The sequence below is a fragment of the Rathayibacter sp. AY1C7 genome, assembly GCF_002931865.1.
In the GTDB taxonomy this organism is placed as follows: Bacteria; Actinomycetota; Actinomycetes; order Actinomycetales; family Microbacteriaceae; genus Rathayibacter.
Genome location: NZ_PSWB01000025.1, coordinates 1 through 55,689 on the forward strand (window position 1 = coordinate 1; position 55,689 = coordinate 55,689).

Consider the following 55,689-nt stretch of genomic DNA (forward strand, 5'->3'; position numbering starts at 1 on the left):
GGGGTGCGGGGTAGGGGGTGTGCGGCGGGCTCCACGATCGGTAGGCCTGCCGTTGCCGGGTGCCGGACCGGATCGTGGAGGTGCCCCTGATCGGGGCCGCAGTCTCGATCCGTCCGGCAGCCGCTCTTGACATGCGAGCGAAGTAAGTGTTCGATCAGTCACATGCCTTCCCCCTCCTCCCGCTCCACCGCCGAGGCGCAGCGCGAGCGGATCACCGCGGCGGCGCTCCACGTGTTCGCGCGAACCGGCTACGCCGCGACTCCGATCACCGAGGTCGCCGCCGAGGCCGGCGTCTCGCCCGCCTACGTCTTCCGCCTGTTCCCGGGCAAGCTCGGCGTCTTCGTCGCCGCGGTCGACCGCTGCTACGAGCAGGTGGCGTCCACGCTCGCGGCGGCGGGGGAGGCCTCGCCCTCCTCGGACCCGGCCGACCGGCTCGAGGCGATGACCGTCGCCTACATCGACCTGATCGCCGACCGCGACCTGATCATGCTGCAGTCGCAGGCGCAGAGCGCGTGCGACGTCCCCGAGATCCGCGAGGCGGTGCGCCGCGGGATCTCCGCGGTCGTCCGGACGGTCACCGTCGTCTCCGGAGCCGACGGCCCGGCCGTGCAGCGCTTCGTCGCCTACGGGCAGCTCTGTCACCTGATCGTGCAGACCGACCTCGGCGGCGTCGACTCCGAGTGGGCCCGCATCGTCTCCGACGGCATCCGGCACCGCGACTGAGTCCGCGGTCCTTCCTTCTCCCTCCTCTTCCTCCTCCTCTTCGCCACCCTCTTCCTCATGTCCGCCGTTGTGACTGTCCAGTCACTCACCTACCCCCTCCAGGAGCCCCTCGTGACCACCACGCTTCCCCGCACCACCACCCGCGTCGTCCTCCCCGGGATCGTCGAGCCGTCCGGGCTGCTCCTCGAGCAGGCGCCGGTCGAGCCTCCCGCGGCCGGCGAGCTGCTCGTCGCCGTCGAGGCCACCGGCATCTCGTTCGCCGAGCAGTCGATGCGCCGCGGCCGCTACTTCGCCCAGCCGCCGTTCCCCTTCACGCCCGGCTACGACCTCGTCGGCCGGGTCCTCGCGGTCGGCCCCGGCGGCGACGCGTCGCTCGAGGGCCGCCGGGTCGCCGCCCTCACCAAGACCGGCGGTTGGACGGGTCACGCCCGCGTCGCCGCCCGCGACTGCGTTCTCGTCCTCGACGGAGTCGCGTCCGAGGACGCCGAGGCCGTCGTGGTCAACGGAGTGACGGCGTGGCAGATGCTGCACCGCTCGGCCCGGGTCTCCCGCGGCGACACGATCCTCCTGTTCGGCGCGAACGGCGGAGTCGGCGGCCTCGTGCACCGCCTCGCCCGCCTCGAGGGGATCCGCGTGATCGGCGCCGCCTCGCCCCGCCACCACGAGGCCCTCCGAGCGGCCGGAGTGGAGCCCGTCGACTACGCCGATCCCGACCTCGCCGCTCGCGTGCGCGAGCTCGCTCCCGGCGGAGTGCAGGCCGTGTTCGACAACGTCGGCGGAGCGACGACCCGGCTGGCGTGGTCGCTGCTCGCGCCCGGCGGCACCCTCGTCGCGTACGCGATCGTCAGCGCGAGCACCGGGAGCATCTGGCCCCCGTTCCTCCGCCAGCTCGCGCGGATCCAGGCCTACCAGCTGGCCCCCAACGGCCGGCGCGCGGCCTTCTACGACCTCTGGGCGGGCCACTCGATGCGCCCCGCGCGCTTCCGTGCGAGGCTCGAGGAGGACCTCGGCCGCGTGCTCGGACTCCTCGCCGACGGCTCGCTGACGGCCAACATCGCCGCCCGCTTCCCGCTCACGGGGATCGTCGAGGCGATGGAGCTCGCCGAGTCCCGAACGCTCGACGGCAAGGTGATCCTGCTGCCATGAGCGGGGTGCGTCCGGGCGGAGGGTGATTCCGGCGCGGAGGCGCCCGGGCGGCGAGCAGGGGAGAATGGCGCGGTGGACACGGGACTGGTCGAGGTGCTGAAGGCGCTGGGCAATCCCACGCGACTGCAGATCATGGAGTGGCTCCGCTCTCCCGAGGCGTCGTTCAGCGAGTTCGAGCCGATCGCCGACCGCGCCGAGTTCGGGGTCTGCGTCACCCATCTCGCCGCCAAGAGCGGTCTCGCGCAGTCGACGATCTCGTCGTACATGGGATCCCTGGAGCGCGCGGGCCTCGTCCGCTCGACGCGCGTGGGGAAGTACACCCACTACCGGAGGAGCGACGCCGACGTCGACGGGCTCCTGAAGCGGCTCGGAGCCTCGATCTAGCGACGTATCGCGAATCGTCGATATGATCGGCCGCATGACCGATGCTTCCGAGGCCGCTCCTGCTCGCCGCGCTCTGCTCGTCCACGCCCATCCCGAGGAGCGGTCCTTCTCCTCGGCGCAGGCGGACGCGGTCCTCGAGCAGCTGAGGGCCGACGGCATGGAGGTGCGCCGGCTCGACCTGTACGCCGAGGGCCGGGACCCGGTGCTGCACCGCGACCAGTTCGCGCCCGGCTCCGGCTACTTCAAGCCGCAGGCGCAGCAGATGACCGCGGTCCTCGAGAAGACGCTCGGGGAGCCCGTCACGAGCGACCTCGACGAGCTGCTGCAGGGGGATCTCCTGGTGCTCTCGTTCCCCCTGTGGTGGTTCTCGATGCCGGCGATCATGAAGGGCTGGATCGACCGCGTCTTCGTGATGGGCGCGACGTTCGGAGGCGAGCACGGCGTCTTCGCCGAGGGCGGCCTGCGCGGCAGGAGCGCGATGCTCCTGCTGACGACGGGCGGCGGCGAGGCGGCCTTCGCGCCCGGCGCCGCCGACGGCTACGGCGACCTGCAGTCGTTCCTCTTCCACATCCATCGCGGGATGCTCGAGTTCGTCGGGTACGACGTCCTGCCCCCGGTGGTCACCTACGGTCCCGCCCGCCTCGACGCGGCCGGACGCGAGGACGCCCTGCAACGGGCTCGCGCGCAGGCGTCCGCATCGACGGCCCGGCTGCGCGGCGCCTAGCGTTCGCCGCTGCGCTTCCCGGCCGCCCTCAGCCCCGCGACCGGCTCGCGTGCGCGCGGGCCTTCATCCGGTTGCCGCAGGTCGCCATCGAGCACCACTTGGCGGTGCCGGGGCGGCTGCGGTCGAGGAGGAAGAGGTTGCACTCGTCGTTCGCGCAGGCGCGGAGTCGCCCGGGGAGGCGGGCGTTCACCGCGGACCAGGCGAGGACCGACTCCACCGCGAGGCGATCCGGCTCGGGAGCGCTCAGCTCCCACACGACGCCCTCACCGGTGACGCGCGGGGTGCGCACGGCGTGCGCGACCAGGTCCGCGAGCTCCGCGACGGCCGCGGGCGCGCCCGAGCGCACGACGGCCTGGAGCGCGTCGCGGGCACGGCGCAGCTGCTCGAGCTCGTCCTCGGTGCCGACTCCGCCCCACCGCCGCGCGAGCTCGCGACCGGACGCGTCCCCGAGGCCGTCCGTCGGCCGTCCGTCCACCACCGGGGCGCTGTTCAGCACCGCCAGGAGCAGCTCCTCATCCCGATCCATCGCTCCCCGTCCTCCCGCCGTGCGGCCCGTTCGATCCATGCTAGCGTCCGGCTAACCAGTAAATCTACCGTAAGGGGTTAGCCATGGTCGTCGTCCATCACCGCACCGTGTCCGTCGACGGACTCGACGTCTTCTGGCGGGAGGACGGGCCCGTCGACGCGCCCGTCCTCCTGCTGCTGCACGGGTACCCGAGCAGCTCGCACATGTTCCGCCACCTCCTTCCCGCCCTCGCGGGGCACTACCGCGTCATCGCTCCCGACCACATCGGCTTCGGACGCTCGTCCGCGCCCTCCGTCGACGACTTCGACTACACGTTCGCGGCCCTGACCGCGGTGACCGGCCGCTTCCTCGAGACCATCGGGGTGACCCGGTACACGATGTACGTCCAGGACTACGGCGCCCCCGTCGGCTGGCGCCTCGCCCTCGCCGATCCGTCCGCGGTCGTCGCCGTGATCTCGCAGAACGGCAACGCCTACGAGGAGGGCTTCGTGCCCGGCTTCTGGGACCCGATCTGGGCCGACGCCGCCGAGCGGACCGACGAGACGCGCGAAGCCCTCCGACCGGCCCTCGGCCGGGAGGCCGTCGAATGGCAGTACACCCACGGTGTCCCCGACTCCACCACCGTCGATCCGGACGCCTGGGAGCACGACCTCGCGCTCCTCGCCCGCCCCGGCCAGGTCGACGTGCAGCTGGCGCTCTTCCGCGACTACGCCACCAACCGCGCCCTGTACCCCGCCGTGCATGCGTGGATCCGCGAGTCCGGAGTCCCCGTCCTCGCCGTCTGGGGCCGGAACGACGAGATCTTCGCCCCCGCCGGTGCCCAGGCGTTCCTCCGCGACGCCCCTCACGCGCGCATCGAGCTCGTCGACGGCGGGCACTTCCTGCTCGAGTCCCACCTCGACCGCGTCGTCAGCGCGATCACGGACTGGCTGCGCCCGGCGTGATGCCCGAGGACGGGCGGGAGGGCCTCGTCGCCCGCCCGACGCTCCTCAGCGGACGGTGGTGGCAGCGGTGTCGGCGTTGCTGCGGATCGACGGATCCGGAGTCCTCACGGAGAAGGTGGTTGCGAGCGCTGTGACCGTGCCTGCGCTCGCGGCCGTGACGGTGATCTTCTCGGTGGAGGTCCGCCCGTTGCCGAGGCTGGAGCGCTGGAAGACCACGACGCTGCCGATGCGGGTGTACTTCCCCGTCGCGGAGACGAACCGCACCCCCGGCGGGAGGATCACCTTCGAGTAGACGGACGTCGACGTGGAGGGTCCGGCGTTCTTCGTGATGAGCGTGTACGTGAACGTCCTCCCCTTCACCGCGGTGGTCGGAGCGGAGACGTCGACGCGGAGGTCGGCCTTCGCAGTTGCGGACGCAGGGGACACGGTGAGAGTGCTCTGCGCGGTCGCGGTTCCGGCGGTGCTGGCGGCCTGCGCGGTGAAGACGTAGGCGCCGGTCCTGGTCGGAGTGCCGGTGAGGCGCCCCGTCGGATCGAGGGTGAGACCCGGGGGCAGGGCGCCCGACGACACGGTCACGACGGGAGCCGGAGTTCCCGCGACCGCGTAGGTGAAGTCGTAGGCCGAGCCGACGACGCCGGCTGCGACGGTTCCGCTGATCGTCGGCGCGACGGGTGCAGGCGGGGCGGCCTCGACGGTGATCCGCCGCGAGGCGGTGGTGGTCGTTCCGAAGGAGTTGGTCGCGGTGACGGTGAAGTCGGAGGTTCCGGGTTCTGCGGGCGTGCCCGTCACGAGCCCCTCGGGAGTCAGGGTCAGTCCGGGCGGGAGCGTCCCGCTGGCGAGGGTGTGGTCCGCGAGGCGCGCATCCCCTCCGAAGGCGAAGGAGAACGGAGTGCCGACCGTCGCCGTGGGAGGCGCGGCAGCCGTGAGGACGGGACGGGTCCCGGTGGCGAGGGTGAAGCCGTAGCCGGCGTCGATCGAGGTGACCCCCTTCAGTCCTGCGGGAACCGTGGACTGGCCGACGGTGTCGTCGCCCCAGGCGGCGACGGTGCCGTCCTCGCGGAGCGCCACGCTGTGCCCGTACCCGGCGGCGACCGCGACGACACCGGTCAGCCCGGCGGGGACGTCGCTCTCTCCGTCCCTGTCGCTCCCCTCGGCGACGACGCTGCCGTCGGCGCGGACGGCGAGGTCGTGGGTCCGTCCCGCCGCGACCGCGACGATGTCGGAGTAGCCCGCGAAGATGTCGTCGGGGCCGTCGTAGCCCCAGCTCACGACGCTGCCGTCGCTCGTGACGGCGAGGGTGTGGAAGGACGCGGCGGAGATCGCCACGACGTCGTCCAGACCGGGAGGCGCCTCCAGCACTCGCCCCTGGTCGAATCCCCAGATCGCCACTGTCCCGTCGTCGCGGAGTGCGACGCTGTGGGTGCCGCTCGAGTCGATCGCGGTGACGCCGCTCAGCCCGGCCGGCGGCTCGGTGTACCGGTCCTCCGGGGGGAAGAGCGGCGCGACGGTGCCGTCCTCGAGAAGCGCCAGATCGGGGGAGACGGCCGCGACGCCGCGGAGGTCGTCCGCCGGGAAGGGGCCGCCCTCGAGATTGTCGCCCCAGACGGCCACTGTGCCGTCGCTCCTCGCCGCGACGCCGTAGTACTGGCCGGCCGCGATGGAGACGACGTCGGTCAGATCCTCGGGGGCGCTCGCCCGGCCGTCCTCGTCGTATCCCCAGCCCACGACGCGCCCGCCCGCGACAGGAGCGTCGACCGCGTGAGCCGCGGCCGCGGTGCCGGTGGGCGGCCCGTCGAGGGCGGCGAGGCCGGTCCCGAGGAGGAGGGCGCCGGTGAGGAGCGCGAGCGGGCGGACAGTGCTTCGGAGGCGCATGGGGGTCTTCCGGTCGGGTCGGCCGTCGTCGGCCGCCCTGCGACCGTGACAGCTGCGAGCGCCGTGGGCAACGCCCTCTTCCGGCCACGTCCGGAAGAGGGCGCCCGGGTGGACGTCCTACGTCGGCCCCGCTCGCCTGGTCCTGTTCACAACGGAGGAAGGATGAGGCTCCGGCGCCCCTTCCGCGCGGATCGCGGGGTCCTGGAGCAGATCCATCCTTCGTTGTGAACACCGTCTGGACGAGGTCCTGCGTCGGCGATGCTCCGAAGCCCGGCTTCGACCTCGCGCCGCAGGGGAGGCTGCCGGCGGCGCACGCGATCGTCGCCGCCGACCTCGACGCGGCCGAGCGCCGGGGAGGCGTCCCCCTGCAGTCCGGCGACGCGCTCGTCGTCCGCAGCGGGTGGGGCTTCTCCTGGGACTCGGAGGAGCAGGCCCCCGGCATGACCGTCCACGCCGTGACCTGGATGCACGAGCGGGGCGTAGCGCTCTACGCGGGGGACGTCGGCGACAGCTTCCCCCCTCACGATCCCGAGATGCCGATGCCGATGCACAGGGTCGCGCTCGCACGGCTGGGCATGCCCCTCATCGACAGTGCGGACGTGGAGCAGCTCGCCGTGGTCTGCGCCGAGCTGTCCCGCTGGTCGTTCCTGCTCAGCGTGGCCCCACCGCGCCTGCTCGGGCTCACCGGCGTTCCGGTCAATCCGATCGCCGTCTTCTGAGGTGCGCCGCCGCCGCCCCGCGGATCGCCGCCGAGGACCCGCCGCTCGCCGCTCAGCGGCTGAGGAGGGCGACGAGGTCGGTCGCGATGCGGTGCTCGACGTCGGCCGGGACGGGCTGCACGGCGGCGTCGAGGTCCGCGGTGACGACAGCGGCGAGGCTCCGTGCCTGCAGGGTCAGGCCGAGGTCCATCGCCTGGATCGGATTCCCGCCGGCCGCGGTGAGGTTGATCATCCGGCCGTTCTCGAGGCGGACGATCCGCTTGCCGTTCTTCAGGCGGATGCCCTGCCGGCGCTGTCCGTCGGCGAACTCGGTGGTCGACTCCGTGGCGGCCGCGAGGGCGTCCTCGTCGATCTCCCACGGGAAGTGGCCGACGCCCGCGATCACTGCGCCGTCGGCGAAGGCGTCGATCTCCGCCGCGCCGATGACGCCGGGTGCGCCGGTGGCGGTGAAGACGAACTGCGCGTCCGAGAGGACGTCGGCGACGGGTCCGACGCGGTGGCCGCGGAGGATCGCCTGCAGCGAGCGGATCGGGTCGACGTCGGCGACGGAGACCCGCGCTCCGAGCTGCGAGAGGGTGTCGGCGACCCCGCGCCCGCACGGGCCGTAGCCGATGACCGCGGCGCGCGTGCCGGGGATCATGAGGTTCGTGGCGTTCATGAAGCCCTGGACGACACTCTGGCCGACCCCGTACTCGTTCTCGACGATCAGCTTGAGGGGCGAGTCGTTGATGACGACGACCGGTCGCGGGAGGGTCGCGCTGTTCTCCCGCAGGCGGATGCCGCCGGTGGTGGTCTCCTCGGTGCCGCCGAGGTAGTGGTCCGGGACGCCCGAATTGATCAGGCGGAGGGTGAGGTCGGCGCCGTTGTCGAGGGTGAGGTCGGGGTCGTGCTCGAGCACCTTCTCGATGTTGCGGAGGTGCTCCGCCTCGCCGTCGCTCTGCTGCGTGTGCACGTGCACGCCGAGGGCGCGGAGGTCGTCGGCGACGTCGTCCTTCGTGGTTCCGGGCGAGCCCGTCAAGGCGATGTCCATGCCGGCCTCGACGAGGAGCGACACGAGGGCGGCGGTCTTGGGCTCGACGTGGAGGCAGATCGCGAGCTTCCTCCCGGAGAGCACCGGAGCGAGCTCCCGGACGGCCTGCGCGGTGAGGGGCATGTGGTCGAGAGCCCAGCGGCTCGCCGGGTGGGAGAGGGAGGAGGTCATGGCGGGTCCTGTCTGGAGTGGGTACGTGCGGGCGTCGAGTGGGGGCGGCGTGTTGTCGGCGGCGCGGGAGTCGCGTCAGGGCGCTGTGCGCCCGGCGTGCTGCCGCCGCGCCCGGCGTCGAGGGTGCGTCGAGCGCGCCGCCCGGTACGGCAGGTCGTGAGGAGGCCGGTCGTCGGGGACGGCCGCGAGGGGCCGCGCTCGCTCGCTCATCGCGAGATGGAGCCTGAGGTGCATCTCCTCATGCCGGGCCGAGGTCGGCACGGCGCGGATCGTCATCGGTGAGGACACCAGCCCAGTCTGTCGACCCGGACGAGCCCTCGCTCGGATGATCGTGCCCGGCGGCAGCACCTCGGGAGGGGCCGACCTGTCGTCAGCCGACGTCCCGCGCGGCACGACCAAACGCCACCGCTACCCTGACGCCATGCGCCGCAGTCTCGACGACCCTCTTCGGAACCGCGTCCGCACCGGCTCTCCGTCCGTCGCGTCCGCCTGATGGAGCGGCGACGGACGGACCGCTCGGAGCCGGTTCGCGAGTTCCGGCCCTCGAGGGCCCGGCAGAGGAACGAGTCGCGACGGCTGAGGCCCGTCGCCGTCCTCCCCGCGCTGGTCCTGCTGGCGGGGAGCGTCTGGGGAGTCGTGGTCGCCGACGACCGCGGTGCGGCGCTGGCCGTCTACCTCGGGCTGTTCGGCTTCGCCACCGTGGTGGCTCTGGTGATCGTCGGAGTGCTGGCGCTCCGCAACCGGCGGTTCCTCGCCAGCGCGTCGCTGCGGATCTCGGTCCGGGCGATCGAGTGCACGGACGCTCGAGGCAGGGTCGTGACCTTCGACCGCGCCGACCCGTCGGTGAAGGCGCTGCTCGCGTGGGTGCCCGCCGGCCCCAACAGTGAGGGGATCGATCTGCCCCCGTCGCTCATCCTGTTCCTGTCGGACGGGAGCCGGTCGCTGCGGCTCCGCGGGTCGGACTGGGAGATCGAGGATCTGCGAGCCGTCGTCGCCGCCGTGACGACGCCGCTCTTGCCGGCGGCGCGTGGCGTGCACACCGGTGGCCGGAGCGTGTGGGCGCGCCTGACCGGAGCCGCTCGTCGGCGGAAGATCGAGGCGCCGCCCGCCCCGGAGAAGACGCTCAGCCCCGCCGAGATCAACGAGCTGATCCCCGGCACGATGAGCTTCCGCGAGACCCGTCCGCTGACGTTCGCCCTCCTGATCGGGTTCGGCTCGGCGGCTCTCGTGCTGGGCGTCGTCGTCGGAGTCGCCTTCGCGGTGGTGCCTGGGTAGCGGTCCAGGTCAGCGGCCGTGCCGGGGAACGCTGGGCGGGAGACGCGGGCGACAGGCCCACATGCCCGATCGGCGACCTCGCCGGGGCGATCCTGCCCGCGCCCTAGGCTCCACGCATGACACTCACCCAGGACTCCGGTTGGATCTGGTTCGGACTCGCGATCGTCACCGCCGGTCTCGCCGAGCAGAAGGGCCGCTCGCGCTGGCGCTGGTTCGTGCTGGGGCTGCTGCTCGGGCCGATCGCGACGGCCCTCGTGGTGCTGTGGACGCGTCCCGAGGGCGGAGTGGCGACGGACGTGCGCTGGAACTTCGCGATCGGCGCCGGCGTCGCCGCGGCGGCGCTCGTCCTCGTCGCCGTGACCTCGGCCCTCTGGCTGCTTCTCATCCCGGCGGCGATCGCGGCGCTCGCCGCCGGTCTGCTCGCCTGGCTGAGCCGCCGCGTCCCCTACGAGCACCTGCCCCGCTGACGACCGCCGGCTGGTCGAGCATCGGAACTCGAGATCTCGCGGTCCGCAGCGTCCCGAAAGACATGCCCGATGACAAGCCTCGGTGACAGGGCCTCTCACGGGACGTCCGAACGGCTGATCCGCCGAGGATCGCGTGAACCTGAGTCGCCTCCCGTCTAGCGGAGACGGGAGCTCTCACCGTCGAGGTCGATGAGGTCCTGTCCGCCACTGGCCGCCGCCCCACCCAGCCGCACGTCCCCCTCCGGATACGCGTCGTGCGAGAAGCGCAGCCGCACGCCCGCCGCCTCGACCCGCTCGAGCATCTCGGATGTCCGCTCGTGCGCCCGCGCGTCGTCGCTGATGAACCGCGGCAGCCGGCGCAGGCGCCCGGACCAGCCGAGGAACTCCCGCCCCCACGCCGCGTCCCCGGCGACCAGCACGCGCCCCTCGACGAGCGCCCCCAGGTGCCCGCGCGCATGCCCCGGGAGCGGCACCACGAGCAGCGATCCGTCGCCGAAGAGGTCGAATCCGCTCAGCCCCTTGATCGTCGTCACGGGCTGCTCGTCCGTCACGATCCCGGCCGCGAACCACGGCGGCAGCAGCGCGCGGAAGATCCCCTCGCGCACGCGGTTCCGCCGCACGGAGGCGACCTGGCCAGACGACAGCACGAACGTCGCGTCCGGGAACCAGCGCACGCCGCCCACGTGGTCCGGGTGCAGGTGCGTGAGCACCACGAACTCCACGTCGGCCGGGGTCAGGCCGAGGGCGAGCAGCCGCTGGTCGACGGTCTCGTCGTCCGGCACGGACGCGGGCAGGATGCGCTCGTACAGCCGTCCGACGAGGCCTGTTCCGCGGAACGTCAGCGGGTAGCCCGTGTCCACGAGCACCCGCCGGCCGCTCGCGTGCGTGTAGAGGAAGACGTTCGAGGGGAAGACGCGGCGGGGGAGCCCCTTCCCGCGGAACACCCGGGACAGCGGGAAGACGGTGCTCCCGCACGCCATCACCTGCAGCGACGACTCAGCCACGCGTCCTCCTCAGGTGCTCGCCGACCCGGCGGATGCCCTCGGCCAGCGGCACGGTCGGCTCGTAGCCGAGCTCGGTCCGCGCCCGCGAGATGTCGAGGGTCTGCGCGTAGGCGAGGGTCGCCACGGTGTAGCGGGTGAACGGCGGCTCGCGGCCGGGCAGTAGCCGGTACACCCGCTCCAGGATCTCGGCGAGCGCAGTCAGCACGCGCAGGTCCACCCGGATGAAGCGCGGCTCCTCGCCCATCGCGGCGAAGAAGCGCTCGAGGAGGTCGCCGAGCGGAGCGGGCTCGCCGTTGGTGATGTTGTAGACGCCGCCGTCGGCCACGGGAGCGTCGGCCGCGAGGACCAGCGCGTGCGCGGCGTTCTCGACGCAGGTGATGTCGACGGGGTTCCGGCCGCCGTCGAAGAGGGGGATGCCTCGGCGGCGGCTCGCGGCGACGAAGCGGGGGAGGAGGCTGGGGTCGCCGACGCCGATCAGGCCGCGGGGGCGCAGGATCACGAGCTCGGGGATCCGGCCGGAGCGGTGCGCCTCCTGCAGCAGCCGCTCGGCCTCGATCTTGCTGCGGATGTAGAGGCTCATCCGGCTGCCGGTGTCGACCTCCTCCTCCCGAACCAGGTACTGGTGGCGGCGGGCGGAGTAGATGCTCGGCGAGGAGACGAAGACGAAGCGGCGGATCCCGCAGCGCTCGGCCAGCGCGATCATCGCCTCGGTCCCCGCGACGTTCGCGCGCTCGAACTCGCTCCACGTGCCCCACGGGCTCGAGAGAGCGGCGGCGTGCACGAGCACGTCGGCCTCGACGGTCGTCGCGCCCAGCTCGGCGAGGTCGGCGCGGAGGACCGTGGCGCCCTCCTCCTCCAGCCGCGCCAGCGCCTCGGGGGCGCGACCGGTAGCGAGCACGTCGTCGCCCGCGGCCAGGAACTCGCGCACCGCGTAGCCGCCGAGGAAGCCCGTCGCCCCGGTGATCAGCACGCGGCGCCGGCGCTCAGCGGACATCGACGACCTCCAACCCGCGCTTGCGGCCCCAGTACCAGAGCAGGATCCCCAGGTACCCGAGCGCCTTGCCCTTCCGGATCGACATCAGCACGACCGCGTCCTTGTCGAGCAGCGCCTCGCTCCGCCCGATCACCTGGCAGACCTTGAGGTGCAGCTCCAGGTCCTCGTCGGTGTCGTCGATGCTCGAGCGCGGGAAGCCGTCGACCTGGAGGTACAGCGCGGCGTCGATCGCGAGGTTGCAGCCGGCCGCCATGAACATCCGGTACCGCTGGCCGGGGCGGCGGTAGAAGACGCCCGGCGCGTGCTCCATCAGGCGGATCAGCGCGGTGCCGAGCACGCCGTCGTACCAGCGGTAGACGGCTTCGTCCCGCCGCGGGGACAGGCGGCCGCCGACGAAACGGGCGCCGCCGCGGAGGTCGGCCTTGAGGCGCGCCACCCAGTCGGCTTTCGGCAGGCAGTCGGCGTCGGTGCGGGCGACGGCCGACGCGCCCTCGGCGATCGCGTGGCGGAAGCCGGTGTCGGAGGCGGCTCCCGTGCCCTTCTGCGCCTCGTCGATCACGGCGACCTGCCGCTCCGGGCGTCGGCGGCGGAACTCCTCGATCACGGCGCGCGAGCCGTCGGTGCTGCCGTTGTCGACGAGCAGGAGGGTGAAGTCCGGATCGGTCTGGCGGGCGAGCGCGTCGAGGGCGCCGCCGAGCAGCTTCTCCTCGTCGAGGAAGGGCACGACCACCCAGAAACCGCGCGCGTCCATCCGTCCCCCGCTCCGGGACCATGGTGTCGGCGGGGGCCCGTGCCGTCAAACCGCGCCGAACAGTGCGCGCGGAGGTGCAGAGGCGCGCTATACAGGGATTCGCTCCGCACGTCCCGGGGCAGGAAGGGGCCCGCGTGCCCGACCTCCTCCCGCTCCGCGTCCTCGGCACGGGCGAAGCGCTGCCCGAGCGGATCGTCACGACCGCCGAGGTCGCCGCGCTCTGCGGCCTGCCCGCCGACGAGGCCGAGCGCCGCTCCGGCGTACGCACCCGCCACTGGGTCACCGACGACGAGGACCCGCTGGAGCTCGGCCTGCTCGCCGCCCGCCGGGCGCTCGCGGCGGCCGGGCTCGACACGGTCGACGTGGTGCTCAACGCCTCGGGCACTCAGCTGCAGGCGATCCCGGACGGAGGCGCGCTGCTCGCGGCGGGACTCGGCCTCGACGACGTCTCGGCGTACAGCGTCGGCGCCACCTGCCTGTCGTTCCTCTTCGCGCTGCAGGAGGCGGGATTCCTCCTCGCCACGGGTCGCGCCGACACCGTGCTCATCGTCTCGACCGACTGCGGCAGCCGCGGCATCGACCCGGGCCAGCCCGAGAGCGCCCTGCTCTTCGGCGACGCGGCCGCCGCCGTCGTGATCGGACGCGCCGAGACTCCGGGGCAGGGCCTGGTCACCACGCACTTCCGCACCCGCCCGAGCGGTGTGCGCCACGCGGAGCTGCGCGGCTTCGGCTCGCGGATCCGGATCGAGGAGGCGCAGGACCGGCTCGCCGACTTCCGCTTCGACATGCAGGGCAAGGCGCTGCTCGTCGACGCGTTGCGGCACTTCCCGGGGTTCCTCGAGGAGGTGCGGCCCGGCCTCTCGACTGGGCTCCCCGGCATCGACCGGGTGGTCCCGCACCAGACCAGCGCGGCGGGGCTCGAGGGCATGGCCCGCCTCTGGGGCCGCGACCGGATGACGATCACGCTCGGCGAGGTCGGCAACACGATCGGCAGCGCGATCCCGCTGGCCCTGCACCGCTCGCGCGTGCAGCCGGGGGAGTCGGTGCTGCTGGTGGGCACGGGCGCGGGCACCCACTACGGCGCGGTGGTCCTGCAGGCGTGAGAGGCCGCGCCTAGCCGAGGAGCGACAGGGCCGAGAGCCCGAGGAACGGCGCCATCACCACGAGGCAGACCGCGGCGGAGCGACCGAACCCGTGGGAGGAGTCCCGCCCGCCGACCAGACGGGCGAGCAGCCCCGTGACCAGCGGCGGGAGCAGGAACAGCAGCAGCCACGGAGCAAGGACGTCCGCGCTCGGCGCCGTCCAGTCGGGCTGGTCGTCGCGGTCGAGCGGACGGAGCCGCACGAGGAGGAACGCGGCCGTGAGGACGATCGCGGGGAGGACCGACAGGCAGGTGAGCATGATCGCGGTGAACCTCGCCCCGTCGCCCCGGGAGTACCGGCCGCGGTCGGGGTCGGGCGCGGGCCCCCGGTCGGTGTCCTCGTCCCAGCCCGGACTGCTGAATCGGATGCGTCCCATCAGGCGATCATGCCGTTCCGGAGCGGGGTCCCGGCCCGGCCGACGGAACCTCCGTCATCCCCGCCGCTCGACCAGCGCCCGCAGCGCGTCGCGGACGAACCGGGCGCCGGCGACTCCGCCGTAGTGCGCCGAGAACCGCTCGTCGTCGACGTACATCTCGCCGAGCCCGAGCAGGTACTCGTCGCTCGGGCCGCCGGTCGCGTCGCGGGGCGTGCCCGGCACCTCCGCGAGCCAGGCCCGGTGCCGCTCGGCGAGCGCGAGGGCCGCGTCCCCCGTCGGATCCGCTCCGCTCGCCGCCGCGGCGGTCCACGCGCCGGCGAGGTCCGCCTGCCTCCGCCGCCACCGCTCCCGCTCCTCCGCGCTCATCGACCGCCACCAGCGGTCGCCGTCGGCGTACGCCGGGGCGCCCCAGCGGCGCTCCACCTCCTCGCGGTGCTCCGCGTGGTCGAACCCGTCGAACATCTCCTCGGCCATCGGCCCGTTCCCCTCCCTCATCGTCGTGATCGTCCCGGCGACCGCCCGGATGCGGCGGTCGATCCGCCGGCGCTCCTCCTGGAGCACGTCGAGGTGCCGCTCGAGAGCGGCCACCGGCTCCGCGTCGCGTCGCAGGATCCGCCCGATCTCGGGCAGCCCGAGACCGAGGTCGCGCAGCAGCAGGATCCGCTGCAGCGTCACGAGCGCGGCGGCGTCGTAGTAGCGGTAGCCGTTCGCGCCCACCCGGCTCGCCGTGAGCAGTCCCTCGGCACCGTAGTGCCGCAGCGTCCGGCTGGTCGTGCCGGCCAGCCGCGCCACCTCGTGCACGGTCCACTCCTGCTCCACAGCGCCCTCCGTCTCCGCGTCGCCGGTGACTCCGGCGGCGATGGAAGCGACGGTACGGGTTGACGCGGCGTCAACGTCAAGCGGCGGGAACGGATCCGCTAGCGGGCGCCGATCCTGCGGGTTCCCACCCGGAGGACGAGCTCGGTCACCGGCACCGCGGCGATCGAGCAGCAGGCGGCGGGCACCACGGTCAGCAGCGCGACGACGGCGTCCGTCCCGTCGCCCGCGTCGGCCCACGCGGCGATCGAAACCACGATCCAGGCGATCGCGAGGATGCAGACCGTGGAGGCCGACCAGAGGACCGGCCAGGGCGCGCGACCCCGTCCCGCGGAGTAGGGGAGCCCGCCGACGGCCGCCGTCACGGCGGTCGCCAGGAGTGCTCGAGCGAGCGGGAGGAGCAGCTCGCCGGGGTCCCGGCCGGTGTCGAGGGAGGACAGGGCGAACAGGACCGAGGTCGTCGCGAGCGAGAGGACCCCGGCGACGGCGACGAGCGTCAGCAGGGTCCGGATCAGGAGCCTCACCGGTCGCCCCCGGCGAGGAACGCGCCGCGCTCCTCCAGCAGCCGCCGCAGGTGCCGGTCGAGCACCAGCCGCTCCGCGATCCGCCCGAGGACGCCGAGCGGGGCGGAGTACTCGAGCCGGTCGATCATCACGGAGCCGGAGCCGGAGCCGTGGGGCTCGAAGCGGTGCTCGTGCCGGAAGGTCGCGAAGGGCCCGCGGGTCTGCTCGTCGACGAAGGAGTGCGGGGCGTCGAGCGCGGTGACGGTGCTGGTCAGTCGGAGCGGGACGCCGAAGTGCCGGGCGCTCCAGGTCACGTGCTCGCCCAGCCCGATCAGCCCGGTGGTCGTCCCGGACACCGCGCGCTCGCGAGCGCCGGCCTGCGAGCGCATGTGCAGGTCGATGTCGCGCGCCCGGTCGAACATCTCGGCGGCCGGGCGGGCGGAGCGGGTCACGACCTGGAGGAGCACGGTGTCGATCCTGCCCGCCGCGCCTGCGGCCGGCCACGGACGCGCCGGTCCGCCCGCCTCACCAGCTCGTCACCACGGTCCGCGTGATCACCCACCCCTCGTCGCGGCGGACGAGGCGGCTCGTCAGCTGGAGCCGCCAGGTCGCGTGCAGGCGGCCGATGGTCGCCTCGGTGATGGTGCGGGAGGTGAGCACCGGGTGCGCGGCGCCGCCCGAGAGGGCGCTCTCGACGTGGTCGATCTCGTGGTACTCCTTGCGCGCCTCGTTGATGTCGGCGAGCCACTCCTCCCGCGACTGCACCAGGCCGGTCGGGTGCTCGATCACGAAGCGCTCGTCGAGCAGCGCCTCGAGCGCGGGCAGGTCCACCAGCTCCAGCGCGTCGAAGAGGGCGGCGTGCACCGCGGTCGGGCCGTCGTCCTCCAGCTCGTCGCCCGTGCCGGCGGTCCCGTCGTCGCTCATGCCGGCGGTCCCGTCGTCGCGCGGCGGACGAGCTGCGTCGGCAGCTGCACGTGCAGCGAGCGCGGCTCGCGCCCGGCCATCAGCGCGATCAGCATCTCGGCGGCGGTCGCTCCGAGCGTCTGCATCGGCTGGCGGACGGTGGTCAGCGGCGGATCGAAGCGGGCGGCCTCGGGCACGTCGTCGAAGCCGATCACCGACAGGTCGTGGGGCACGGCGAGGCCCAGGTGCGCGGCGGTCTCGATGATCGCGAGCGCCGAGACGTCGTTGGCGGCGAAGACCGCGGTCGGCCGGTCGGGCAGCGACAGGAGCGAGGAGGCGGGCCGCCGGGCGGTGTCACGGTGGTAGTTGCCCACCCGCAGCAGGCGCTCGTCGAAGGCGATGCCGGCCTCCGCCAGCGCCGCCCGGTAGCCGGCCTCGCGCAGCCTCGCCGAGCGCAGGTCGCCGCGGCCCGCGACGAAGCCGATGCGGCGGTGCCCGAGGGCGACGAGGTGGCGGGTGGCGAGCAGGGCGCCGCCGAAGTTGTCGGACTCGACGGTCGGCAGGTCGGCGCGGCCGGTATGCGGGTCCACGGCGACGAGCGGGATGTCGGAGGGGGCGCTCACCACGCTCGGCGTGACCATGATCGCCCCGTCGATGAGGGTGCCGCTGAGCCGGCTGAGCGAGCGCCGCTCCCAGCCCTCCTGCTCGCCCTCGTGGGAGCCGGAGTAGGCGAGCAGGTCGAACCGCGACTCCGCCAGCACCGACCCCACGCCCTTCAGGATCTCGGCGCTGAACGGCTCGAACCCCGCGACGAGCACGCCGATCACGCCCGTGCGCCGGGAGCGCATGCTGCTCGCCACGAGGCTCGACTCGTAGCCGAGCTCGCGCACGACCTCGAGCACGCGGGTGGCGGTGGACGGGGCGATGCCGTAGCGGCCGTTCACGGCTTTGGACACCGTCGCCACCGAGACGCCGGCGGCAGCGGCGACGTCGTGGATGGTCGGTCGGGTGGTCATGTGGCCGACTGTAACCCCTGCTTCGAAAACCATTTCGAAAACGTTTGACCACTTTCGCAAGCACTGCGGACACTGACTCCACCCGCGAAGGCGGGAACCCCCCACGGCGCCGGTGCACCAGGCGGCGCCCTCGATGAAGAGAACGGTTGGACGATGAAGTTCAGGAAGATCGCAGTGGCGACAGCAGCCCTGCTCGGCACGGTCGCGGCCCTCACCGGCTGCTCGGCCCAGGACTCGGGATCGAGCGACGGCACCGTCGCGATGACCCTCTGGCAGAACTCGACCACGGGCCCCGGCCAGGAGTTCTGGGACAAGACGATCGCGGACTTCGAGGCCGCGAACCCCGGAGTGACCATCGAGTCGCAGGCCATCCAGAACGAGGACCTCGACGGCAAGCTCCAGACGGCGCTCAACTCGGGCGACGCCCCCGACGTCTTCCTCCAGCGCGGAGGCGGCAAGCTCGCCGCCATGGTCGCGGGCGGACAGCTGAAGGACCTCACTGACGGCATCTCGGACCAGGCGCGCAGCGAGATCCCCGAGGGCTCGTTCTCGGCGAACACGCTCGACGACAAGGTCTGGGCGATGCCGGTCGCCGTCCTCCCGGGCGGCCTGTTCTACAGCCAGGACCTCTTCACGGCGGCGGGCGTCACCGAGACCCCGAAGACCATCGACGAGCTCGACTCCGCGATCACCAAGATCAAGGGCAGCGGAGCCCAGGCCGTCGCGCTCGGCGCGAAGGACGCCTGGCCCGCCGCGCACTGGTACTACTTCTTCGCGCTCCGCGAGTGCAGCGCCGACACCATGGCCGAGGCGGCCGACACCAAGGACTTCTCGGACGACTGCTGGGTCCGCGCGGGCGAGGACCTGCAGGACTTCTCGGCCACCGAGCCGTTCAACGAGGGCTTCCTCACCACCGCCGCCCAGCAGGGCGCGGGCAGCTCGGCCGGACTCCTCGCCAACCACCAGGCGTCGATGGAGCTCATGGGCGCGTGGAACCCCGGCGTGATCGCCTCCCTCACCCCCGACGAGAAGCCGCTGCCCGACCTGGGCTGGTTCCCGTTCCCCGAGATCTACGGCGGCGACGGCGAGGCCGGCGCGATCATGGGCGGTGTCGACGGCTACTCCTGCTCCGCGGGCGCTCCCGACGAGTGCGTCGACTTCCTCAACTACCTGGCCACCTCCGACGTGCAGAAGGAGTACTACGCGGCCTTCAACGCGCCCCCGGTGAACACCGTGGCGCAGGAGGCGGTCACCGAGCCGTACCTGCAGCAGATCCTCGAGGCCTACAACTCGGCCCCGTACGTCTCGCAGTGGCTCGACACCGTCTACGGCCTCAACGTCGGCAACGCGCTGAACGTCGGAGTCGTCGACCTGCTGGCCGGCAAGAGCGACCCCGAGCAGCTGGTCGAGGCCGTCAACGCCGCCGCGGCGAAGGCCTAGCCACCATGGCACTCCGCGAGAGCCCGCTCCTCGGAGTGGATGAGCCCCGCGGGACCGCGCGCACCGGAGGCGTCACCTCGACGCCTCCGGTGCGCCGGCGCCGCCGCAGCGTGGGCTGGGCGGGGCGCTTCGAGATCGCGCTCCTGGTCGGCCCGGCGCTGATCGTCTTCCTCGCCTTCGTGATCTTCCCGGTCGTGATGGCGGCCTACTACGGCTTCTTCAGCTGGCAGGGCTACGGAGTGCCGACGGACTTCGTCGGCTTCCGCAACTACCTGACGATCCTGCAGGACCCCACCTTCCACGACGCCCTCGCGCACAACGGCATCATCGTGGTGCTCTCGCTCGTGCTCCAGGGGCCGGTCGCGATCCTCCTGGCGCTGCTGCTGAACCGCAAGCTGCGCGGGCAGTCGATCATCCGCGTCCTGATCTTCGTGCCGTACGTGATCTCGGAGGTCGTCGTCGGCACCGGCTGGAGCCTGATGCTCCAGACCAGCGGCGCGGTCAACGGCCTGCTCGAGAAGGTCGGCCTCGGCGCGCTGAAGCAGGACTGGCTCTCGGATCCGGCGATCGCGATCTGGACGCTGATGCTGATCATCACGTGGAAGTACATCGGCTTCGCCGTGATCCTCTTCCTCGCGGGTCTGCAGGGCATCCCCGAGGAGCTGTCCGAGGCCGCGGCCATCGACGGCGCCTCCTACTGGCAGGTGCAGCGGCGGATCACCCTGCCCCTGCTCGCGCCGACCCTGCGGATCTGGGCGTTCCTGTCGATCATCGGCGCACTGCAGCTGTTCGACCTCGTCTACATCATCTGGGGCCAGTACGTGTCCTCGACCGCGGGCACCTCGACCATGGCGATCTACCTGGTCACCAACGGCCGCAACGCCGGCAACTACGGGTACGGGAACGCCGTCGCGGTGGTCCTGTTCCTGATCTCGCTCGTGGTGGCGCTGCTGTACCAGCGCTTCGTGCTCCGGCGCGATACGGCGGGCGCACTGACGGGAGACAAGCGATGACCGGCACGACGATGACGGCCCCGCCGATCACTCCGGAGACCCCTCGGCCTCTCGCGGTGAAGCGGCGCCGGCAGCCCCTGGGCCGCGGCACCACGATCGCCTACGTCGTGGCGATCGTCGTGATCGCGCTGATGCTCGCCCCGGTGGCGTACATCATCCTCGGCGGCTTCCGCACGAACGCGCAGATCACCACCGACCCGGCGGGCCTGCCCTCGCCGTGGAACGTGCAGAACTACCTCGACGTGATCACCGGCGGCGTCTTCTGGCAGGAGGTCGGCAACTCCACCATCGCCGGCCTCGCGACGACCCTCGGCGTGGTCGTGCTCGGCCTGATGGCGAGCTACGTCCTGGCCCGCTACGACTTCACCGGACGCGGCGTGTTCTACGCGCTCTTCGCCGCCGGCCTGATGTTCCCGATGACCGTGGCGATCACTCCTCTCTACCTGGTGATCAAGAGCCTCGGCCTGATGAACTCGCTCGCCGGAGTGGTGCTGCCGCAGATCGCGTTCGGCCTGCCGACCACGATCATCATCCTGGTGCCGTTCCTCCGCGCGATCCCGGACGAGATCCAGGAGGCGGCCTTCATCGACGGCTGCAGCCGGATCGGCTTCTTCTTCCGGATGGTCGTGCGCCTGGCGATGCCCGGCGTGATCACCACGGGGATCCTCGCGTTCATCGCGAGCTGGAACAGCTACCTGCTGCCCCTGTTCATCCTCAACAACGAGTCCACCTTCACGCTCCCGCTCGGAGTCCAGGCGTTCTCGTCGCAGTACTCGGTCGACACGGCGAAGGTGCTGGCCTTCGTGTCGCTGTCGATGATCCCGGCGCTGATCTTCTTCAGCGTCTTCGAGCGCCGCATCGTCGGCGGGCTGACGGGGGCGGTGAAGGGATGAGCGGATCGCTCCGCCCGTCCGCCGCGTCCCCCGTCCCGTCCGCACCCGTCGCCCCACCCGCAGAGAGGGTCGCACCGTGACCGCACCGCACGCACCAGAGGACCCACAGGCTCCGTCCGCCCGCACCACCGAGCTGCTGGGCCGGATGACGCTGGAGGAGAAGCTCTCCCAGCTGGTCGGCTACTGGGTCGACCAGGTTGGCGAGGTCGTCGCCCCGCTCGCCGGCGAGATGGCCACCTCGACCGGGTACGCCGAGGCGACCCGCGAGGGGATCGGCCAGCTGACCCGCGTCTACGGCACGCGCCCCGTCGATCCGCTCGAGCGCGCTCAGTGGCTGTGGGCGGAGCAGCGCCGGCTCGTCGAGGAGACGCGGCTGGGCATCCCGGCGATCGTCCACGAGGAGTGCCTGACCGGGCTCGCCGCCTGGCAGGCCGCGACGTTCCCGACTCCGCTCGCCTGGGGAGCCTCGTTCGACCCGGAGCTCGTGGCCGAGCTCGGCGCCGTGATCGGCGGCTCGATGCGCGAGCTCGGGATCCACCAGGGCCTGGCGCCCGTGCTCGACGTGATCCGCGACCCCCGCTGGGGCCGGGTCGACGAGTGCATCGCCGAGGACCCGTACGTTGTCGGCACGATCGGCACCGCGTACGTGCAGGGCCTGCAGTCCACCGGCGTCGACGCGACGCTGAAGCACTTCATCGGCTACTCCGCCTCCCGCGGCGGCCGCAACCACGCGCCGGTGCACGCCGGACCGCGCGAGATCGCGGACGTGCTGCTGCCGCCGTTCGAGATGGCGATCCGCGACGGGGGCGCCCGCTCGGTGATGAACTCCTACGCCGAGATCGACGGGGACCCGGTCGGAGCGACGCCCGCCTACCTCACGGGCGTGCTGCGCGAGCGCTGGGGCTTCGACGGCGTGGTCGTCGCCGACTACTTCTCGGTCGCGTTCCTCCACCTCATGCACGCGGTCGCCGCCGACCTGGGCGAGGCGGCCGAGCTGGCGCTCGCCGCGGGGATCGACGTGGAGCTGCCCACGGGCGACGCGTTCCTCGCTCCGCTGGCCGCGCGCATCCGGGCCGGGGAGGCCGACGAGGCGCTCGTCGACCGGGCCGTGCTGCGGGTGCTCGCGCAGAAGGAGCGGCTCGGCCTGCTCGACGCGCGCTTCGACGACGCCCCCGAGTCGATCGACCTCGACTCGCCGGCCCACCGCGACATCGCCCGCCGCCTGGCCGAGGAGTCGGTGGTGCTGCTCGCCAACGACGGCGTGCTGCCGCTCGCTGCGCCGCGCCGCCTCGCGCTGATCGGTCCCAACGCCGACAGCGCGCCCGCGCTCATGGGCTGCTACTCCTTCGCCAACCACGTGCTGGCGCACCACCCGGGCGTGCCGCTGGGCTTCGAGATCCCGACGGTCGCGGACGCGCTGGCCGGCGAGTTCGGCTCGGCCGAGCTGCTGCTCGCCGAGGGCTGCTCGGTCGAGGGCGACGACGCCTCCGGGATCGCCGAGGCGGTCCGGGCGGCCGCCGACTCCGACGTGGCGATCGTGGTCGTCGGCGATCGGGCGGGCCTGTTCGGCCGCGGCACGGTCGGCGAGGGCAACGACGTCGAGAGCCTCGAGCTCCCGGGCCGCCAGCGCGAGCTGGTCGAGGCCGTCGTGGCGACGGGGACCCCGGTCGTGCTCGTGCTGCTGACCGGCCGCCCCTACGCCGTGGGCTGGGCGCTGGACGGGCCGTCGGCTCCGGCCGCCGTGCTGCAGGCTTTCTTCCCGGGGGAGGAGGGCGCCGGCGCGATCGCGGGCGTCGTCTCGGGACGGGTCGACCCCTCCGGCCACCTGCCGGTCTCGCTGCCGCGCTCGGCCGGGGCGCAGCCGTTCTCGTACCTGCACCCGATCCTCGGCGGGCCGTCGGACGTGACCTCCGCCGACAGCACGCCCGTGCGGCCGTTCGGCCACGGGCTCTCGTACACGCACTTCGCCCGGACGGAGCTGGCGGTCGAGGAGTCCGCCCCGACGGACGGCTCCTTCACGGCGACCGTGCGCGTCCGCAACACGGGCGAGCGAGCGGGAACCGACCTGGTGCAGCTGTACGCCCGCGACGTGTTCGCGAGCGTGACCCGGCCGGTGGCGCAGCTGCTCGGCTACGCGCGGGTCGCGCTCGAGCCCGGCGAGGAGGCGGAGGTCCGCTTCGAGGTCCCGGCCGCGCGCCTGGCCTTCACCGGACGCGAGGGCGTGCGGATCGTCGAGCCCGGCCGCGTCGAGCTGTGGGTTGGCCCGGACTGCGCGACGCGCGAGACGGAGACGGCGCTCGAGCTGGTCGGCCCGGCCGCCGCTGTCGACGCCTCCTCGCAGCGCCTCGTCGGCACGCGGGTCCAGCGGGCGGGAGCGGGCGTCCCGGCCTGACCCGTGCACAACGCTGGAAGGATCGCTCCGGCGGGCCGTGGATCCGCGGATCCCGGTGCCCGCGGGGCGATCCTTCCTGCGGTCTGAGCACGGCGCGGCTCCGGCACCGCTCTGGCGCGGCTCGGACGGGCGCGGCAGGCTGGGGGGATGAGCGACGACGCGAAGCAGACCCTCCTCCGCTACCTGCAGGAGGGGCGCGACGCCCTGCTGCAGAAGCTCGACGGGCTCGACGAGTACGACGTGCGGCGGCCGCTGGTCTCGACGGGCACGAACCTGCTCGGCCTGGTGAAGCACGTGGCGGGCACCGAGGCGGGCTACCTCGGCGCCGTGTTCGGGCGGCCGTTCCCGGAGCCGATGCCGTGGATGGAGGACGAGTCGGAGCCGAACTCGGACATGTGGGCGACGGCCGACGAGTCCCTGGCCGACGTCGTCGCGCTGTACCGCCGCGTGTGGGCCCACTCCGACGCGACGGTCGCGGCTCTCCCGCTCGACGCTGCCGGGCAGGTCCCCTGGTGGACGAACCGCGACGTGACGCTGCACCGGATCCTCGTCCACATCACCGCAGAGACACACCGGCACGCGGGCCACGCCGACATCGTCCGCGAGCTGATCGACGGGCGGGTCGGGCTCCGGACGCCCGGCGACAACCTCCCGCCGGTGCCGGAGGAGTGGTGGCCGGAGTACCGGGAGCGCCTCGAGTCGCTGGCGCGCGCCGTCCGCGACCGGGCCTGACGTGCCGGCGTCCGTCGGCATCGCGGTCACGCCGGCACGCGCGGCGCGGCTGCTCGACGACCTCGCTCCCGCGACGGAGGCGGCGCTCGATGCGGCCCTGGGCGGTCGCGGTCGGGGCCGGGCCGCCCTGCAGCGGCGCCGCGACGGGGCGTCGCCGGAGGAGCGGAGGCAGCGGGCCGCGCTCGAGCGCCGGGCGTTCAGCGCGGAGGCGGACCCCGCGGCGCTCGAAGAGCTGGCGCTGCTGCGCGCGCAGCGCCGCGAGCGGGAGGAGGCGCTCGACGCCGCGGTCGCGGGACTGGCCGCGCCCGTCGGACCCGCAGCGGCCCAGGGCCGGATCGGCCGCGGGACGGCGAGCGACCGGGGCGGTGGGGACGAGACCGGCGAGACCACCGGAGGCGACGACGCCGACTGCCGCACCTCCGCCCCGCCCCGCCCGCGCCGCCGCCTCGGGGTGATCGCGGCGCTCGTCGCCCTGCTCGGGCTCGCCGCCCTCGGCACGGCCGCCTCCGTCGCGCTGGCCCCTCGCCCGTCGCTGGAGGTCTTCACCGAGCCCTGGGCCGTCCCCGACGACGTCGCCACGCGCCCGCTGTCGACCCTCGCGAGCCTCCGCGTCTTCCACTGGGGGCCGACGCGCTACCTGGGCAGCATCGCCGGAGTCGACTACTTCGCCACCCTCAGCCTCGACTCCTTCTCGGCCGCGGAGCTCGCCGACGAGTCCGTCTGCCTCTACGGGCTCGCGCGCTCCGACGGCGACGTCGTCGTCACGGACTGCGCGGCGACCGCCGACTTCATCGCGAGCGGCATGGCCCTCTCGCCCGACGACTACCAGGGCGACGCGGGCGGCACCGGAGTCGCCTGGGGTCCGACCGGAGGGATCCGCTCGGCCGGCTGAGGCGGCTCCGCCCGACTCCACCGGGCCCGCCCGCCGTCCCCGAGCAGCCCGCCCCAGGCCCCGCCCCGTCAGACCCGCCGCGTCGACGCCCGCTCCACCAGCGGCATCGGCACCAGCACCCGCTCGCCCGGAGCGCCGCTCAGCAGCAGCTCGACCGCCCGGCGGCCCATCTCCTCGTGCGGCAGCGCCACGGTCGTCAGCCCGGGGCGGAGGTAGGCGGCCAGCTCGTCGTCGTCGAACGACACCACCGCGACGTCGCCCGGGATCGAGAGCCCCGCCTCCGCGACCGCCTGGTAGGCCGCCTCACGCCGAGCGGCTTCGGGCACGACGGCGCGGGCGGACAGGTCGCCTTCGCCGACCCGGACGCGGGAGTCGGCTTCGCGTTCCTCACCAACCGGATGGAGGGGGTCGGCGACGTGCGCGCGACCCGCGTCGTCGAGGCGCTCGCGACCGCGCTGCGACTGCCCGCTCCGCGCGGACTCTGGCCCCTCCGCGCGGACTCTGATCCCTCCGCCCCACCCCCGTCAAGGGGTGGGGCGCCCGGTCGGCGCCGTCCTAGCGTCGGGGGACGGGCCGACCGGAGGGGCGGTCCGGGATCCAGGGGAGGGCGAGATGCAGAAGCTGTACTACGCGAGCGGATTCGTGCTGCTGGGCGACGAGGTGTGCTCGGCGGTCGTCGAGTACGCGCAGGCGCTGGCGAACGTGGGGAAGTCGGACCTGGTCGTGGTGCCGTCGCTCTCGGACGAGGGGATGCGCGGCGAGACCCGTCTCCTGGTCGGGCCGGCCAGCCAGCTCTTCACCAGCCCGGCGCTCGACCGCGGCGTCGACCTCGACGACCCGGAGGCGGTGGAGTCGATGCGCGAGAAGACCCGACGGCTCCAGCCCGCGCGGCCGACCGTGCAGCCGCGCGGCGAGGGCGACGACAGCGAGGACGACGGCGGGACCGACTACCTCTGACGCCTCAGGTGTCGAGCGTGGTGCTGGGGCGCTCGCCGAAGCGGTGGGCGTACGAGGCCGAGAACCGGCCGAGGTGCGCGAAGCCCCAGCGCCGTGCGACCTCGCTGACGCTGACGACTCCGGACTCGCCCGCCCGCAGCTCCTTCTGCACGCCGTCCAGCCGGATCCGCCGCAGGTAGTCGACCGCGGTGAAGCCGAACTCGCGCCGGAACTCGGTCTGCAGCGTCCGCAGGCCGATGCCCGCCGCGTCGGCGATCTGCTCGGTCCGGAGCGGCTCGTGGGCGTGCTCGTACATGTACTCGATAGCCTGGCGGAGGCGCCCCGAGCGGGGTACTCGGAGGTCGCCGGGGGTGTCCAGCGTCGAGTGCGGGAAGGTCTCGAGCAGGGCGACGGCGACCGCGCGGTCGGCCTCGCGGCGCAGCAGCGGCGAGCTGTCGGCGTCGTAGATCACCCGGGCGACCGTCGCGACGGTCGCCGACCAGCGCCGCAGCGCCGCGCCCTCGGGCCGTGAGGTCGTGTCGAAGAGGAGGGGGCCGCGGGTGCCCTCGACCTCCTCCGCGATGCCCTCGAGGTACGCGCCGTCGAAGTGGATGAGGTTCTGGCGGTAGTCGTGGAACTCGAACCGGCTGGGGCGGTCGTTGACGAAGATCGCCGGCTGCCCGAATCCGAGGGTCACCGCGTCGCCGTCGAGATCGGTGACGCCCGCGCCGGCAGTCAGCCACGAGACGACGTACTCGCCCTCGGTCTGGATCGAGCCCTGCACGGAGCCGGCGAACTGGCTGCCGCGGAGCGTCACATCGCCGTCGCCGACGGAGGTGTAGCGGTATGAGAAGTCCTCGCCGGGCTCGACGACGAAGCGGTGCCCGTTGTACGACTGCTCGAAGAGGGCCCGCGCCTGCTCGATGTCACGCCCGCCGATGTCGGAGCGCATGACCTCGTCCTTCTCGTTCATCCCGATCAGGGTCGCACGAGGAGCGCTCCTCGCCGCGTGCCCCGAACGGGGAATTCGTTAAGCGGATAAACCAGTCGCGGGTCCGGCGGCGCGGGTCATGGCCTGGACGGTCGCCGCGTGGAACTGCGTGAGCAGCACCACGGTGTGCCGCGCTCCGGCTTCCACGGCGAGCGAGAAGGTGGCGCCCGCCGGAGTGGCCCGCCAGGAGCGGATGTCGCGGGTGCCGACGCGGGTCGAGTCGCCGGTGCCGGCGCTCCGCAGCACCAGGGAGTCGGGCAGCACGCAGAGCGCGCCCGTCACACCGTCGACAGTGGAGGAGCACTCGAAGCCCGCGTCGTCGTGCACCGCACCGGCGAGCTCGACGAAGTCGGTGACCTCCATCGGCTCGTCGTCGTCGCGCCTGGACACGGCGCGCTCAGGCAGCGTGCGTGAGCCCGGAGGACTCGGGCTGCTGCGCCGGCTCGGTGACGATCCGCAGGCCCCGGCCGCTGTTGGCCTCCTCCATCAGTGCGCGCACCCAGGTGGCGTTGATCGCCGGCATGCGGCTTCCGTGGAACGAGAACTGGAGAGGGATGGTCGGGTGCAGCCAGAGCGTCTGGCGTCCGGTGCCGTGCGCGCTCGAGGCGTCGAGCTGGAAGGCGAACGCCTCGTCGCGACGGAACTTGTTGATCATGACGATCTGGAGGTGCGCGAGCGCGCGGTCGTCGATCTCGTGCGAGGTGGGGGGAGTGCCGTAGAGGAGAGCGCCCATGGTGCGTGCCGCCGTTCTGTGCTGTGTCGCGGGTGCCGACCGCGACTGTGAGGTGCCCCGGCGAGTGCCGCCGGGAGGGGGAGTGCGAGATGGTGGGGGGTGTTCGTGGGGAGCAGGACCCGGGGTGTGCTGTGCCGCCGAGTCGAGTGTCCGGAGTGTCGAGCCGGGGGTGCCGGGCTCCGGGATGTCGAGTCCGGATGCCGTCGCGCCGAGCCGTCGATCCCCGCTGACGCCTGCTCTGCAGGCCCGTGGAGTCGGGCGGTCGGGCCGTCCCTCCGGCTGTTCTCCGAAAGTACGCCCCTCGTTCGGAGGGCACGTGCCGCTATCCGTAATGCGAAGCAGTGGCCCCGGCCGCCGGGCGGACTCCCAGCCGGGCGACTCCGGGGCTCAGTTGCGGGGTGCCGCCGGTGGGCGGTGCGGCTGCGTCGAGACGGCGCGCTCGTGCGCGAGACGCCGTCTCGACGGCGGTGTGTCGGGCGGGCCGGCGGTGTCTCGGCGGGGCGTGTGGAGCGGGAGGAGGCGCGACGGTGCGCTCACTGGACAGGGCGTGCGGCTCCGTCGAGACGCCGCGCTCGTGCGCGAGACGCCGTCTCCGCGGCGGTGTCTCGGCGTGTGCGGGAGCGGGAGGGTGCGCTCCTGCGCGAGTCGTCGCGCCGCCGCTCCGGCGGGGGCGCCGGCTCAGAAGGCGTAGCGGACGCGGCAGTAGGGGAGGCGCTCGGCGAGGAGGGCGCGGAAGCGGTCGAGGGCGGCGCGCTTGAGGTCGCGTCGGTAGCGGATGTTGACGGCGCCGTTCTCGGAGACCTTCTGCTCCTGGCGGCCAGGCTGCCAGAGCAGCGACTCCGCCGTGGGGTGCCAGCCGAGGTTCACCTCGTGCAGGCCCTCGTTGTGGGTGAGGAGGATCACCTCGGCCGCGAGCTGCGCCTTCGCCCGCGGGTGGAGGGCGGCGTCGAGCTGGTCGAAGAGCTCGGTCCAGTCCTGCTGCCAGGTCTCGGTGAGGATCACGGGCGAGAAGTTGACGTGCACCTCGTAGCCGGCGTCGACGAAGTCGTTGATCGCCGCGATCCGCTCGGCCATCGGCGAGGTGCGGATGTCGGTGACCTTCGCTGTCTCGGCGGGCATCAGCGAGAAGCGGATGCGCGTGCGCCCGAGCGGGTCCCACTCGAGGAGCTCGCGGTTGACGTACTTGGTCGCGAAGGACGCCTTGGCGGTGGGCGACATCCGGAACAGCTCGCAGAGGTCGCGGACGTTCTCGCTCAGCAGCGCGTCGACGGAGCAGTCGCTGTTCTCGCCGATGTCGTAGACCCAGGCCTCCGGGTCGCACTGGTTCGCCTCGGCCTTGGGGCCCTGCTTGGCGATGTGCCGGGCCAGGTGGCGCTGGATCTGCTCGACGTTCGTGAAGAGCGTGATCGGGTTGCTGTAGCCCTTCCTCCGCGGCACGTAGCAGTAGACGCACGCCATGGCGCAGCCGTTGGCGGTGGAGGGGGCGATGAAGTCGGCCGAGCGGCCGTTCGGGCGCGTGACGAGCGACTTCTTCACCCCGAGCACGAGCGCCTCCGTCTTGATGCGCACCCAGCGCGCGACGTTCGCCTCGTCGCCGTGCACCTCCGGGATCAGCCAGTGCGACTCGACGGGAACGATCTCGGCGCCCGGCCATCGCGCCACGACCTCCTGCCCGCGGGGCAGCTCGAGCGCGGCCGGCTCGGCGTAGATCCGCCGGATGTCGAGCAGGCGCCGCTCGCGGACCGGCGCGGACGCGGGGTTCGGAGCGGTGTCGGACATGAGTCCGTTCTACCGGCGACCACCGACATCCGCGGGGGCGGGGCCGTCGCCCGGCGCGCAGGTCCTCCGCCCGCCGGGGTGTGTCGCTGGGCTGCTCCCCGAGGACGGCCGGCCACGGACATCTGCGAGGCGAGATCGTCGCCCGCCACGCAGATCCTTCGCCCGTCGGGCCGGGCGGCGGGGGAGAGTCCGCGTAGCGGCCGTCCCGAGGCGGACCCCGGCGGGACGGGCCGCGGCGCCCGAGCCCGGATCGTGTTCGCAACGGAGGAAGGATTCGTCTGCGCGCCTCCGGATCCGCGGAGACAGGCCGCGGTTCCGACGTTCCTCCTCCGTTGTGAACACGTACGGGGATCGTCGCCCGCCGCCAGGATCCTGCGCCCGCCTGCAGGCACCGTTCCGCCGCTCCCTCAGGATGGAGGCATGCCCTCCTCCGCCGACCGCTTCCGCCGCGCCGCCGTCGAGCTCGCGCAGACCTCCGAGCAGCAGGTCGAGTGGGCGCTCGCCGTCGCGGAGGATGCGCGCCTCCTCGCCCTGATCGACGAGCTGCCCGCGCAGCACCGGCAGCCGTCCCTGCTCTTCTCGGTCGCGCGGCTGCTCGGCGTGCCCGACGTCGACGGCGCCGGATTCGCCGCGTGGCTCCGGAGCGAGTGGGCGCGGGTGGCGCCGGTGGCGGCGGAGCGGAGGACGCAGACCAACGAGGCGCTGCGGTGCGCGCCCCTGGTCGCGGCGCTGGAGCGGATCACGGAGCCCGGTGAGCCGGTGGCGCTCGTCGAGATCGGCGCCTCCGCAGGGCTCTGCCTGGCGCCGGAGCGGTACTCCTACGCCGTCACGGCGAGCGACGGCGAGACGCGGCTCGGGTCGGGCGCGCCTCTGCTGCGGTGCGCAGTGAGCGGAGGCGAGGCGCCGGGGCGGCTGCCGGTCGTCGCGTGGCGCCGGGGGCTCGACCTGGCGCCGCTCGACGTCCGCTCGCCCGAGGACGTCGCCTGGCTGGAAGCGCTGCTCCCGCCCGACCGCCCGGAGCGGACCGCGCGGCTCCGCTCGGCCGTGGAGACTCTGCAGGACGACCCGCCCACGATCGTCGCGGGCGATGCGGCCGCCGAGCTGCCCGCCCTGCTCGACGCAGTGCCGCCGGGTCTGCGGACGGTGGTCGTCTCGCTCGGGACCCTGGTCTACCTTCCTTGGGCCGCGCGCGAGAGTGTCCTGGCGACGGTCGCCGATCGCGGCGCGAGCCTGGTGACGCTCGAGGCGGAGGCGCTGCTCCCGCACCTCGTCGCCGCGCGCGGGGACCGCACGGCACCCGAGCCGACCCCGTTCCTGCTCGCCGCCGACGGCGTCCCGCTCGCGAGCGCGGCCGCCCACGGCGGCACCCTCTCCTGGCTGGCCTGAGGCGCGCTCCCGCGCCGGGAGCGGGGTGCCCGGAGCCCGGGGAGGTGCCCGGCGCCCGGTGCTCGCTCCGCCCCGGCGCTCGACCCGCGCCCACTGTTCAAGAGTTGTCGCACTCAGCGTCGAGTGCGACAACTCCTGGACTCTCGCGGAGGAGCGAGCGTCGAAGCCCGAAGCCCGAAGCCCGAAGCCCGAAGCCCGAAGCCCGAAGCCCAACGCGCAGCGACCAGCGCTCTGAGCTCAGGCGCTCGGCCCGATCGTCCGCCCACTGTTCACGAGTTGTCGCACTCGGCGTCGAGTGCGACAACTCCTGGACTCTCGCGGAGGGGAGGACGGCCGAGCGCAGGACTCAGAGCTCAGAGCCAGAGCTCAGAGCGTCCAGCGTCCAGCGCCCAGCGCCCAGCGCCCTACAGCCCGTCGACGACGAGCTGCGTCGCGCGCGGGACGTAGGAGGTGTTCGTCGTCGGGTCCCAGCCCACGAGCGCGACCGCGTCGCCGCCGACGCGCGCGGTGATGCCCACGAGCGAGAACGGCTTGCCGCCCACGGCTCCGGACACCTTCCAGCCGAGCGTCTCGTCGGCGCCGGTCAGCGTCTGCTCGGTGCGCTCGACGGTCGTCTCGACTGGCACACCCTGCATCGCGAAGAGCGTCGAGCCGGAGGCGCAGCGCGATGTCGCGTCGGTGGCGCTCGCGAGGAGCGAGGCGGCCGCGTCGGCGGTGCCGGTGCTCGACACGACGGCGGTCATGGAGCGGTCGGCGCTGGTGCCGTACGAGAGTCCGGCGGCGGGCTGCGCGGTGTCCCAGCCCAGGCCGAACGGCGAGAGGCAGCTGGCGTCGGTCGCGGTGAGGCCGGGGTAGATCGAGTCGAGCATCTCCTGGATGCTCGCGTACTCGCCGGGCACGAACTGCACGCCGGTCAGCACGGCGGCCACCTGCTCGCCGGTCTTCTGAGCGGTGTCGGCGGCAGGGGCGGCGGCCGTCGCGGTGGCGGACGGGGCGGCCGACGACGAGGGGAGCGTCGGAGTGAACGGGCGGAGGGTCGATCCGCTCGTCGCGGTCCCTGCGCAGCCCGAGAGGGCGAGCAGCAGCGCGCCTCCGATCAGAGTCGTGCGCAGCAGTGTCTTGGACATCATGTCTCCCCCTTCGCCCGCCGGCGCCGCACCGGGGCGCCTGAGGCTAGCAGAGCCTCGCGTCCCGGAGGCGGCCCGGCGCCGCCCGCAGGACGGAGGCGGCCCGGTGGCACCCGCAGACCGGAGGCGGTCCGGCAGCGCGTGCGGATCGGAGTCGGCCCGGCCCCACCCGCACGACGGAGCCCGGAACCCCGAACCCGCGCCTTCGACGGCCGTTCCCGCCGCCTCCGCTCCGCACCTCAGATCTCCGTGTGCCCGAGCTCGGCTCCCGCGAGCAGGCGGATCTCCGGCTCGGCGATGCCCTCCAGCTCCAGCACCACGACGCGGTTGCGGCCGGCGCGGGTGACCGGCGAGGGGACGATCAGCGTCCGCTGCGGTCCGCGGCGCCAGTAGCGTCCGAGGAGGAAGCCGTTCACCCAGACCAGGCCCTTGCCCCAGTGCAGCGTGTCCACGTACAGGTCGGCCTGCTCGTCGAGGTCGAACGAGCCGGAGGCGAGCTGCGGTCCGGCCGAGAACGCCGGCGCCGCGACGGCCAGGTCGGGGAGGCACTCCAGCGCGAGGGCACGCGCCGCCCAGCCGGTCAGCGGGGCGCCGTCGAGCGTCACGCCTCCGATCAGGCCCTTGTGCTCGCCGATGCGCGAGCCGTAGTTCACCCGGCCCTGGTTCTCGACCAGGATCGCGAGCTCGCCGCGTCCGCTCGGCAGAGTCAGCGCCCGCTCGTGGTGGTCGCGCGCCAGCACGCCCACCGGCACGCCGTCCAGCAGCACCCAGGCGCGGTCGCGCACCTCCTCGCCCACCACGAGGCGGGCCGGAGCGGAGGAGCCGTCGAGCGTCGTCGTGAAGAGCACGAAGCCGTCGTCGTGGCCGAGGTCGTCGAAGCTGGCCATCGCGTCGAGGTGCGCGGCCGGTCCGAACGCCTGGCCGAGGCCGAGGAGCGCCGGGCCGGGGACGAGCGGAGCGGTCAGGGCGGGGGCCGGCGGGCGCACCGCGGGCACCTCCTCCGGCACCGGCGCGTAGCGCGCGATGACGTCGCGGAACGCCCAGAACTTCGCGGTCGGGTCGCCGCCCTCGTCGAGCGGGGCGTCGTAGTCGTAGCTCGTCGTGATCGCGGCGTAGCGGCCCTTGTCGTTCGCGCCGCTGGTCAGGCCGAAGTTGGTGCCGCCGTGGAACATGTAGATGTTGACCGAGCCGCCGGCCGCGAGCAGGGTGTCGAGCTCCTGGGCGGAGGCGTCGGCGTCCGTCGTGTGGTGCTGGGTGCCCCAGTCGTCGAACCAGCCGCACCAGAACTCCATGCACATCAGCGGGCCGGTGGGCTGGAACTCGCGCAGCGTCGCGAGGCGCTCCGTGGTCCGCGAGCCGAACGAGCCGGTGAGGTGCAGGCCCGGCAGGCTGCCGTCGGCGAGCATCTGCGGAGTGGGCTGGTCGATGGTGGTCAGCGGGACCGTGATGCCGGAGTCGCGGGTCACCCGCACGAGCTCGGCCAGGTACTCCTTGTCGGAGCCGTACGCGCCGTACTCGTTCTCGATCTGCACGAGGACCACGGGCCCGCCGGCATCGATCTGGCGCGGGGCCACGATCGAGTACACGCGGCGCAGGTAGTCGCTGACCGCGGCGAGGTAGTTCGGCTCCGAGCGGCGCACGCCCACCTCGGGGTCGCGGAAGAGCCAGGCCGGAAGGGCGCCGTTGTCCCACTCCGCGCAGATGTAGGGGCCGGGGCGCACGATCGCGTGCATGCCCTCGGCGGCGATCAGGTCGAGGAAGCGGCCCAGGTCGAGCCCGGCGTCCTCGCGCCACTCGCCGCGGCGCGGCTCGTGCGCGTTCCAGGCGACGTAGGTCTCGATGGTGTTCAGGCCCATCAGGCGGGCCTTGCGGATCCGGTCGGCCCAGAGGTCCGGGTGGATGCGGAAGTAGTGCAGCGCCCCCGACAGGATGCGGTGCGGGCGGCCGTCGAGCTCGAAGTCGACGGTGCCGATGGCGAAGCGGCTCTCGGGAGCGGTGGTCATCTGGATCCCCCTCAGGATCGGTGCCCGGAGTGTCCGAGCGTGAGAACGACGCGGGGCCGACCGGAGCGATCCGGCCGGCCCCGCGTCGAGCAGTGGTGCTACTCCGAGACGGTGAAGCCCTGCGCGTTGCCGTACTGGACGAGCTTGCTCTGCCAGTCGGCGAGGCCCTGGTCGAGGCTGGTGCCGTTGGCGTACGCCTGGCCGACGGTGTCGCCGAAGACGCTGTTCGCGTAGACCTGGTAGGGCAGGTACGACCAGCCGGAGCGGACGTCCTTCGAGGCCTGGGTCAGCACCTCGTTGATCTTCTGGCCGCCGAAGTACTCCGACTCCTGACCGGTGAAGTCCGAGCTGTCGAGGTCGGCCGTGGTCGACGGGAATCCGCCGCTCTGCAGGAAGACGTCGACCGAGGCCTGGTCGCTGTTCAGCCAGCGCAGGAACGCGGCGGCCAGCGCCGGGTTCTCGCTCTGCTTGGTGACGGACTGGCCGCCACCGCCGTTCTCGGCGCTGACGGCGGTGCCGTCGTAGGTCGGGATCGGCGCGACGGCCCAGTCGCCGGAGGCGTCGGGGACGCTGGACTCCAGCACGCCGGGCATCCAGGCGCCGGTCACCAGCGAGGCGATGGAGCCGTCGGCGAGGCCCTTGTACCACTCGTCGCCCCAGGCGGGGGTGTCCGAGAGCAGCTTCTTCTCGACGAGCTGGTTCCAGACGCCGGTCCACTTGGCGGTGCCCTCGTCGGCGAGGTCGATCTTCACGTCCGTGCCGTCGGTGGTGAACGGCTCGCCGCCCGCCTGCCAGATCATGCTGGTCGCGAAGCCGGCGTCGCCGGTGTCGGCGGTGATGTACTTCGACGGGTCGGCGGTGTGCAGCTTCTCGGCCGCGGCGACGTACTCGTCCCAGGTGGCGGGGACGGCGATGCCGTACTGGTCGAAGACGGTCTTGTTGTAGAACAGCGCCATGGGGCCCGAGTCCTGCGGGAGTCCGACGAGCTTGCCGTCGATGTTGACGCTGCCCCAGGTGGAGGCGGAGTACTTGTCCTCGAGGTCGCCCATGCCGTACTGCGACAGGTCGAGGAGCGAGTCCGACAGCGCGAACTGCGGCATGGCGTAGTACTCGATCTGGACGACGTCGGGGGCGCCCGAGCCGGCCTTGATCGCGTTCTCGAGCTTGGTGTACTCGTCCTTGTTGGTGCCGGCGTTGACGAGCTCGACGTCGACCTTGGGGTAGGCCTTCTCGAACGCGGCGACCTGCGCCTCGGCGCTGGGGGTCCAGCTCCAGTACGTGATCTTGCCACCGGCCTCGAGGGCGGAGTCGAGGTCGGCGGCGGAGCCGGCGCTCGTGGTCGTGCCGCCACCGGAGGTGGACGAGCAGGCCGCGAGGGAGCCGGCGGCCAGGGCCGCGACGGCCGCGACCGTCAGGGTCCGCCTGAGGGCGGAACGGGCGATCTTCATGGTGGTGTTTCCCTTCACTTCTTCGTGCTGCGGGTGCTGTGGACGGGGCAGGACGCTCCGGCCGGGGGATGGGTAGGGGGAGGGCTCAGCCCTTGACGCTGCCGGCGCTCAGACCGGACTGCCAGAAGCGCTGGAGTCCGAGGAAGGCGACGACGATGGGGATGATCGTGAGGAGCGAGCCCGTGATCACGAGGTTGTAGATCGGCTGCGCGCTGACGCCGGTGGCCTGCGCGTTCCACTGGTTGAGGCCGACGGTGAGCGGGTACCAGGTGGGGTCGCTCAGCATGATCAGCGGGAGGAAGTAGTTGTTCCAGGTCGCGACGACCGAGAACAGCAGCACGGTCACGATGCCGGGGGCGAGGAGGCGGATGGAGATGGTGAAGAAGGTGCGGAACTCGCCCGCCCCGTCCATCCGCGCCGCTTCGAGCAGCTCGGTGGGCACCGACTCCACCGCGTAGACCCACACCAGGTACAGGCCGAACGGGCTGATCAGCGAGGGGATGATGATCGCCCACGGGGTGTTGGTCAGGCCGAGCTGGCTGAACATGAGGAACGTCGGGACGGCGAGGGCCGTGCCGGGGACCGCGATCGCTCCGAGCACCACGGCGAAGACCGCCTTGCGGCCCGTGAAGCGGAACTTCGCGAGGCCGTAGCCGGCGAGCGTGGCCAGGAGCGTCGCTCCTCCGGCGCCGACGACGACGTAGAGCAGGGTGTTGCCGAGCCAGCGGAGGAAGATCCCGTCGCGGTAGCTGAGGGTGTCGGCGATGTTCTGGAAGAAGACGAAGTCGCCGTCGAACCAGAGGCCGAAGCTCGAGAGCAGGCCGGCCTGCGTCTTCGTCGCGTTGATGACCAGCCAGGCCAGCGGCACGAGGCTGTAGAGGATGAAGACCGACATCAGCAGGGTGAAGGCGATCGACTTCTTGGGCTGCACCGAGGAGCCGCGGCGGGCGGCCGGGCGCTTCGGGGCGCGGGCGGGCGTCCGGGGAGCGGTCGCGAGGGCCATCAGTTCTCCTTCCGCGCGCCGCGGAGCTGCACGACGTAGGCGATCACCGCGGTGATCACGCCCATGACGATGGCGACCGTGGCCGACGCGTTGTACTGCTGACCGGCGAAGGACAGGTTGTAGGCGTACATGTTCGGGGTGAAGTAGGTGGTGATGATGTTCGGCGCCAGCGTCCGGAGGATGTTCGGCTCGTTGAACAGCTGGAAGCTGCCGATGATCGAGAAGATCGTGGCGATGACGATCGCGCCGCGCAGGGCGGGAAGCTTGATCGAGCGGATGACGCGCATCGGGCCGGCGCCGTCGATCTCGGCCGCCTCGTAGAGCTCGCCGGGGATCGTCTTCAGCGCGGAGTAGAAGATGAGCATGTTGTAGCCCACGAACTCCCACGTGACGATGTTGCCGATCGAGGCGAGGATCCAGTCGCGCGAGAAGGGCTGGACGACGTCGGAGCCGAGCAGGTCGTTGACGTTCGCGGCCAGGCCGAAGTTGTCGCCGTAGATGAAGCCCCACATCAGCACTGCGACGACCGCGGGGACGGCGTAGGGGAGGAAGACAACGATGCGGAAGAAGCCGGTGCCGTGGAGGCGCCCGCTGTCGATCGCGAGGGCCGCGACGAGGGCCAGCACGAGCATCACGGGGACCTGCACGACGAGGAACAGCAGGACGCGGCCGAAGCCCTCCCAGAAGTTCGGGTCGGTGAAGATCGCGGCGTAGTTCGCGAAGCCGACGAAGGAGTTGCCGCCCACCAGCTGCTCGCGGAAGAGGCTGAGGTAGATCGAGTAGACGACCGGGGCGATGAAGACCAGGAGGAAGACGACGAGGAAGGGGGCGACGAACGCCAGGCCCTTCCACTCGCTCTTCGCCCGCGACTTCGGGGCCGCGAGGGGGGACGCCGGAGGGGCGACCTCGCTCAGCGGGACGGGGGGAGACGTCGTCGTCATGGGATTCCGTTCGGGGAGTAGTGCGGGCCCGCCATGTTCACGTCAACATGGCAGAGCGTCACCGTAGCATGTCCACGTCGCCACCCGCGACTGTTCCTGCGTCACGGTTCGGCGCACGATGCACCACGGCTGACGGGCGGCGCGCTATAAAGGGAAGCCCATGTCACTCGAGACCGACCGCCCGTCCCCGTCCACCCGGCCGCGACGCGGCGTCTCGATGGCCGACGTGGCCCGGCGCGCGAACGTCTCGGGCCAGACGGTCTCGCGGGTGTCGAACGGCAAGCAGAACGTCGACGGCGAGACGCGCGAGCGGGTCCTCGAGGCGATGCGGGCCCTCGGCTACCGGCCCAACAGCGCGGCGCGGGCCCTGCGGACGGGCCGCTTCCACAGCATCGGCGTGATCATGTTCACGCTGTCCTCGTTCGGCAACATGCGCACCCTCGACGCCATCGCGATCGCGGCCGCCGACGCGGGCTACTCGATCACCCTCATCCCCGTCTCCCACCCCACCCAGGGCGAGGTGTCGGTCGCGTTCCACCGGCTGAGCGAGGAGGCGGTCGACGGCGTCATCATCATCGTCGAGGCGCACCTGCTCGACGAGGCCGACATCGTCCTCCCGCCGGACCTGCCCGTGGTGGTCGTCGACTCCGCCGGCGGCGAGAAGTACCCGGTGGTCGACACCGACCAGATGTCGGGCGCCCGCCAGGCCGTCGAGCACCTGCTCGGACTCGGACACCGCACCGTGCACCACATCGCCGGCCCCGACCGCTCCTACTCCGCCGAGCGCCGCCACGAGGCGTGGGAGTCGACCCTGATCGAGCGCGGCGCCCCGGTGCCGGAGGTGCTGGTCGGCGACTGGTCCACCGACTCCGGCTACCGCCTCGGCAAGCAGCTCGCCGCCGATCCGGAGGTCACCGCGATCTTCGCCGCCAACGACCAGATGGCGCTCGGCGTGCTGCGCGCCCTGCACGAGGCCGGACGCGCCGTGCCCGGCGAGGTGAGCGTCGCGGGCTTCGACGACATGCAGGAGTCGGCGAGCTTCTGGCCGCCGCTGACGACGGTGCGCCAGTTCTTCGGGGACACGGGCCGCCGCTCGGTCGACATCCTCCTGCGCGAGCTCGAGTCGGGCGAGCGCACCGGCGTCTCGCTCGTGCCGACCCGCCTCATCGTCCGCGAGAGCACCGGCCCGGCCCCCGCCGCCTGACGCTTCCGCGGAGCCGGCCCGCGGAGCCCGCCCGCCCTTCACGCTGATCGAGGAGCCGGCCCCGCCGGCGTATCGAGATCCCCTGCACCGGACCCCCTCTGCCGCACCCACGCCCCTCCCCGTGCCCGCTCGACCGCGGCGCTCGCGATACTGTGAGCCCTCTCACCCCGGACCTCCAAGGAGACGCACATGTCGGTCGGCCTGCTCGCGGTTGTCGATGACATCCTCACCGCCGCCCTGAAGGCGAGCGCCAAGACGGCGGGCGTCGTGATCGACGACGCGGCCGTCACCCCGCAGTACGTGCAGGGGCTCACGCCCGCGCGGGAGCTCCCGGTGGTCGGGCGGATCGCGCTGGGGAGCCTGTTCAACAAGTTCGTCATCATCATCCCGCTGGCGCTGCTGCTCTCGGCGTTCGCGCCGCAGGTGCTGCCGTACCTGCTCATCCTCGGCGGCGCGTTCCTCTGCTTCGAGGGGGCGGAGAAGGTGCTCGAGTGGTTCGGCGTCTCGCACGGCGGTCACGAGACGGAGGCGCGCGACGAGAAGAAGCTCGTCTTCGGCGCCATCCGCACCGACCTCATCCTGAGCACCGAGATCATGCTGATCGCGCTCGACGGCCTCGACCCCGACTTCGGGATCTGGCCCACGCTCGGCGCGCTCCTGGTCGTCGGGCTCGGGATGACCGTGCTCGTCTACGGCGCCGTCGCGCTGCTCGTGAAGATCGACGACGTGGGCCTGCGCCTGATGAAGAACGCGGCCCGCGGCGTGCGGCGCACCGGGGCGAGGATCGTCGCGTCGATGCCGGTCGTGTTCCGCGCGATCAGCATCATCGGGACGCTCGCCATGCTCTGGGTCGGCGGGCACCTCGTCGTCGCGAACCTCGCCGAGACGGTGTGGCACGGTCCGTACGACCTCGTGCACGTCGTCACCCACGCGGTCGAGGGCGCGGGCCCGGTCGTCGTGTGGCTGGCCGACACCTTCGTCTCGATGATCTTCGGCCTCGTGCTGGGTCTGGTCATCGCGGCCGTCGTGATGGGCGTCTCGCGCCTGCGCTCCCGCGACGAGACGGCCGCGGGGCACTGAGCGGGGTCTCGATACTCCGCGTGCCGCGGCTGGTCGACCGGCATGGGGGTGCGCGGTCGCTCCACCGGCGCGGAGGTGTGCGGCCGCCCGACCGGCACGGATCCATGCTGATCGAGTAGCCCGCGCCGCGGGCGCATCGGGATCCCGCGACGTGCCGCCCCCGCAGCGCCGCTCCCGATGAACGACGGACCGCCCCCGTCCCCGGAGGGGCGGAGGCGGTCCGTGTCAAAGGGGGCGTCAGCAGCTGCGGGCCGCGTACGCTCCCGTCGCCACCGAGGTGACCTGCTTGCCGTCGACCGTGCCCGTCGCGGTGACGGTGGCCTGGCCGGCCGGCACCGAGGCCGCGCGCGTGGTGAACGCGGCGCTGCCGCTCGCGCCGGGCGCGACTCCGGTGACCTGCTTCGACCCGGAGGGCGTCGCGATGGTCATCGAGACCGGCACGCCGGACTCGTTCTTCGCCGCGACGGTGAGCGTCACCTTGCCGGCGATGCAGCGGGTGGTCGCCGTGACCGCGACCGCGAGGGCGGCGGGCGCCTTCAGGGTCACCGTCACCGTCGTGGTCGAGGTGACGGAGCCGTCGGCCGCGCGGACCGCGATGGTCGCGACTCCGCCGTTCGCCGTCGTCGGCTGGGTGATCCGCACGGTGGCCGCCGAGTCGGTCGCCACTGCTCCGATCACCGGCATCGCCGTGCCCTCGACGGTGACCGCGTAGGAGGTGCGGGCCGGGTCGAACCCGGCGATGCCGGCTCCTCCGACGCGCAGGGCGCCCAGGGTGGCGACCGCGGCGGGCGAGGCGACCGACTCGTAGAGCTTGGTCTCGGCCACGATCAGGTGCGTGTTGTCGTAGGCGTTCATCACGACGCGGAAGGCCTTGGCCGTGACGGGCGCGAACGACGCGACCAGGGTCGGAGCCGTTCCGCCGGCCGGCGACGCGAGGGCCACGGCCGACTCGTAGCCGGGGACCGCGGTCCAGGTCGTGCTGTCGGCGGCCTGGTACTGCAGCTGGTAGGTCTGCGCCCAGCTGGTGCCGCCGTCGGCGAGGAACTGCACCGACACCTTCTCGACCTGGTGGGTCGAGGGGAAGGTGTAGGTCAGCGAGCTCTGCGCGGCCTTGGTGCCGTTGGTCCAGTTCGACCAGCCCTTGTCGCCGTCGACGCCGTTGCGGGTGCGCTCCGGTCCGTAGCCCGACTCCGACGACGACGCGGTCGCGACGATGCCGGCGTCCGGGTTGAAGTTGCGGAGCGTGCCCGTGGTGACGAGCACCGTGAGCGTGGCGGGGAGCGTCGCGCCGTCGGCGGTCGCCGTTCCCGAGACCGTCACCTGCCCGGCCCGGGCGAGGGAGGCGGTGGTGAGCGGCGTCCAGTCCCAGACGACCGGCACCGGGAAGGTGCTGGCCGAGGCGCCCACGCGGGCGGGGACCGTCGTCGGGGCCGAGGCCTTCACTCCGGCGACCGAGGCGCCCGCGGCGGCCGTGACCGACACGGGGTCGGTCGCGGTCAGTCCGCCGACGTCGACGAGCGCGGTGACCGTGATCGTCTGGCCGTAGAGGTCGGTCGCGGTGCCGGGCACCTCGACGCGGCCGGTCGCGCCGTACGCCGAGTCGGCGGGGCGCTGCCAGGTGACGGCGAGCGGTGCGCCGGCTCCCCAGGAGTACTGCGGGGTGATGCTCGCGGGCAGGGTCGGAGCGACGCCCGCGGTGGTGCGGACGGCGATCGTCTGGCCGGCGGTCGGCGCGAGGTCGCGGAGGGACCACGACTGGTTCGCTCCGCCGTTGGAGGTGTAGACGCCGACCGACGCGTTGTCGGCACTGGAGCCGCCGTTCACGTCGAGCGACTGGGCGATCGACTCGTTGACGAGCGAGAAGTTCACGCCGTCGGTGGTGTTGACGATCCAGCGGGTCGCGGCGGTCGTCTTCGCCGCGTCGACGGACAGCGAGCGCAGGTCGGTGCCGGCGGTCGTGGCTCCGAGCACGCGTCCGTCGCCGTTGACGAGGACGACGCGGCGGGTGGCCTCGCGCTCGCCGGCGGCGACCTCGCGGACCGTCCAGGTCTGCTTGGCGGCCGTGGCGGAATCGGTGGCGAGGCCGGTGATCGTGGTCGCGGCGCCCGAGGGGTTGCCGGTCAGGGCCTTGCCGCTCTGGGTGCCGACCAGCTGGTAGCGGTGGCCGTCGCGCAGGGCGGGGGCGGAGTCGGCGACTCCCGAGACTCCGTCGATCGAGAAGCTCGTGACCGACTTGGCGGGCACGGTGATCGTGGCGGTGCGCGAGATGCGGTCGACGCTCACCGGCGTCTTGGCGACCAGGGCGTTGCTCGTGGGAGCGGCGGCCGAGGAGGCCTTCGTGGTGACGTACGGGGTGACCGTCGCGGTGTCGGCGATGGTGCCGAAGCGGGAGAGGTCGAGCACGACGGTCTTCTCGGTCGCGGTGCTGTTGGTGTGCACGACGGTCGCGCCCGAGCCGTCGCCGCGGACGGCGGCAGTGGAGGAGCTGTCGTTGGAGGGCATCAGGTGGTCGCCCTCGTGGATGAACTTGGTGAAGTTCCGGATGGTGTTGAACTTCGAGTTCGTCTCGACGCCGCAGACCGGGGCCTTGGTGGAGTCGCCACCGGCGTCGGCGACGCGGCGGACCGACTTCCAGACCTCGGTTCCGTTCTCCTGGTACGGCTTGCAGTCCAGGTCGATGTAGACGGAGCCCCAGTTGAGGTTCTCGCCCTTGGGCTTGGGCTGCTGCATGTTGTAGTAGTCCTCGACGGGCTGCCAGAGCACCCACGCCTTGGGCTCGAGCTCGCGCAGGTCGTCGTTGATGCGGCCGGCGATGCCGAGGCCGTTCTCCATGTTGGTGGGGTCGAAGCCGGTGACCCAGTTGCCCTCGATCTCGCTCATCCACAGGTCGGTGTCGGCCTGCTTCGCGAGGTCGCGGACCTTGAGGCGGCCCGAGGTGCCGTAGGTGTGGACGTTCATCCGGTCGACCTCGGCGCGGATCGCGGCGGAGTAGGCGGCCCAGTTCGTCGCGAAGATGTCGGGGTTGGTCTCGTCCATCGCGGCGATGCCGGCGTCGGTGGTCGAGGCGTCCAGCACGGCGGCGACGTCGGGGATCAGACCCGCTTGGCGCGTCGGTCCGACGTGCATTCCCTCCTGGCGTCCGCCGGTCGGGACGCCGTTGGAGAGCTGCGTGCCCCAGTAGTTCGTGTTCGGCTCGTTGAAGGGGTCGAGCGTGTCGAACTCGATGCCGTACTCGTCCTCCATGTGCTCGGTGACCTTCACGAGGTACTTCGCGAACTGCTCCTCGGCGGCGGGCTTCAGCTGCTCGCTGTTCGCGTCGAAGCCGCCCGAGACGTAGCCGCTCTCGGTCATGAAGTACGGGGCGGAGTTGGAGAACGCCTCCCAGTGCGAGATCTGCTTCTCCTCGGCGAGCCTCTCGACCCACCAGCGCTGCGTCTCGTCGGCGGTCCAGTCGTAGGAGGCGGGGTCGTCCGCGTTCCACTTGGCCAGGAGCGCGTCGCGGTCGGCGAGCTTCGTGGAGGTGCCGCCGTAGGTCGACGCGTCGCCGGCCGGGTTCGGCTTCCACCAGCCCTCGACGGCGCCGCCCGGCCGGAGGTAGTCCTTCACATCGGAGGCGTTGCCGCCGCCGATGTTGTAGCGGGCGATGTTGAGGTCGAGGCCGCTGTCGCCGAAGACCTTCTGGTAGAGGTCCTCGCGGAGGGCCTCGGGATAGCCGCCGGTCGCGTTCGCGAACCAGACGAGGCTGGTGCCCCAGCCCTCGAACGCCTCACCGGCGGCGGCGGGGTTCGGCGTGATGCGGAACGCGTCCGCGGCCTGAGCGGGGGCCGCTGCGGCGGGGATCGCCAGCAGTGCTCCTGTGGCCAGGGCGGCGCTCGTGGCGAGCGCGGCGACCCTTCTGAAGGACATCGACATTGATGCGGTCTCTCTTTCGCCATCGAAATGCGGGCATGTTCACATGAACGCGCCCTGACGGCCGACTGTACATGTTCACGTCAACAATCGGAAGGTGCTCAGGGGTGGGCGAGGCCCGCAGCGTCGAGAAGCCGGGAGTCGTCGCAGTCGACGCCGAGTGCGACGACTCCTGGAGTGTCGTGGGCATGCGGAGGCGTGCGGCCGCGCGCCGCGACACCCCCGCGCTCAGACGCGGTGCGTCGTCTCCGGGAAGGCCTCGGGCTCGCACTGGATGGTCGCGTGGTCGATGCCGTGGCGCTCGCGGAGGACGGCGAGCACCCGCGAGAGCGCGGTGCGGTAGTCGGCGTCGGGGGCGACGACCACGTGGCCGGTGGCGCTCTCCATGCCCGAGGTGATCGTCCACACGTGCAGGTCGTGCAGCGCGAGCACGCCGGGGACGGCGCAGACGTCGCGCTCGAGCGCTGCGAGGTCGACGTGCGCGGGCGCCGACTCCATGAGGATCCCCAGCGCCTGCCGCGTCAGCGACCAGGTGCGGGGAAGGATCAGCAGCCCGATCAGCACGCCGACGATCGGATCCGCCCACGCCCAGCCGGTGGTGAGCAGCACGATCGCCGCGACGATCACGCCGATCGAGCCGAGTGCGTCGCCGAGCACCTCGAGGGAGGCTCCGCGGAGGGTGATGCTCTCCTTCGCCCCGGCCGACAGCAGGCGCAGGCTCACGAGGTTGACCGCCAGGCCCACGACGGCGGTGATCAGGAGGGGGCCGCCGGGCACCGCGGGCGGCTCGGCGAAGCGGCGGACGGCCTCGACGATCACGAACGCGGCGACCGCGAACAGGAGCAGTCCGTTGGCGAGGGCGGCCAGCACTTCGAGGCGGTAGGAGCCGTAGGTGCGGCCCTTCGCAGCGGGGCGGGCGGCGAGCGAGATCGCGGCGATCGACATCCCGAGCGCCAGCACATCGGTGCCCATGTGCGCGGCGTCCGAGAGCAGCGCGAGCGAGCCCGTCGCGACTCCGACCGCGAACTCGACGACCATGAACGCCGCGGTCAGGACGAAGGCGGCCACGAGCGGACGCCGGTGCCGCGCGGCGGCGGAGCCGGCCGGAACGCCGTGAGAGTGGCCCATCGGCTCCTCCGATCCCTGTTCGTATAAACAGTCTTGCATGCGTTTGGAGCCGAGCGCGAGCGTCCTCAGCCGACCAGCGGGTCCAGCGCCTCGCCGAGGTAGGGCGCCAGGGTCCGGGCGTACGACTCGGTGAGGTGCCCGAGGTCGCGGTACACCTTCACTCCGCCGATCACGAGGGGGCAGCCGCGGTCGTCGCAGAACCAGCGGGTGAGGTCGACGGCGGCGGCGCCCGGCCAGCCCTCGGCGGCGGCGGCCATCAGCTCGCGGTCGGCGAAGGCCTCGTCGAGCGGCACGCTGCAGTCGGCCGCGGAGCCCGGCTCCTCGGCGCAGGCCAGCAGGGAGAGCGAGGGCAGCACCGGATTGTCGCGGATCGCGACCACCGTGGATCCGCGGGCGATCAGCGGCGCCCACGACTCGTGGAACCCGTCGATGCCGGCCTGCTCGTCGGGGGTGCCGGACGCGTCGACGAACACGGACTTCTTCGCGGAGTAGGCGGTGACGACGAGCGCATACGGCTCCTGGCCGGCGAGCTCCTCCTGCAGCTTCCTGTTCCAGACGTCGCAGGAGCGGCGGGAGGAGGCGGAGTCGTCGCGCCGCTCCGCGGTCGAGAAGACGCAGCCCGTCTTGTAGTAGGTGTGCAGGTCCCAGCCGCGCTCCTCCGCGACGCCGCGCAGCGCCGGGAAGAAGGACGCCGCATGCGAGTTGCCGATGAGCAGCACACGGAGGCCGGCGGGATCGCCGAAGCGGCACTCCTTGAGCGCGGTGCCGGAGTTGCCCGTGCTGCACTCGTCGGTGTTCAGCGCGGAGCCGTCCTCCGAGGCGTCGACGGCGGGCAGGCTCGTGGTCCAGGAGTCGGGGCAGGCGTTCGCGAGCGCCGCGGCTCCGACGCAGCCCTCGGTCGAGACGGGGAGGGCGTGCGCGCGGGTGAGGTCGGCGGCGATCGCGGCGTTCGTTCCGGTGAGGCCCGTCGCTCCGACCAGGGCGGCGACGGCCAGCAGGGCCGCCGGGGCGAGCGCGCGGAGGCGGTGCGGGCGCTCGGCGGGGGCGCGGCGGTGGAGGGGGTCCTCGAGGAAGCGCTTCGAGGCGGCGGCCAGGAGGATCGCGGCGGCGATGACGCCCAGGCCCGCCGGAGCGGTCGGGTCCTCGCCGGTGCTCTCGCGCCAGAAGACCAGGAGCGGCCAGTGCCAGAGGTAGATCCCGTAGCTCAGGCCGCCGAGCCACACGAGCGGGCGCAGGGCCAGCAGTCGGCCGACTCCGCGCTCCGGGGCGGGGCCGGTCCCGGCGACGAGCACGAGCACCGCCGAGAGGGTCGGCCAGAGCGCGGCGGTGCCGGGGAACGCGCTCGAGACCTGGAGCACGAATCCGCAGGAGACGACTCCGATCAGCCCCAGCCACCCGGCGACCGTCCGCAGGGCCGCCGGGATCGCCAGTCCCGGGAGCACGAGGGCCGCGAGCGAGCCGAGCCCGAACTCCCATGAGCGGGCGAGGGTGCTGTAGTACGCGGTCGGCTGGTCGATCCCGACCAGCACGACGGAGAACGCGAACGAGAGGACGGTGAGCGCCGCGACGAGCGCCAGCAGGAACCGCGGCAGCTGCGCGCGTCGTCGCAGCAGCACGGCGGCGAGGGTCGCGACGAGCACCAGGGCGAGCCAGACCAGGTAGAACTGCCCCTGCACCGACATCGCCCAGAAGTTCTGCACCGGCGAGTGGAAGTCGTCCTGCGCGAGGTAGTCCACTCCGGCCCGCGCGAGCGCGACGTTCTCGACGTAGAAGGTCGAGGCGAGCACCTCGGTGAAGGTCTGCAGCAGCTGCGAGGGGCGCAGGAGGAGTGGAGCGAGCGCCGCGACGACGACCAGCACCACCGCGGCCGCCGGGAAGAGCCGCGAGGCGAGCCTCCGGAGGAAGGCGATCGGACGCACGCGCCCGAACCGGCGGATCTGGCCGAGGAGGGTCAGGGTGGTGAGGAACCCGGCGATCACGAAGAAGACGTCGACGCCTCCGGAGACGCGGCCCAGCCAGATGTGGAACGTCGCGACCAGGAGGGACGCGACGGCGCGCAGTCCCTCGATCTCGGGCCGGTAGCCGGACGCGTCGGCCTTGCGCACCAGCGCGGACCGGCCGGAGGCGGCGGTGCGGGCGGAGTGGCGGGGCAACGGGTTCCTTCCGTGACGGTCGGCGGGCGGTGGGGCGGGAGCCGTCGATCGTCGGTGTTCAGGATCGCGCTCTCCCGCCCTCAGGGGAACCGTGTCCGGGGTGCTGTCCACCTGGTTGGGGGCTGCGGAGGCGAGGTGCGCGACAGGTGTCCGCTTACTCGGCTGTTCCGGGCCTTCTGAGTGCATCGAGAACTCGGAGGTCGCCGTTCTCGCGCGCGACCACGGCGACTTCTGCGGAGTCGCCGGTGGGCGGGACCGAGGGTGGATCGAAGGCGGGTGGCGCGGATCGACTGGCGCGGATGGACGGGCTTAGGTGAGGTAAGGCTATGCTTACCCGGGCTCCGCGCCGAGACGCGGGTGCCGCCCGCCGACGGACCGGGCCGACGAGCCCTGCCGGCGAACCGCGCCCACGAACAAGGCCCGCGCACCGGGCCGACGACCGACGCCCACGAACCACGGGAGATCCATGTCCACGCACCGACGGCGCCCCGCCGCCCTCGCCCTCGCCGCCCTGACCCTGCTCGCCCTCACCGGCTGCGGCGCCTCCGAGCAGATCGAGCCCGAGAGCACGGCCGCCGCGGGGGAGGGCACGACTTCGTACCCGCTCATGCTGGACAACTGCGGCACCGCGACCACCGTCACCGCCCCTCCGCAGCGGGTCGTCTCCCTCGACCAGAACTCGACCGAGATCCTGCTGTCCCTCGGCCTCGAGGACCGGATGGTCGGCACGGCCTCCTGGACCGACCCCGTGCTCGAGACCCTCGCCTCCGCGAACGAGAGCGTGCCGCGCCTGGCCGACAACGCGCCCACCTACGAGGTGCTGCTCGGTGCCGACCCGGACTTCGTCACCGCCTCCTTCGGCCGGCACTACGCGCCCGAGGGCGTCGCCTCGCGCGACCGCCTCGCCGAGACGGGGATCGGCTCCTACCTCGCCCGCTCCGACTGCGACAACGGAGCGAGCGTCAACGGCGGGAGCGGCACGCGCACCGTCCCGCTGACCGTCGACGTCCTCTACCAGGAGATCCACGAGCTGGCCGAGGTCTTCGACGTGCAGCAGCGCGGCGACGCCCTGGTCGCGCAGCTGCAGGAGCGCGCCGCCGCCGCCACCGAGGGGGTCGACCTCGGCGGCCGGAGCGTCGCCTTCTGGTTCGCCGACACCAAGACGCCCTACATGGCCGGCGGCTACAACTTCGCCTCGATGCTCGGCACCACGACCGGCATGACCAACGTCTTCGCCGACCGCACGGAGGACTGGCCCGCCGTGGGCTGGGAGAGCGTCGTCGCGGCCGACCCGGACGTCCTGGTCCTCGGCGACCTGCAGCGCGACCGCTTCCCCGGCGACCGCCTCGACGACAAGACCGCGTTCCTCCGCTCCGACCCGCTGACCAGCAGCCTGCCCGCGGTGCAGGACGGCCGCTTCATCGCGCTCCACGGCGCCGAGATGAACCCGTCGATCCGCTTCGTCGACGGGCTCGAGAAGATCCGCGCCTGGTGGGACGAGAACGGGGCCTCGCTCTGAGCACGCACACGGGCACGAGCACGGTCCTCGTCCGCCGGGTGCCGCGGGGTCTGGCCGCCGCCGCGCTGGTCGTCGGCGGGCTGCTAGCGCTGGCGCTCTCGGTCGGCGTCGCGGTGACGCTCGGCCCGGCCGACGTCTCGCTCGTGAACGTCCGCGACATCCTCCTCAACCACCTCGGGCTCGCCTCCGTCCCGGTGCGTGCGGCCGAGGACGCGATCGTCTGGCAGGAGCGCCTCCCGCGCGCACTCGTGGCCGCGGCCTGCGGGGCGGGGCTCGGCGTGTGCGGAGTGATCCTGCAGTCGCTGCTGCGCAATCCGCTCGCCGACCCGTTCGTGCTGGGCGTCTCCTCCGGAGCGTCCACGGGCGCGGTGCTCGTCGGCGTGCTCGGGGTCGGCGGAGGAGTGGTCGGGCTCTCCGGAGGCGCCTTCGTCGGCGCGCTGGTCGCCTTCGGCTTCGTGCTGCTGCTCACGCGGTTCTCGGCGGGCGGCACCTCGGGCGTGATCCTGGCGGGGGTGGCGAGCACCCAGCTGTTCTCGGCGCTGACCTCGCTGATCGTGTTCGCTCTCGCCGACTCGGACGAGACGCGCGGCGTGATGTTCTGGCTGCTCGGCTCCCTCGAGGGCATGCGCTGGGACGACGTGGCGCTGAGCGGAGGAGTCGTGCTGCTCGGCTGCGTGGTCTGCCTCGCCGCGGCGCGCACGCTCGACGCGTTCGCCTTCGGGGAGGACGTGGCCGCGTCGCTCGGCGTGCACGTGGGCCGCACCCGCCTCCTCCTGCTGGTGGTGACGGCCCTGCTGACGGCGACCCTGGTGAGCATCGCCGGCGCGATCGGCTTCGTGGGGCTGGTGCTGCCGCACGCCGCGCGACTCGTGTTCGGGCAGCGGCACTCAAGGGTGATCCCGGCGACGATCCTGCTCGGCGCGGTCTTCCTGGTGTGGGTCGACGCCGGGTCGCGGGTGGCGTTCGCGCCGACTCCGCTGCCGGTGGGGGTCGGCACGGCACTCGTCGGCGTGCCGGTGTTCATGCTGCTGCTCCTGCGGCGGAGGGGCCGCTCGTGACGCTCGAGGCCGACCGGGTCTCGTGGCGCAGGGGCGGCCGCCTGGTGGTCGACGGGGTCTCGCTCCGCCCCGCTCCCGGCTCGACCGTCGGACTGCTCGGGCCCAACGGCTCGGGCAAGTCGTCGCTGCTGCGGCTGCTGCAGGGCACCGCGGCTCCGGACGCCGGCGTCGTCACCCTCGACGGCGCGCCGCTCCGCTCGCTCCGCCGCCGCGAGGTCGCCCGGGCCGTGGCCACGGTGACGCAGCAGGCCGAGACGGAGGCGGACCTCCCCGTCCGCGACGTCGTCCGGCTGGGGCGCACCCCGCACCGCTCCCTCCTGGGCGGGGACACGGCCGAGGACCTGCGCGCGATCGATCGCGCCCTCGAGCAGGTGGGCCTCGAGGCGAAGGCCGACCACCTCTGGCACACCCTCTCGGGCGGCGAGCGGCAGCGCGCGCACATCGCCCGGGCGCTCGCGCAGGAGCCGCGCGAGCTGCTGCTGGACGAGCCGACCAACCACCTCGACATCCGCCATCAGCTGGAGCTGCTGGCCCTGGTGCGGGCGCTGCCGGTGACCACGGTCGTCGCGCTGCACGACCTCAACCTCGCGGCCCTGTTCTGCGACGCGCTGCTGGTGCTGCGCGAGGGGCGCGTGGTCGCGGGCGGCACCCCGGAGGAGGTGCTCACTCCGGCGCTGATCGCGGACGTCTACGGGGTGCGCGCCCGCGTGATCGTCGACGCCGGACGGCCGCACGTGCTGTTCGACTCCTGATTCCGCTGCCGCATCCTGACCCCACTGCCAGACGATCGTCGATCAGTCAACGGCCTCGTCCACTTCTGGCAGCGCGTTCTACCGTCGGTGAACCGGCTTCGAGACCTCACAGGAGAGGTCCTCCTCGCGCTGGGCGAGGTGAACTCCTGACGGAGGTCGATGGACGTGCCGGTGACGGCGAAGGGGAGTCGAGAGATGTCCAGAGACGACGTGGCACCGGGGCAGTTCGCGCGGTTCGTGAAGTGGGTCAACAAGGCCGACGGCTGGGAGCCGCAGTACCTGCGCGGGCGGGTCGTGGCCAAGAAGGACGGCGAGTGGATCGTCGCGGTCGACGGCGAGGAGCGCCGGATCGTGAAGAAGGAGTGGAGCGTCTACCGCTGACCCTCGGGGAGGACTCGTGATGCTGCCCGACCGGCGCACGCCCGAGATCAGAGAGGCGCGTCCCGGAGTCTTCGTGCTCGAGCTGCGCCGCACCCGCCGCCGGCCCGCCGAGGAGCTGGGCGTCCTGATCCGCACGGGCACGACCTGGACGGTGCTGGGCCCCGAGGGCGTGCTCTCCGACGTGCCGAGCTTCCACGACGCCGTGGCGGCCCTGCGCGAGTAGCGAGGCATCACCGAGGTACCCGCGGCCCCGCTGAGTCGCCCGAGACGGTCGCCCTCTCCGGCGTGTCGACGGCCGTCCCGGGCACCTCAGCGCGGAAGGGGGCGGCGCGGCGGTGGTGCCGCCGAGGCGTGGGCCCGCCGCGCCTACAGCTGGCGGCCCGGACGCTGCACACCGACGACGGTGACGGTCAGCGACGCGGAAGTGCTCTGCGCGGCGGACGGCGCGGACTCCGAGAGGCGCACGGTCAAGCGGAGGTGGTCGGTCGCTCCGACGGAGAGGGCGGGGGAGCCGGGCAGGTCGAGGCGGGAGGCGGCGGGGCGGTCGGCCGACACGGTGGTGACGGTGCCGGGGCAGGTCGCGGCATCGGCCGACCAGGACAGCGAGCAGCGCTCGATCGCGAGCTGCAGGCCGTCCGAGAGGTCGGTGCCCGTGGCCGTCTGCAGCTGGAGGGCCGACATCGGCAGGGTCCCGGCGTTCGTCAGGTCGAGGAGGCGCCGGGCCGTGCCGCCGGGGACGAGGCCCGCGACGGGGACCGGCACGGTCGTCGCTCCGGTGCCGGTGAACGTCGCGATGACGGTGCCGGAGGCGACCCGCGCGCTCACGGAGCCCCGGTCCAGGAGCACGGCGGTGGCGGTGGCGGCGGCGCCGAGGACGAGCGCGCCGGCGACGAGTCCCGCCAGGCCGGCGCGGGAGACCACGCGGCGGCGGACCTCGGGGGAGTGGCGCGGGGCTCCGCGGTCGCGGGAGGACGGCCGGGCGCTGTGCCGTCCGTGCTCAGCGGGCGGACGCAGGGGCTCCGGGGGCGGCGTGCCGTCCGACGAGCGGTGCGCGCCGCTCACGGGGCGACCTCCGCGGGGTGGCGCCAGATGGCGATCAGGAGCGCGCCCACGATGACCGCGCCGCCCGCGGCGAAGAGCGCGAACCGCGCCTCCGGGTGGGCGAGGCCGATGCTCGGCCAGCCCAGCAGCGGCACCACCGAGCTCTCGCGCCAGATCCGCTCGTCCGCGATCGTCACGATCCACGGGTCGGCCGACTCGTTGTTGTCGCCCTTGGTGGTGAGCGCCAACTGGCCGGGCTCGCGGCCGCGGAGTGCCGCCGCCTCCTCCTCGGAGTAGACGAGGGTGACGCGGTGGATGACGCGGCGGCCCGGATCGTCCGGGTCGGTGAAGACGATCACGTCACCGGCGCGGATCGCGGCCTGGTCGACGGGCAGGGTGACGGCGAGGGAGCCGACGGGCATCCCGGGCGCCATCGAGTTCGACAGCACCGGCACGAGCCGCACGAGACCGAGCGCGGAGAGGACGAAGACGGCGATGCCGGCGACGGCCACGATCGTGACCAGGCCGCCGAGGAGAGCGCGGAGGGCCTTCACGCCTGCTCCCTCCGGTGACGACGGCGCGCCGCCGCGGCGAGCAGGGCGCCCGAGCCGAGGGCGAGCATCCCGCCCAGGAGCGCAGCGCCCAGGTCGCGGCCGGTGACGGCCAGCCCGCCGCCCGCCGCTCCGGGGAAGGAGCCGGGGCCGGGCGTCGCGGAGGGATCCTCCTCCGTCGTGCCCACGAGCACCCGCAGCGACGCCGCCGCGAGCTCGGTCCCGTTGCCGGCCGACTCCGGGAACAGGACGCGGACGCGCACGCCCACGGTGGCCCCGCGCTCGAGCGGACGGACACCGTCGAGCCGGCCGAGCGTCGCCGCGGGCCCGGATCCGAGCGGCACAGCGTCGTCGGGGCAGAGGTAGCGCTCGACCGTGCGCCCCCCGTCGACGACCTCGGCGACGGTGAACGCCGAGCCGCAGAGCTCGACGGACAGCTGGAGGCCGTCGCGCGGGTCCTGCGCCAGCGTCCCTCCGTCGACCGCGAAGGCCACGGAGACCCCCTGCGGCGACAGGCCGGTGCTGGTCACCTCGACCGCCCACTCGGCGCGGTCGCCCGGAGCGAGGTCGGTGAGGGATCCGGGTGCCGAGAGCTCGCGCACGTCGAGCACGCCGACGGGCTCGGCGCTCGCCGCGGGCGCGAGGAGCACCGCCGCGAGGACGGCGACGAGCGCACGGGCGTGGGGCATGGGGACGACTCCGGGAGGGGGATGCCTCCGCCCCGCGCCGGTGGCGGCCGGGCAGGACGGAGGCGGTGGGGGACGGTCTACTTCTGGATGCCGGCGCGCTGGATCGCGGCGGCCGTGAAGGTGACCGTGGCGGAGGCGTTCTCGTACGCGTTGTCGGCCGCGGTCGGCAGGACGAGCTCGATCAGCGTGTTCAGCGTCACATCACCGGCGTCCGAGGGGAAGGTCCCGGTCGTGGTGGGGGTGATGCCGAAGTTCGCCGGGGTGAAGTCGACCGCGCCGGCCTGGCCGCCGATGGACGACAGCTTGCCGGATCCGGTGACCGTGGTGGTCCCGCTGCAGGAGTACGGGCCCGCCGGAGTCGTGGTGGGGGCGGTCGTCCAGGCGGTGGAGCAGGTCAGCAGGCGGTAGTCGAGGCCGTTCGGGCCGGAGACGAGAGACTGGCCGACACGGTTCTGGTCGGTGGTGTCGGATCCCACGACGTCGTTGGTGACGGCCTGCGAGAAGCGCACCGACGAGACGAGGTCGCCGTCGTTGGTGGCGTTCGGCAGGACGATCGTCACCGGGCGCTGGATGGTGTCTCCGGGCGCGATGTCCGTCACGATGAAGGTGCCGTCGAGGTTGATGTCGAGCTGTCCGGCGTCCGCGGTGACGCTGGCGGTCCCGGAGTCGGTGAACACGGCGAAGGCGCCGGCGCCGGCGAGGGCTCCGGCGGCGAGGAGGACGCCGCCGGTGAGGGCGATCTTCTTCCAGGGGCTGCGACGGGTGGGTGCTGTGGTGGTCATGGCGACCGTTCCTTTCTGGTGGGTGGTGCCCGGTGCGGGCGTGGTCTCCCTCACGAGGACATGTGCAGGACGAGAGGGGTGTCGGCGGGGAGGCATCAGCAGCCTCCGGCGGTGGTGACGGCCGGCTGGGCGACGGCGATCGAGGCGGCGGACGCGACTCCGAGCCAGCGCTGCAGGTCCGGGCGGACCCGCCACTGGTAGCTGCGGCCCTCACCGACCCGGTCGTCGGTGAAGCTCGTCGCGGAGGCGGCGGGTGCCGCGATCACGGTCCAGGGGCCGGGCGTCGTCCCCGCGAGGCGGCGCTCGAGGGTCCAGCCGGTCGCTCCAGCGGCGGCCGACCAGCTCACGAGGGTGCTCGGCCGACCGGCCGTGCAGCTCGCGACGGGCGTGGCGACCACGGAGGAGCTGGTCCAGGCGCCGGGCCCGACCGCTCCGCTCGTCGTGCCGGTGCCGGAGAAGCCGCGCCGGACGAGGGGGGCGGGATCGACCCACACCGTGATCGTGCCGCCCGCCGTGAGCGCGCCGTCCGTGACCGTGTACGCGATCGTCGCGCTCCCGGTCCAGCCGTCGGTCGCGGGCGTGTAGGTGCACGTGGATCCGGAGCAGGAGAAGGTGCCGCGCAGCCCGGCCGAGACGCTCGTGCCGGCCAGGGCGAGGGTCGTGCCCGGGTCCTCGTCGGTGTCGTTCGCGAGCGGAGCGACGGTGACGGCGGGGCCGCCGGTGGTCGCGACCACGCGGTCGGGTCGGGCGACCGGCGCGCGGTTCAGCGCGGTGACGGTGACCGTGACCCGCACGTTCCAGGTGCCGTACTGGCCCGAGAGCGAGTAGTCGAAGACGTCGGTGCCGACGAAGGCGGCGATCGGGCGGTAGGTGCACTGGCCGCGGGTCGCTCCGCTCGCGACGCAGGAGACGGAACCCTGCACGGGAGTGGCGGGGGCGGGGGTCGCCGCCCCTCCGATCGCCCTCGGGGTCGCCGAGAGCTGAGCGCGCGAGAAGGTCGCGCCGGTCGCGGCGGGCCCGTCGTTCGCGAGCACGTCGATCACGACCGATCCGCCCTGCACGACCGTCGCGGCGTCGGCCGCCGGATCGGGGATCACCGAGATGCTCACCGAGGCGGTGCGGGTGAACGCCCCGCCGGTCGGGCCGGTCGCCGTCGCCGTGGCGGTGTTGGCGATCGTGCCGGCGGTGACGTCGGCGGCGGTGGTCGTGTAGGCGGCGGTCGCGGTGACGACCTGGCCGGGCAGCAGTCGTCCGGAAGTGCCCGGCCAGGAGTAGGTGAGAGCGGAGAGCCCGCTCTTGGGGTCGCTGATCGCGACCGCGGTGAGGGTGGTGGTGCCGGTGTTGGTCGCGCGGAAGGTGTAGGTCACCACGGTGCCGGCGGCGCTGATGAAGGCGGGGTTCGCGGTCTTGGTGAGCGCGAGGTCGTTCGTGCGGGTGATCGTCACCGTTCGCGAGGCGGTGGCCGTGACGGCGGCGCCCGTCGGAGGGGTGCCGGTCGCGGTGGCGGTGTTGAGGACCTGGCCCGCGTCGACGTCGGCCTGCATGAGCGTGTACGAGGCGGTCGCCGTGACCGACTGGCCGATCTCGAGGCGCCCGGCGGTCCCCGGCCAGGAGTAGGCGAGCGCGGAGAGCCCGCTCTTGGGGTCGGTGACCGCGACGGCGCTCAGCCCGGTGTTGCCGGTGTTGGTGGCGGAGAAGCTGTAGGAGACGGTCGAGCCCACGGCGGCCCCGGTCGGGATCGTGCCGTTCTTCGTCAGCGAGATCGAGGGCGCGTAGCGGATCGGCGTGGTGGCCGTGGAGGTCGCGGTGACCGTCACGGGCGAGGCTGCCAGCGTGCGCCCGCTGACCGTGGCGGTGTTGGTGACGGCCGTGCCCTTGTCGATGTCGGTCTGCAGCACCGTGTACGGCGCCGAGGTGAAGGTCGCGCTCGCTCCGGGTGCGAGCTGAGTCGAGGCGGGCGTGATGCCGGTGACCTTCGGGTCGGCGACGGCGACCGTCTGCAGCGTGACGTTGCCGGAGTTGAGGGCGAGGAACGAGTAGCGGATCTGCTCGCCCGGGTCGGCCTGGGCGTTGCCGTTCGTGTCGGTGAGCAGGGCGGTCTTGGTGAGGGTCAGAGCGGGAGCCGGGGTGGCGATGGGGGCGGTGGCGGTGGCGGTCCTGCTCGTGACGGGGGTCGTCGTCACGACGTTCGAGATCGTCTCCGTCTTCGTCGCTGCAGCGGTCGCCGTGTTGACGAACGAGCCGGCC

The 55,689-nt window shown here is 73.0% G+C and carries 54 protein-coding genes (1 of these 54 only partly in view); 24 read left to right on the forward strand and 30 right to left on the reverse strand.

Annotated features, from left to right (window positions below; genetic code table 11):
• Positions 1-162 precede the first annotated feature (162 nt).
• The 4 genes from C5C69_RS13100 (at position 163) to C5C69_RS13115 (ending at position 2,977) form a co-directional block, all read left to right on the forward strand.
• Positions 163-723, forward strand: coding sequence for a TetR/AcrR family transcriptional regulator (locus C5C69_RS13100; protein ID WP_104255770.1), 561 nt, complete (start codon positions 163-165; stop codon positions 721-723).
• 111 nt (positions 724-834) lie between these two features.
• Positions 835-1,869 (forward strand): zinc-binding dehydrogenase, encoded by a 1,035-nt coding sequence (locus tag C5C69_RS13105; RefSeq protein WP_219812378.1) that lies wholly within the window; start codon positions 835-837, stop codon positions 1,867-1,869.
• A gap of 72 nt (positions 1,870-1,941) precedes the next feature.
• Entirely contained in the window at positions 1,942-2,253 is a 312-nt protein-coding gene (locus C5C69_RS13110; RefSeq protein WP_244230566.1) for a helix-turn-helix transcriptional regulator, read from the forward strand.
• A gap of 34 nt (positions 2,254-2,287) precedes the next feature.
• Positions 2,288-2,977, forward strand: a complete 690-nt coding sequence (locus C5C69_RS13115; protein WP_104258096.1) for an NAD(P)H-dependent oxidoreductase — start codon at positions 2,288-2,290, stop codon at positions 2,975-2,977.
• Positions 2,978-3,005: 28 nt separating this feature from the next.
• On the opposite strand, the gene C5C69_RS13120 is transcribed toward C5C69_RS13115, so the two are convergent.
• A complete protein-coding gene (locus C5C69_RS13120; RefSeq protein ID WP_104258071.1) occupies positions 3,006-3,503 on the reverse strand; it encodes a CGNR zinc finger domain-containing protein in 498 nt (165 codons plus the stop codon).
• Between the two features lie 83 nt (positions 3,504-3,586).
• Here C5C69_RS13120 and C5C69_RS13125 point away from each other — a divergent pair, with 83 nt between their 5' ends.
• Positions 3,587-4,447: an alpha/beta fold hydrolase gene (locus C5C69_RS13125; protein WP_104258072.1), complete on the forward strand. Its 861-nt coding sequence runs from the start codon at positions 3,587-3,589 to the stop codon at positions 4,445-4,447.
• Positions 4,448-4,492: 45 nt separating this feature from the next.
• On the opposite strand, the gene C5C69_RS13130 is transcribed toward C5C69_RS13125, so the two are convergent.
• Positions 4,493-6,319: a putative Ig domain-containing protein gene (locus C5C69_RS13130; protein ID WP_104258073.1), complete on the reverse strand. Its 1,827-nt coding sequence runs from the start codon at positions 6,317-6,319 to the stop codon at positions 4,493-4,495.
• Positions 6,320-6,543: 224 nt separating this feature from the next.
• On the opposite strand from C5C69_RS13130, the gene C5C69_RS13135 reads away from it, so the two are divergent.
• Entirely contained in the window at positions 6,544-7,038 is a 495-nt protein-coding gene (locus tag C5C69_RS13135) for a cyclase family protein (RefSeq protein ID WP_104258074.1), read from the forward strand.
• A 52-nt stretch (positions 7,039-7,090) separates the two neighbouring features.
• Here the strand turns inward: C5C69_RS13135 and C5C69_RS13140 are convergent, their stop codons facing one another.
• A complete protein-coding gene (locus tag C5C69_RS13140; RefSeq protein ID WP_104258075.1) occupies positions 7,091-8,239 on the reverse strand; it encodes an adenosylhomocysteinase in 1,149 nt (382 codons plus the stop codon).
• Between the two features lie 492 nt (positions 8,240-8,731).
• Between C5C69_RS13140 and C5C69_RS13145 the strand changes: the two genes are divergently transcribed.
• Together C5C69_RS13145 and C5C69_RS13150 are read left to right on the forward strand one after the other, a co-directional pair.
• Positions 8,732-9,514 carry a hypothetical protein gene (locus C5C69_RS13145; RefSeq protein WP_146083631.1) on the forward strand — a complete coding sequence of 261 codons (783 nt, stop codon included), beginning with the start codon at positions 8,732-8,734 and terminating at the stop codon, positions 9,512-9,514.
• A gap of 116 nt (positions 9,515-9,630) precedes the next feature.
• Positions 9,631-9,981, forward strand: a complete 351-nt coding sequence (locus tag C5C69_RS13150; protein WP_104234111.1) for a hypothetical protein — start codon at positions 9,631-9,633, stop codon at positions 9,979-9,981.
• Positions 9,982-10,136: 155 nt separating this feature from the next.
• Here C5C69_RS13150 and C5C69_RS13155 read toward each other — a convergent pair whose 3' ends face one another.
• Genes C5C69_RS13155 through C5C69_RS13165 form a run of 3 tightly spaced genes read right to left on the reverse strand, consistent with a single transcriptional unit; the run spans position 10,137 to position 12,730 of the window.
• Positions 10,137-10,985: an MBL fold metallo-hydrolase gene (locus C5C69_RS13155; protein WP_104234110.1), complete on the reverse strand. Its 849-nt coding sequence runs from the start codon at positions 10,983-10,985 to the stop codon at positions 10,137-10,139.
• Complete coding sequence (locus tag C5C69_RS13160; protein WP_104234109.1) at positions 10,978-11,979, reverse strand: NAD(P)-dependent oxidoreductase; 1,002 nt, start codon at positions 11,977-11,979, stop codon at positions 10,978-10,980. Before C5C69_RS13160 ends, C5C69_RS13155 begins: the two co-directional genes overlap by 8 nt.
• A complete protein-coding gene (locus C5C69_RS13165) occupies positions 11,969-12,730 on the reverse strand; it encodes a glycosyltransferase family A protein (protein WP_104234108.1) in 762 nt (253 codons plus the stop codon). Before C5C69_RS13165 ends, C5C69_RS13160 begins: the two co-directional genes overlap by 11 nt.
• 134 nt (positions 12,731-12,864) lie before the next feature.
• On the opposite strand from C5C69_RS13165, the gene C5C69_RS13170 reads away from it, so the two are divergent.
• Positions 12,865-13,833 (forward strand): 3-oxoacyl-ACP synthase III family protein, encoded by a 969-nt coding sequence (locus C5C69_RS13170; RefSeq protein WP_219812379.1) that lies wholly within the window; start codon positions 12,865-12,867, stop codon positions 13,831-13,833.
• 10 nt (positions 13,834-13,843) lie between these two features.
• Here the strand turns inward: C5C69_RS13170 and C5C69_RS13175 are convergent, their stop codons facing one another.
• The 6 genes from C5C69_RS13175 to C5C69_RS13200 form a co-directional block, all read right to left on the reverse strand.
• Positions 13,844-14,248: a hypothetical protein gene (locus C5C69_RS13175; protein WP_104234106.1), complete on the reverse strand. Its 405-nt coding sequence runs from the start codon at positions 14,246-14,248 to the stop codon at positions 13,844-13,846.
• Between the two features lie 54 nt (positions 14,249-14,302).
• Positions 14,303-15,067 carry a TipAS antibiotic-recognition domain-containing protein gene (locus C5C69_RS13180; protein WP_104234105.1) on the reverse strand — a complete coding sequence of 255 codons (765 nt, stop codon included), beginning with the start codon at positions 15,065-15,067 and terminating at the stop codon, positions 14,303-14,305.
• A 98-nt stretch (positions 15,068-15,165) separates the two neighbouring features.
• Complete coding sequence (locus C5C69_RS13185; protein ID WP_104258077.1) at positions 15,166-15,588, reverse strand: hypothetical protein; 423 nt, start codon at positions 15,586-15,588, stop codon at positions 15,166-15,168.
• Positions 15,585-16,034, reverse strand: a complete 450-nt coding sequence (locus C5C69_RS13190; protein WP_308471117.1) for an SRPBCC family protein — start codon at positions 16,032-16,034, stop codon at positions 15,585-15,587. The genes C5C69_RS13185 and C5C69_RS13190 overlap by 4 nt, the downstream gene beginning before the upstream one ends.
• A 58-nt stretch (positions 16,035-16,092) precedes the next feature.
• Positions 16,093-16,491, reverse strand: a complete 399-nt coding sequence (locus tag C5C69_RS13195; RefSeq protein WP_104258078.1) for a nuclear transport factor 2 family protein — start codon at positions 16,489-16,491, stop codon at positions 16,093-16,095.
• Entirely contained in the window at positions 16,488-17,486 is a 999-nt protein-coding gene (locus tag C5C69_RS13200) for a LacI family DNA-binding transcriptional regulator (protein WP_104224902.1), read from the reverse strand. The genes C5C69_RS13195 and C5C69_RS13200 overlap by 4 nt, the downstream gene beginning before the upstream one ends.
• A gap of 153 nt (positions 17,487-17,639) precedes the next feature.
• Between C5C69_RS13200 and C5C69_RS13205 the strand changes: the two genes are divergently transcribed.
• From C5C69_RS13205 to C5C69_RS13230, 6 genes are all read left to right on the forward strand, one after another.
• Positions 17,640-18,926, forward strand: a complete 1,287-nt coding sequence (locus C5C69_RS13205) for an ABC transporter substrate-binding protein (protein ID WP_104258079.1) — start codon at positions 17,640-17,642, stop codon at positions 18,924-18,926.
• A gap of 5 nt (positions 18,927-18,931) precedes the next feature.
• Positions 18,932-19,939 (forward strand): carbohydrate ABC transporter permease, encoded by a 1,008-nt coding sequence (locus tag C5C69_RS13210; protein ID WP_104226347.1) that lies wholly within the window; start codon positions 18,932-18,934, stop codon positions 19,937-19,939.
• Positions 19,936-20,832: a carbohydrate ABC transporter permease gene (locus C5C69_RS13215; RefSeq protein ID WP_104224899.1), complete on the forward strand. Its 897-nt coding sequence runs from the start codon at positions 19,936-19,938 to the stop codon at positions 20,830-20,832. The genes C5C69_RS13210 and C5C69_RS13215 overlap by 4 nt, the downstream gene beginning before the upstream one ends.
• Before the next feature lie 145 nt (positions 20,833-20,977).
• Entirely contained in the window at positions 20,978-23,224 is a 2,247-nt protein-coding gene (locus tag C5C69_RS13220; protein WP_104258080.1) for a glycoside hydrolase family 3 N-terminal domain-containing protein, read from the forward strand.
• A gap of 147 nt (positions 23,225-23,371) precedes the next feature.
• Positions 23,372-23,956 carry a DinB family protein gene (locus C5C69_RS13225; RefSeq protein ID WP_104258081.1) on the forward strand — a complete coding sequence of 195 codons (585 nt, stop codon included), beginning with the start codon at positions 23,372-23,374 and terminating at the stop codon, positions 23,954-23,956.
• Position 23,957: 1 nt separating this feature from the next.
• Complete coding sequence (locus tag C5C69_RS13230; protein ID WP_104258082.1) at positions 23,958-24,848, forward strand: hypothetical protein; 891 nt, start codon at positions 23,958-23,960, stop codon at positions 24,846-24,848.
• A 68-nt stretch (positions 24,849-24,916) separates the two neighbouring features.
• On the opposite strand, the gene C5C69_RS13235 is transcribed toward C5C69_RS13230, so the two are convergent.
• A complete protein-coding gene (locus C5C69_RS13235; RefSeq protein WP_104258083.1) occupies positions 24,917-25,354 on the reverse strand; it encodes a substrate-binding domain-containing protein in 438 nt (145 codons plus the stop codon).
• Between the two features lie 106 nt (positions 25,355-25,460).
• On the opposite strand from C5C69_RS13235, the gene C5C69_RS13240 reads away from it, so the two are divergent.
• On the forward strand, positions 25,461-25,805 hold the full coding sequence (locus tag C5C69_RS13240) for a hypothetical protein (RefSeq protein WP_104258084.1): 345 nt from the start codon (positions 25,461-25,463) through the stop codon (positions 25,803-25,805).
• A 4-nt stretch (positions 25,806-25,809) separates the two neighbouring features.
• Here the strand turns inward: C5C69_RS13240 and C5C69_RS13245 are convergent, their stop codons facing one another.
• The 4 genes from C5C69_RS13245 to C5C69_RS13260 all read right to left on the reverse strand — a co-directional run bounded on the left by C5C69_RS13245 (position 25,810) and on the right by C5C69_RS13260 (position 29,287).
• Complete coding sequence (locus C5C69_RS13245; protein ID WP_104226350.1) at positions 25,810-26,757, reverse strand: AraC family transcriptional regulator; 948 nt, start codon at positions 26,755-26,757, stop codon at positions 25,810-25,812.
• Positions 26,758-26,814: 57 nt separating this feature from the next.
• The gene (locus C5C69_RS13250; protein WP_104258085.1) at positions 26,815-27,165 is read right to left on the reverse strand and encodes a hypothetical protein; all 351 of its coding nucleotides are present in this window, start codon (positions 27,163-27,165) and stop codon (positions 26,815-26,817) included.
• Between the two features lie 7 nt (positions 27,166-27,172).
• Positions 27,173-27,508 carry an ATP-dependent DNA ligase gene (locus C5C69_RS13255; protein WP_104223411.1) on the reverse strand — a complete coding sequence of 112 codons (336 nt, stop codon included), beginning with the start codon at positions 27,506-27,508 and terminating at the stop codon, positions 27,173-27,175.
• Positions 27,509-28,186: 678 nt separating this feature from the next.
• On the reverse strand, positions 28,187-29,287 hold the full coding sequence (locus C5C69_RS13260) for a spore photoproduct lyase family protein (protein WP_104234093.1): 1,101 nt from the start codon (positions 29,285-29,287) through the stop codon (positions 28,187-28,189).
• Between the two features lie 420 nt (positions 29,288-29,707).
• Between C5C69_RS13260 and C5C69_RS13265 the strand changes: the two genes are divergently transcribed.
• The gene (locus C5C69_RS13265; protein WP_104234092.1) at positions 29,708-30,673 is read left to right on the forward strand and encodes a DUF2332 family protein; all 966 of its coding nucleotides are present in this window, start codon (positions 29,708-29,710) and stop codon (positions 30,671-30,673) included.
• A gap of 404 nt (positions 30,674-31,077) precedes the next feature.
• Here the strand turns inward: C5C69_RS13265 and C5C69_RS13270 are convergent, their stop codons facing one another.
• The 5 genes from C5C69_RS13270 to C5C69_RS13290 all read right to left on the reverse strand — a co-directional run bounded on the left by C5C69_RS13270 (position 31,078) and on the right by C5C69_RS13290 (position 37,195).
• Positions 31,078-31,803 carry a hypothetical protein gene (locus C5C69_RS13270; RefSeq protein ID WP_146083632.1) on the reverse strand — a complete coding sequence of 242 codons (726 nt, stop codon included), beginning with the start codon at positions 31,801-31,803 and terminating at the stop codon, positions 31,078-31,080.
• A 236-nt stretch (positions 31,804-32,039) separates the two neighbouring features.
• A complete protein-coding gene (locus C5C69_RS13275) occupies positions 32,040-33,803 on the reverse strand; it encodes a beta-galactosidase family protein (RefSeq protein WP_104258087.1) in 1,764 nt (587 codons plus the stop codon).
• Positions 33,804-33,901: 98 nt separating this feature from the next.
• On the reverse strand, positions 33,902-35,251 hold the full coding sequence (locus tag C5C69_RS13280) for a sugar ABC transporter substrate-binding protein (protein ID WP_104223423.1): 1,350 nt from the start codon (positions 35,249-35,251) through the stop codon (positions 33,902-33,904).
• Between the two features lie 85 nt (positions 35,252-35,336).
• Positions 35,337-36,146 (reverse strand): carbohydrate ABC transporter permease, encoded by an 810-nt coding sequence (locus C5C69_RS13285; RefSeq protein ID WP_258062773.1) that lies wholly within the window; start codon positions 36,144-36,146, stop codon positions 35,337-35,339.
• A 107-nt stretch (positions 36,147-36,253) separates the two neighbouring features.
• On the reverse strand, positions 36,254-37,195 hold the full coding sequence (locus tag C5C69_RS13290) for a carbohydrate ABC transporter permease (protein WP_104223405.1): 942 nt from the start codon (positions 37,193-37,195) through the stop codon (positions 36,254-36,256).
• A 160-nt stretch (positions 37,196-37,355) separates the two neighbouring features.
• Here C5C69_RS13290 and C5C69_RS13295 point away from each other — a divergent pair, with 160 nt between their 5' ends.
• Together C5C69_RS13295 and C5C69_RS13300 are read left to right on the forward strand one after the other, a co-directional pair.
• On the forward strand, positions 37,356-38,399 hold the full coding sequence (locus tag C5C69_RS13295; protein WP_146080948.1) for a LacI family DNA-binding transcriptional regulator: 1,044 nt from the start codon (positions 37,356-37,358) through the stop codon (positions 38,397-38,399).
• A 189-nt stretch (positions 38,400-38,588) separates the two neighbouring features.
• A complete protein-coding gene (locus C5C69_RS13300) occupies positions 38,589-39,479 on the forward strand; it encodes a DUF808 domain-containing protein (RefSeq protein WP_104226356.1) in 891 nt (296 codons plus the stop codon).
• Positions 39,480-39,716: 237 nt separating this feature from the next.
• Here C5C69_RS13300 and C5C69_RS13305 read toward each other — a convergent pair whose 3' ends face one another.
• The 3 genes from C5C69_RS13305 to C5C69_RS13315 form a co-directional block, all read right to left on the reverse strand.
• Complete coding sequence (locus tag C5C69_RS13305; protein ID WP_181067849.1) at positions 39,717-43,385, reverse strand: glycoside hydrolase; 3,669 nt, start codon at positions 43,383-43,385, stop codon at positions 39,717-39,719.
• A gap of 231 nt (positions 43,386-43,616) precedes the next feature.
• A complete protein-coding gene (locus C5C69_RS13310; RefSeq protein WP_104226358.1) occupies positions 43,617-44,516 on the reverse strand; it encodes a cation diffusion facilitator family transporter in 900 nt (299 codons plus the stop codon).
• A 65-nt stretch (positions 44,517-44,581) separates the two neighbouring features.
• Positions 44,582-46,669 (reverse strand): acyltransferase family protein, encoded by a 2,088-nt coding sequence (locus C5C69_RS13315; RefSeq protein WP_181127064.1) that lies wholly within the window; start codon positions 46,667-46,669, stop codon positions 44,582-44,584.
• Positions 46,670-47,135: 466 nt separating this feature from the next.
• On the opposite strand from C5C69_RS13315, the gene C5C69_RS13320 reads away from it, so the two are divergent.
• The 5 genes from C5C69_RS13320 (at position 47,136) to C5C69_RS13340 (ending at position 50,602) form a co-directional block, all read left to right on the forward strand.
• Entirely contained in the window at positions 47,136-48,188 is a 1,053-nt protein-coding gene (locus C5C69_RS13320; protein WP_104258089.1) for an ABC transporter substrate-binding protein, read from the forward strand.
• Entirely contained in the window at positions 48,161-49,246 is a 1,086-nt protein-coding gene (locus tag C5C69_RS13325) for an iron ABC transporter permease (RefSeq protein ID WP_104258090.1), read from the forward strand. Before C5C69_RS13320 ends, C5C69_RS13325 begins: the two co-directional genes overlap by 28 nt.
• The gene (locus tag C5C69_RS13330; RefSeq protein ID WP_104258091.1) at positions 49,243-49,998 is read left to right on the forward strand and encodes an ABC transporter ATP-binding protein; all 756 of its coding nucleotides are present in this window, start codon (positions 49,243-49,245) and stop codon (positions 49,996-49,998) included. Before C5C69_RS13325 ends, C5C69_RS13330 begins: the two co-directional genes overlap by 4 nt.
• 195 nt (positions 49,999-50,193) lie before the next feature.
• Positions 50,194-50,379: a hypothetical protein gene (locus C5C69_RS13335; RefSeq protein WP_104258092.1), complete on the forward strand. Its 186-nt coding sequence runs from the start codon at positions 50,194-50,196 to the stop codon at positions 50,377-50,379.
• 19 nt (positions 50,380-50,398) lie between these two features.
• Positions 50,399-50,602, forward strand: coding sequence for a hypothetical protein (locus C5C69_RS13340; RefSeq protein WP_104234084.1), 204 nt, complete (start codon positions 50,399-50,401; stop codon positions 50,600-50,602).
• 143 nt (positions 50,603-50,745) lie between these two features.
• On the opposite strand, the gene C5C69_RS13345 is transcribed toward C5C69_RS13340, so the two are convergent.
• The 5 genes from C5C69_RS13345 to C5C69_RS13365 all read right to left on the reverse strand — a co-directional run.
• Positions 50,746-51,441 carry a peptidase gene (locus tag C5C69_RS13345; RefSeq protein WP_104258093.1) on the reverse strand — a complete coding sequence of 232 codons (696 nt, stop codon included), beginning with the start codon at positions 51,439-51,441 and terminating at the stop codon, positions 50,746-50,748.
• Complete coding sequence (locus C5C69_RS13350; RefSeq protein WP_104234082.1) at positions 51,438-51,974, reverse strand: signal peptidase I; 537 nt, start codon at positions 51,972-51,974, stop codon at positions 51,438-51,440. Before C5C69_RS13350 ends, C5C69_RS13345 begins: the two co-directional genes overlap by 4 nt.
• Positions 51,971-52,660, reverse strand: coding sequence for a hypothetical protein (locus tag C5C69_RS13355; protein ID WP_104234081.1), 690 nt, complete (start codon positions 52,658-52,660; stop codon positions 51,971-51,973). Before C5C69_RS13355 ends, C5C69_RS13350 begins: the two co-directional genes overlap by 4 nt.
• 77 nt (positions 52,661-52,737) lie before the next feature.
• Positions 52,738-53,442, reverse strand: coding sequence for a TasA family protein (locus C5C69_RS13360; RefSeq protein ID WP_104226366.1), 705 nt, complete (start codon positions 53,440-53,442; stop codon positions 52,738-52,740).
• Positions 53,443-53,537: 95 nt separating this feature from the next.
• On the reverse strand, positions 53,538-55,689 hold the 3' portion of the coding sequence (locus C5C69_RS13365; protein ID WP_104258094.1) for an Ig-like domain-containing protein. 1,265 nt of this gene lie beyond the right edge of the window; the window shows 2,152 of its 3,417 coding nt (coding positions 1,266-3,417); the start codon falls outside the window, past its right edge — the gene reads right to left on this strand; the stop codon is at positions 53,538-53,540.

Bases quoted from the DNA above. Each gene is read 5' to 3' on its own strand.
- C5C69_RS13165 (WP_104234108.1), bottom strand. From the start codon at position 12,730: ATGGACGCGCGCGGTTTCTGGGTGGTCGTGCCCTTCCTCGACGAGGAG.
- C5C69_RS13275 (WP_104258087.1), bottom strand. From the start codon at position 33,803: ATGACCACCGCTCCCGAGAGCCGCTTCGCCATCGGCACCGTCGACTTC.
- C5C69_RS13220 (WP_104258080.1), top strand. From the start codon at position 20,978: ATGACGCTGGAGGAGAAGCTCTCCCAGCTGGTCGGCTACTGGGTCGAC.
- C5C69_RS13140 (WP_104258075.1), bottom strand. From the start codon at position 8,239: ATGACCTCCTCCCTCTCCCACCCGGCGAGCCGCTGGGCTCTCGACCAC.
- C5C69_RS13295 (WP_146080948.1), top strand. From the start codon at position 37,356: ATGTCACTCGAGACCGACCGCCCGTCCCCGTCCACCCGGCCGCGACGC.
- C5C69_RS13240 (WP_104258084.1), top strand. From the start codon at position 25,461: ATGCAGAAGCTGTACTACGCGAGCGGATTCGTGCTGCTGGGCGACGAG.
- C5C69_RS13210 (WP_104226347.1), top strand. From the start codon at position 18,932: ATGGCACTCCGCGAGAGCCCGCTCCTCGGAGTGGATGAGCCCCGCGGG.
- C5C69_RS13100 (WP_104255770.1), top strand. From the start codon at position 163: ATGCCTTCCCCCTCCTCCCGCTCCACCGCCGAGGCGCAGCGCGAGCGG.
- C5C69_RS13265 (WP_104234092.1), top strand. From the start codon at position 29,708: ATGCCCTCCTCCGCCGACCGCTTCCGCCGCGCCGCCGTCGAGCTCGCG.
- C5C69_RS13125 (WP_104258072.1), top strand. From the start codon at position 3,587: ATGGTCGTCGTCCATCACCGCACCGTGTCCGTCGACGGACTCGACGTC.
- C5C69_RS13175 (WP_104234106.1), bottom strand. From the start codon at position 14,248: ATGGGACGCATCCGATTCAGCAGTCCGGGCTGGGACGAGGACACCGAC.
- C5C69_RS13355 (WP_104234081.1), bottom strand. From the start codon at position 52,660: ATGCCCCACGCCCGTGCGCTCGTCGCCGTCCTCGCGGCGGTGCTCCTC.
- C5C69_RS13160 (WP_104234109.1), bottom strand. From the start codon at position 11,979: ATGTCCGCTGAGCGCCGGCGCCGCGTGCTGATCACCGGGGCGACGGGC.
- C5C69_RS13305 (WP_181067849.1), bottom strand. From the start codon at position 43,385: ATGTCCTTCAGAAGGGTCGCCGCGCTCGCCACGAGCGCCGCCCTGGCC.
- C5C69_RS13360 (WP_104226366.1), bottom strand. From the start codon at position 53,442: ATGACCACCACAGCACCCACCCGTCGCAGCCCCTGGAAGAAGATCGCC.
- C5C69_RS13285 (WP_258062773.1), bottom strand. From the start codon at position 36,146: ATGTCGGTCTTCATCCTCTACAGCCTCGTGCCGCTGGCCTGGCTGGTC.
- C5C69_RS13255 (WP_104223411.1), bottom strand. From the start codon at position 27,508: ATGGGCGCTCTCCTCTACGGCACTCCCCCCACCTCGCACGAGATCGAC.
- C5C69_RS13205 (WP_104258079.1), top strand. From the start codon at position 17,640: ATGAAGTTCAGGAAGATCGCAGTGGCGACAGCAGCCCTGCTCGGCACG.
- C5C69_RS13215 (WP_104224899.1), top strand. From the start codon at position 19,936: ATGACCGGCACGACGATGACGGCCCCGCCGATCACTCCGGAGACCCCT.
- C5C69_RS13280 (WP_104223423.1), bottom strand. From the start codon at position 35,251: ATGAAGATCGCCCGTTCCGCCCTCAGGCGGACCCTGACGGTCGCGGCC.
- C5C69_RS13200 (WP_104224902.1), bottom strand. From the start codon at position 17,486: ATGACCACCCGACCGACCATCCACGACGTCGCCGCTGCCGCCGGCGTC.
- C5C69_RS13260 (WP_104234093.1), bottom strand. From the start codon at position 29,287: ATGTCCGACACCGCTCCGAACCCCGCGTCCGCGCCGGTCCGCGAGCGG.
- C5C69_RS13145 (WP_146083631.1), top strand. From the start codon at position 8,732: ATGGAGCGGCGACGGACGGACCGCTCGGAGCCGGTTCGCGAGTTCCGG.
- C5C69_RS13225 (WP_104258081.1), top strand. From the start codon at position 23,372: ATGAGCGACGACGCGAAGCAGACCCTCCTCCGCTACCTGCAGGAGGGG.
- C5C69_RS13320 (WP_104258089.1), top strand. From the start codon at position 47,136: ATGTCCACGCACCGACGGCGCCCCGCCGCCCTCGCCCTCGCCGCCCTG.
- C5C69_RS13150 (WP_104234111.1), top strand. From the start codon at position 9,631: ATGACACTCACCCAGGACTCCGGTTGGATCTGGTTCGGACTCGCGATC.
- C5C69_RS13245 (WP_104226350.1), bottom strand. From the start codon at position 26,757: ATGAACGAGAAGGACGAGGTCATGCGCTCCGACATCGGCGGGCGTGAC.
- C5C69_RS13290 (WP_104223405.1), bottom strand. From the start codon at position 37,195: ATGACGACGACGTCTCCCCCCGTCCCGCTGAGCGAGGTCGCCCCTCCG.
- C5C69_RS13115 (WP_104258096.1), top strand. From the start codon at position 2,288: ATGACCGATGCTTCCGAGGCCGCTCCTGCTCGCCGCGCTCTGCTCGTC.
- C5C69_RS13120 (WP_104258071.1), bottom strand. From the start codon at position 3,503: ATGGATCGGGATGAGGAGCTGCTCCTGGCGGTGCTGAACAGCGCCCCG.
- C5C69_RS13340 (WP_104234084.1), top strand. From the start codon at position 50,399: ATGCTGCCCGACCGGCGCACGCCCGAGATCAGAGAGGCGCGTCCCGGA.
- C5C69_RS13130 (WP_104258073.1), bottom strand. From the start codon at position 6,319: ATGCGCCTCCGAAGCACTGTCCGCCCGCTCGCGCTCCTCACCGGCGCC.
- C5C69_RS13310 (WP_104226358.1), bottom strand. From the start codon at position 44,516: ATGGGCCACTCTCACGGCGTTCCGGCCGGCTCCGCCGCCGCGCGGCAC.
- C5C69_RS13335 (WP_104258092.1), top strand. From the start codon at position 50,194: ATGTCCAGAGACGACGTGGCACCGGGGCAGTTCGCGCGGTTCGTGAAG.
- C5C69_RS13300 (WP_104226356.1), top strand. From the start codon at position 38,589: ATGTCGGTCGGCCTGCTCGCGGTTGTCGATGACATCCTCACCGCCGCC.
- C5C69_RS13270 (WP_146083632.1), bottom strand. From the start codon at position 31,803: ATGATGTCCAAGACACTGCTGCGCACGACTCTGATCGGAGGCGCGCTG.
- C5C69_RS13195 (WP_104258078.1), bottom strand. From the start codon at position 16,491: ATGAGCGACGACGGGACCGCCGGCACGGGCGACGAGCTGGAGGACGAC.